Genomic DNA, 49,994 nt, shown 5'->3' with positions numbered 1-49,994 from the left:
TTTTGGGTTAAAGTTTGGAGCCAAAATATCTATACTAATTAAAAATTATAAATATAATTTTTAATTAGTATAGATATTTTGGCTCCAAACTTTAACCCAAAAATCATAAACTTTAAACATGAAAGCTAAAACTTTAAACATGAAAGCTAAAACTTTAACCTAATTTTTCAAGAAAACGTAAATTTTAACCATAAAAATCAAAAACTTAAAAATTGGAGGAAAAAGTTTACAAACACGATTAATAAAAATCAACATATATTATATAATTATAATAATATTAATATTATTAACTTTTGCAAACTAAAAAAGGAGGCTTAACAAATATTCAATTCCCAAACGAAATTAAAGCATTTAAACGTACTACTACTACTACTAAAGACTCAAATGCCACTACTAATATAGATAATCCACCCCATATCACAACTATCTTGAAAATAGAAAAACAAAATAACGGAAACATTATTATTACTGAAGCAAATACAAAAATAGCAGAAATTCAAAAAGACAAAATTTATAGCTTTAAAGAGGCGATTGAATACGGGGGTATCTTTAGCGTAAAAGATACTAGAACAAACCAAAATAAACAAAATAGCCATGATTTTAATGATTCTATTCTTGTATCAAGTTATAGAAACTATGTACGTTTTAGCCCGTCTGTTATTACTAATATATCAACAGATAATAATACAACTATTTATACTCATTTAAAAGAAACATACACGATGAAAGAAGACGATTTATTAAGAATAGCTAATAGCTTATAAAAACCCAAAATTAAAAATTAGAAATATAACAAGAATGTCATTTTTTTAAAAAAATTGTCCCTTAATTTGCAATTATTTTTCTGATTATTTGTATTTTTTATTCAATGCATTATTATTATATGTATAAAATTTATAGTTTTATTTTCAGCTTGTTGTATTTATAAAATTTAGATATTAAGTACACCAATAAGGCACTACATTATTTACAATTCATACAAACAATAATGACATATACACTTAAGTATAAAATATTATAAAATAATAAAATGTATGAGTGCTAATAAAGCTTATAAGTACAAAATATATCCCAACGTTAATCAAAAGAAATATTTTTTAAAAGTATTTAGATGCGTAAGATTTTTGTATAACAAAATGTTAAGTGATAAGAAAGATTATTATGAAAAAATAAACAAAGTCTTATTACTTATCCAAGTAAATATAAAGAAGAATTTTCATTCTTAAAGGAAGTTAATAGTTTAGCTCTTTATAATACCCAACTTGACTTAAATTATGCGTATAGTAATTTTTTTAGAGAAATTAAAAAAGGAAATAAAACACAAGGATTTCCTAAATATAAAAGCAAGAAAAATAGGCAAACTTTTAGAACTAATAATCAAAAAAATTCAATAAGAATAGAAAATAATTATATAAAGTTGCCCAAAATAGGATTTGTAAAGTTAGCTTTACATAGGAATATTAAGAGTAATGAAGTTGTTAAAAATGTAGTATTAGAAAAAGATACCGATGATAAATATTACATTTCAGTAGCAGTTGAGTACTTAGATGCTAAAAATAACAATAAAACTAAAGATAATAAAAAAGAGGCGATTGGTATTGACATAAGTATGAGGCACTTTCTAGTAAGTAGTGAAGGTGAGAAAACCAATCATCCTAAATATTTACTAAAAAATGAACGCAAACTCAAGAAATACCAAAGAAAACTATCAAAAAAACAAAAAGGTTCTGTTAATAGAGCTAAATCTAGATTAAGAGTTGCCAAGTTGCATAGGAAAATTTCAAACCAAAGAAAAGATTTTTTACATAAATTATCTTATTATTTTGTAGCTAATTATAAAAATATAGCAATAGAAAACTTATCAATTAAAGGCATGCAAAAAGGAATGTTTAGCAAAAGTATTAATGATTTAGGATGGCATGAGTTTGTAAGACAATTATCATATAAATCAGAGTGGTACGGATCCTATTTACATAAAGTTGATAGATATTTTTCATCAAGCAAGCTATGCAACAAGTGCCACATTAAAAATACAACTCTGAAATTAAGTGATACTAGGTGGACTTGTAGGAGTTGTAACACTTTGCATGATAGAGATATAAATGCAGCTCTAAATCTTAAAGCTTATTATTATAAGGAAATAAAAACTAAGGCAAGAACTGCCTGAAATAAAGCTTGTGGACCATGCTCTAGTGGATGACCGTTATTGTAGAACCTAAAAAGCTATCATGGGATGAAACAAGAAGCTATTTCTATAATCTTTAATTTAGAAATAGCAGTTCACTTCTTGTATTTCAATTCCCGACACACTTTTAACAAATAATAACAAAGAAGTTAATTCTTCTCTCTTTTTTTATTCATATAAGCTAACCAAGCCCAAACCAAAAACAAGAAGTAGAAATTAAATTTTTAATATCAAATAAGTTTTATTATTAATTGAAAATAATATTAAATTGATATATTATTTTTTTATATTAAAATTAATAAGTATTAAATTTAATATAAAAGGAGAACATTTTGAAAAAAAATAAATTAAATATCGTTAAGCTTAACATTATTACAGCAATATTAACATCAATTTGTATATCATGTGCACCTCTTGACAACGTTAATCCAAACAAGCTAAAAAGCCATACCAATCCTAGAAAGCTAAAAAAAACAAAAAGCCATACCAATTCAAAAAATCTAGCAGAAAATAATCAAAATCTTAAAAATGAATCTCAAAATCCAAAATATTCAAATCAAAACTCTCAAGAAAAAATCTTACTCTCAAAATTAGAAAAAATTGATAAAGATCTGAAAGATCAAAAAAAACAAGAAGATATACAAATAGCTAATATTGATGCACAAGATGATTTTCTAGAAACTTTTAAACTTCAACAAGATGAGGTTTTTATGCACATTACAAAAATGATATTAAAAAGAATAATTTACTCATCCTTAAATTACGAAAAAGAAAAAATATTGCTATTAAAAGAAATTCTTGAAAAACTTGATAACAATGCGCAAAACCGAAAAATAGCTCGTACGTTTCTTGAAACATCTAGAGATATTCAGCTTCTAATAGAAAAAATACATTCAATCAACATAGAAGATATAAGCAAAAAAGAAGCCGAAAAGCTACTAGAAAATAGGGAACGTAGTTTAAAAGCAAAACAAAATTTTGCAAAAACATTAAGCGCAACCATTGACGCTTATAGTAAAGATTTCAACAACCTTAAAACCAATCTAAAAAATCTAGCAACTCACATAAAAGATAAATACTACCATATTTCTCTTTATCTAACCGAATAAATAAGTCTATTAAACTGCTATTTCTAAATCAAAGATTATAGAAATAGCTTCTTGTTTCATCCCATGATAGCTTTTTAGGTTCTACAATAACGGTCATCCACTAGAGCATGGTCCACAAGCTTTACTTCAGGCAGTTCTTGCCTTAGTTTTTATTTCCTTATAATAATAAGCTTTAAGATTTAGAGCTGCATTTATATTTCTGTCATACAAAGTGTTACAACTCCTGCAAGTCCACCTAGTATCACTTAATTCCAGAGTTGTATTTTTAATGTGGCACTTGCTGCATAGCTTGCTTAATGGACAATATCTATCAACTTTATGTAAATAAGATCCGTACCACTCTGATTTATATGATAATTGCCTTACAAGCTCATGCCATCCTAAATCATTAATACTTTTGCTAAACATTCCTTTTTGCATGCCTTTAATTGATAAGTTTTCTATTGCTATATTTTTATAATTAGCTACAAAATAATAAAATAATTTATGTAAAAAATCTTTTATTTGGTTTGAAATTTTCCTATGCAACTTGGCAACTCTTAATCTAGATTTAGCTCTCTTAACAGAACCTTTTTGTTTTTTTGATAGTTTTCTTTGGTATTTCTTGAGTTTGCGTTCATTTTTTAGTAAATATTTAGGATGATTGGTTTTCTCACCTTCACTACTTACTAGAAAGTGCCTCATACTCATGTCAATACCAACCGCCTCTTTTTTATTATCTTTAGTTTTATTGTTATTTTTAGCATCTAAGTACTCAACTGCTACTGAAATGTAATATTTATCATCGGTATCTTTTTCTATTACTACATTTTTAACAACTTCATTACTCTTAATATTCCTATGTAGAGCTAACTTTACAAATCCTATTTTGGGCAACTTTATATAATTATTTTCTATTCTTATTGAATTTTTTTGATTATTAGTTCTAAAAGTTTGCCTATTTTTCTTGCTTTTATATTTAGGAAATCCTTGTGTTTTATTTCCTTTTTTAATTTCTCTAAAAAAATTACTATACGCAGAATTTAAGTCAAGTTGGGCATTACAAAGAGCTAAACTATTAACTTCCTTTAAGAATGAAAATTCTTCTTTATATTTACTTGGATAAGTAATAAGACTTTGTTTATTTTTTCATAATAATCTTTCTTATCACTTAACATTTTGTTATACAAAAATCTTACACATCTAAATACTTTGGAAAAATATTTCTTTTGATTAACGTTGGGATATATTTTATACTTATAAGCTTTATTAGCACTCATACATTTTATTATTTTATAATATTTTATACTTAAGTGTATATGTCACACAAACTAACTTTTAATAATCACTGCGTATATTCTCTATTAATTATCACCTAATATTAGTTACTAAATATAGGCATAAATGCATAAATGCCGAGCTTTCATTTTCTCTTTACCAAATAATACTTAATATATGTTCTTTATGGAAAATAACCCTTAATGAATTCAACCATGATAAGGATCATATTCATTTACTACTAGAATTTACCCCCAATATTCAACCTTCTAAATTTATCAATAATCTAAAAACAGTATCTTCAAGGCTTATAAGGAAAAAATACTCTACTTATTTAGATAAATATTATTGGAAACCTTATTTTTGGTCTGGAAGTTATTGTCTTATTTCTACTGGAGGAGCTTCTATTGATATCATCAAAAAATATATTCAAAATCAAAATAAATCTATCTATTAACAAATTCATTGATTTAGAAAAAAGTTAAAAGATAAGCTTAATATTGAGTAATAAATAAAGTTTTCTTTTATGGAATAATAATAACAATGAAATACACTTATATAAATCAACTTAATTTTATTTTATATACTAGGACAACTAAGGGGTATAAATCTTATGTATAAGAGATTTGTATTTATATTTTATGTGATTTGTTTTGTTGTAAGTTGTGATGCGTTAAAAAATAATAAAAACAATGATCAAAACCGCTTATTACAAGATGTAGAAAGTATGAATTTAAAATTGGATTGGAAAAGTAATCTTGGACTTAGTAATGAAGAGCTTGATACAATAACTTTTTTTGTCAACGCGTTAAAAAGTGAATTGCCAAAGGCACATACTGGTGCGGCTCATTTTAATATTTATTTAAAAGGAGATATATCTCAAATAGAAGATTATGTTAAAAGGTTTTTATTCAAACTAAAAGATAAGGGAAAAGTTAAAGAACTGATTAGCTATATTAAATATGGTAGAGATAATCAACCCAATGTAGAGGGTAGAGATGAACAACTTGGGATAGATGCTAAGGAGCATTATAGGATAGAAAGTAGGCTTGCTGGTGTTTTTGATAATTATTTTATGTTTTTAAATCCCCCCCCTCCCCCTCAATCTCTTCAAGAGAATAGTGAAGAACTAAGTCCTGGCCCTCCCCCTCCTCCTACTATTAATGGTGATGCTGAAGATATGACGTTAAATGACATTAAAAATGTATGTTATAAGTTTAGAGGTTCACATTAACTAATACAATATATTTTTAGTAATGCTATTTTTGCTGCTTTTTGGAGAAGAATATTTACTTATTGTTAAATAAAAATCTATTAATTCAACTCTTTTAAAGAAGTGATCATAAAAAGTAATTTTTTTTTGTTTTAGAAAAAGTTTTATGACTTTCTAAAAAGGTGGAGAAAAGAATATAATGAGCAATTTATTCACTTCTTTTAATATTTGGAGATAATTACAACCATAATAAGTACAGAAAAATATATGATACATTAATTATTAAAAGATATTCGAATTAATATTAATGTTAATTATGGCACCATTAGCTTATAATTACACATGCAACTTGTTTATTTTATATTCTGTTTGGTTTAATTATGAGAATTATTTTACACAAAAACACCAAAATCTCCTAATTTTAATTTTAAAGATTTTCTTATGCTTTTGAATTGTTGATCAAAAGTAGACCTTATAAAAACCTCATCAAAATCATTTTCATCATAGTCTTCAAACATAGATAATAAAGATAAGATAGAATGATTTTTTTGTATTAAAGAAGAAACCTATGTTTGTAATTTCATAGAAATGAAATATCTTTGCATTAAGCAACTATGAATTTATAAATATTCTCACAGGAGAAGATATGAAAAAAAATATTTTGGCAAAATACATATTAATATTAGTAAGTTTATTATCATGTAATATAAGTGACCCTAATGAATTAGGAAACAAAAAAACAGAAAAAAAGGGAGGTGGGGGTGTTTTAGGCTTTATAGAGAAAATTCAAGAAGAAAGTATAGAAGGTGTTAAACAACATATAGAAAAAAGAGAAAAACAAACGATGCAGACGGCTTCTATAAAACCTGTTAATGTAAATAGAAATTTTCTATATTATCCTCAAGAAGAAATAGCAATAAAAGAAGGAGCGTTAATTCCAAGTACTAATGAAGAAAAAAGAGTAGATAAAGCAATTAGCGATGGGCGTCTTGAATTTGATAAATTAGTTTATGACGAAAATAAGCTTAAAAATGAATTTGAGCAATTAGAATCTAGTTTTAATAACGTTTATGATAAAATCTTAAAACTTAAAGATGCAATACAAACAGAGGCACATATTGTAGGAAGAATAAACCATATAATAAAAACAAGACCTGAAAAAAGAGAATATCAGAATAGAGTAAGGCAGAATCAGTCAGAAGAACGAGCTCTAATTAATTTGTTCAATCAATTATTAGAAAAGAGAGGCGATATTGAGGAACTTCATACTCAATTAGATAGCGGACTTAGTGAAAGAGCATCTGCAAAATACTTTTTTGAGCAATCCCAAAAAACTTTAAAAGATGCCATTACTCAGAGAGTAAAAAGCGAACATAGAAGTTGGTCAAGAAGAACATATGGTGGTAATTTGACAAGAAAGGCAAATCGTGAAATAGATAATGCTTTAGAACAATTAAAAACTTCTTCTTCTAAGATAATTAAAGCAATGGAAATAAAGGAAAGGATAGAACAACTTCTTCAAGAAGTAAAATCTTTTCTAGCTTCTTCAAGAAGCAAAATCTGCTTTCATGAGATAGATTTGTAATTTTTTAAAGATAGAAAAATAAAAAAATATATTTAATAAGACTAATATTTAAATTTAAAGCTTTCCTTTAAAAGAAAGCTTTTTATAATTTTATTTAAATAATGAATAGCTTGATACATTAATTTTAATATTCTCTTTTTTAAAGAATTTTAAAATAAATATTAAAATTATATGCACTACTGATATATATTTTTAGTAATTCATCTTTTAATAGAATTTAAAATATAAAAATATATTGGGGGGATTTTATTAAAGAAAAACCATAAAGATAGGGTCAAAGAATAAAGCATTCAATAAAAAAATTTTCAAGATTATTAAAAATTGGATACTGCTCTAGAAGCAGTATCCTTAATACATTTAATACCCATATTCAAAAAAATAATTGTTTTTTTATTGCTAAGTCTATTGATACAGACATATTCCAAAAATATCTCGATACATTAAAAAAAAAATAAAAGTTACAACCACCTTACTACCAAAATAACCTATAAATATATAAGTTTATCCAAATACTATTTTTACTAAACTTTTAAAAGCTTAATTTAAGCGCGCAGCATTACAATTTTAATTATCTTTTACAAAAGCAAGTATTTAAACTTATAATTCTTTTGTTCAATAAAATTTAATTTTATTGAATATCATTATTATTTAATTTTTATGCATGTGTTTATATATTAATTTTATAAGGATAATATTTAATACCTTTAGTTGATTTTTTTAAAATCTATTTATATCTTTCATTATTAATTCTTCCTTATTTATTATTTTTAAACACAATATCGATTTAATCCTTATCGTCATTATTAAAGAGCCTTAAAAATTAATCAAAACATTATAAAACTTCTGGCAATGAAAATATTATTATGATTATTACAATAACCTATATTCAATACAGTAAAATATTATATTAAGTATAAATTGATAATAATTATTATATTATATTAATACTGCATTATATTAAGTATTATACTTTAAGTAAGGAAAGTATTTATAAAATATCATATAATTGCAAGCATGTTTGTCTTTTTATTTTTAATTGCCTGTAACCCAGATTTTAACACTAATCAAAAAGATATAAAGTCTCATTCTAGCAAAAAAAGACTAAAATCCAATAAGCAAAAATTAAAACCTAAAAAAGAAGTAACCCAAAATCAAGAAGTAACCCAAAATCAAGAAGTAACCCAAAATCAAGAAGTAACCCAAAATCAAAGAATGAAAAAAACGCTGCTTAATGATCTAAAAAATTTAATAGAAACGGCTAGCGCAGATAGAGAAAAATATGTAAAAAAATTAGAAGAAGAACCTGCGAACCAATATGGAATATTGGCTTTCAAAGAATTGTTTTGGCCAACATCACCAAATGAAGATATAGCTGATAATACTGAAAGATCTAAAAAATATAGAAAATACGTTTATTGCACCTTAAATGCTATCGATACCAATAAATTAAAGGAACTTTCAGAAATCATACTGTTGTCAGCCCAAACAGGCGCCCTATTTAACATCTTTAAGGAATTAGGAAATACTATTGACGACGTGATTGTTGGCCTATATTCTAAAAAAGACGCTCTAAACAAACTAGAGATTTTAGACTTAGAGAATCTTAAAAATTCATTTGAAAAATTATTATCTACAAAAACAATCGTCTCAGAAATGTTAAGCCAACTTTTATTAGATTATCTAAATGATAAAAATCTTATAAAAAGAGATAACACTAATCTTAAATTTCACGTACATACACTCTTAAAACAAATTGTAAAAAAAAGTGAAGAAACAGAAAAGCCAAAAAGTGAAATAATTTCAATATGCGACCTTTAAGGTATGTATTAAAATTATAATAATGCAATAATAAAGCCTATCTTTAATAAAAAGTAAGCTTTACCTTTTAAATAAAAATTACAAACTTATTTCACCTATAATTTACATAAACTTTGGGTGAAATAAGTTTGCCAAATTGATTTATTGGGGTTTATACTTCTTTACGATATCTATAGAAACTCCTCCAGTAAAACTAAGATAATAATCTTCATGTTAAAAATAAGATTTAAATTCCTTATTAAAGAGGCACTTTTACAAACTTCCCCCTGACTAACACAATAGCTATAAAGCTGCACTTAAACCTACAAATATAGGTTTAAATTAAAAGCCTTTGCAATTAATTATGAGCAAAGAATTCTTTTATTTTTTTGATAAAATTAATCATTTTGATTTTGTCTTGCAAGATGAATGGGTTTTACTATAGGAATTTGAAACATTGGTTTCTCTAGAAGAATAAGAACGCCTTATGCCATTATTTACATCTAATTTAATTTGAGAATTTTGAATTCTAGCTTCATTTTCACTTAAACATCCATAATTCAAATTATCTAGATATTTCTTTTCTAAATTAGAAATATCATCCATTTTATTTTCAGCATCATTGCTTGATAAATCACAGCCTAATACCAATAAGAAGGCTGATATTGTAGATAATAATGAAATAGCAAATTTTTTATTCATAAATCCATTCTCCTTCGATTTTTATAATTAAAAGTTACTTTACAAAAACCATAAAGCAATATAAATAAATATACTTTAAGAGTTGGGTATTAAAAGCCCTACTACATAGAAATTATATTTTAAATTAATCATTTTTTAAATATTCATTGGTTTTTATTTGTTAAGCTGCTGTTTGCGATTTTCAAACTATTAGATGAGTTACTATTTCTAAAACTTTGATTTAGAAATAACGGAGGTTTTTATAATTTTTAATTAAAAATTTAATTGGGCCCCAATTTTAATTGCAAATGACATAAATGGATGAAAATTGCAAAAATCTCTTATTTCATAAACCTAAATAACAAAACTTATCAGAACAAATTGCAAAGCAAATTTATGTATTGATTCCAACACTAACTTATATTAATAGGCAAATATTAAAACGTAAAAGTAATATACTTTATTATTTCAATGAAAATTTTAAAAAAATGGCAAATCACCCATCATCTTATTTTTAAGCAATTTTAATTATTATTACTATTATTTTAAAATAAACCATAACTTACAAAGCAAAGCACAAGAAATATACACACAAATATACTACTATAAATAAGCTTTGCACCCTTAATGGTCTCACATATAAAATTCAAAATCAAATTATAATCTAAATCTTAATTTGATAAAATGAAAAAATTTTTAAATCAATCTTATAATACCATTCTGTATATAAACTTAAGAATAAAGTTATTTTATATACTTCCTTTAAAACATAAAATGTATCATATTCTGATATATCCTGTAAACAGTGTTTTTAACTTTATCTAAATTAATTAATTTATCTACAAATTAAAGAAATTCTATTTTCCAATCCATAATACTTTTTACAACTAGAGCTTTTTTTATTTAATGTTAAACAGGCTACAATAATATGTAGCCTGTTTAAAAAATAAACTAATTATCAAAGATTAGTACCAAACACCATTCTTATCAATGACTATTTCGATTATTTTAAGAGAATCTTTCATTAATAAGATTGACCTTACTATTGCTTTATATGCCTCGTATAAATCAGATTGTCCTTTGATCTTTAAAATTAAATTTTTTATTTCTGTTTCAATGGCATCTAATTTTCTTTTTGAATATATTTCTCTTGCATATACAAAATTTGTCGCAGTCCTTGCACTCACTTGAATATAGTTCAATAAGGTCTTAAGATCTTTTTCAAGTTCTTCTTTTGTAAACTTTTTAGCTTCTTCTCTAGCTTTGGCTTTAGCAAGGTTGTCAAGACGTGTAGAATACATTTGGGTTTGCTTTGTTGAAAGTAAGGTATAATTATCATATATCTTAACAATTGTTTTAATTGCTGAACTTACATTATATTTAACACCCTCTAGATAAGATTCATATCTATTACTTAATCTTGTTTCCTCATCATAATAATAATCTTCTTCTAAAGAATACTGATCATAATCTTCTTCTTCTATTTCATCAGTATATGAAATAGAATTTGAGCCTGAAATAGCTTGTAAATCACTCTTCAGTCTTAAATCAGAATCTATAGTAAAATCAATTTCATTGCTTTCAATAGTATCCTTCAATTCACCACTTTCACCACTAAGAAAACTTAAACTTCCTTGAAGCATCCTTTTATGCTCATCTTGCTGTTTTTGTATTTCTTCTTTTCTAGTCTCAGGTCGTTCTCTTAATAATTTAGTTTTCAAAATTTCTTCTTCCGATATCACATTTTTTTGTGATAGATTACTATTATTAACAGACTCCCTCTTTACATGATGATTAAACGGGTCTTTTTTAACAGCATTACCTTCAACTTTCTTTCTAGCAACCTTATCTTTGCCTTTCTTATTAAGAGACTTTTTAACAGATTTGTCACCGGTCTCTAAAATAGAACTTTCCTCATCACACAAGCCAAGAGATTTCTCTTTTATTTCATCTCTTATGAATAAATCACAACTGATAAAACCAAAAAGTAATCCCAAAGCTAAGCATTTACTTTTAATTTTCATGCTTTCTCTCCTTTAAATTTAATATTAACTTTAAATCATTTAAGCTGGATTCCAAAAATTAATAAACCTTTCTTATTAAAAGAGATAAAATTACACAATTTTTAAAATTAACATTTATGCCACACATAGTAACAGTTCTTATAAAAAATACTTTACCAAGTAAAGTATCAAAATCTACAATAAAAGCATTAATTACAACAGCCAATGAACTTAATATTGGATCAAATATATTCAAAAAAGTATTATTTCGTTCTTTGGCTATACTGTTTAAAAAAAATCTTCTATTTTATTTTTATTAAATTTAGAAAGATCTTTATTGCTATTAAATGCTCTAGTATCAGCATAAATTTTAGTAACTAAATACTATCTTTACTTTAAGACCATATTTAGGTTTAGTATTATCTTTTCTATCTTTTTAATTATTTATTAAAAATTTATTACTATTTTCATCTTGTGTTGGGGTAGTTTTGTTCATTGTCATAAATTTAACAGCTTCATTAAAGAAAGTTTTTCTTTCTCTTTTTTTGATATATTTACAAGACCACTGCCCTGCTCATTCATATTTCTTACATTTGTCTAACTGTGCTTAAAAATTATTAAAGATAGCATAATAATCTGTCTTTTGAAAAACAGAAATTGTAGAAATTAAATGTTGAGAACAAAATGAATCTAAAATAAAATCAGCGCTTGACCACATAAAAACTCAACTTACTATATTATAAATTATAAAAAATACATAATTTTATTCAAATTCTTTTTCACTTATAGAAGAAGCAAACGTATAAGGGAAAAATGATGGGATTTTTATTGGAATTAAGAAATTTATTGAACTTTAAAATAAGAATTTAAAATTTGAAATTTAGTGTAATCAAACTTTATTTAGATTAAATAATAAATTTATAAAACGAAAGCTACAAACTTTAAAATAAAAAATTTAGAAGAGGGAAGGCAATTATTTTAGAGTGAATGTGAAATTTATAATGATATTTAAACCAAGACTTATACTAATATTTTTTTATTTATACTTCTTTTATTGTTTAACTAAAAATCATGAATAGAATATTTCTATAAGAAATGCATTTTATTAATGTAATCATTTTTTTGGCTAACATCCATGTTAATCTTTGATTTAACGGTTTGGCCAATTTTGCCTTTATTTAAAATTTTTGTAATATTGATAACAAATAATTTTTTAATTAACTTTAATTTTGTTTATCTTTTTAAGACCTTTATGATCGGAAAAAAACACACTTATTCTGTTATCGGAATTAGGAATATTCTTTTTGTTTCTTATATAGTTACTACAATATCTTTCTTTTGAACTTTTATTTAAGAACGTTTTCTTAAATCTTGTTTCCCAAATTTCATTAAAGTCATTTATTTTATCGGTCTTTCCGTTCATCATCCATATTTTTTTACTATATTTATTTTTAAACTCTTTTATAAAATGATTTGAAATGTCTTCAATTTTGTATTCTTTATTATATTTTTCTATTGCTAGCTTTAAGTTTCTTAATGCATTTATGTAAGTTTTTTCATTGTTGCTTATTTTTAATATTTTTGTTATTTGAAATTTTTCTATTTTATGAACTTTTACTAGCTTGCTTGCAATATATTCTTTATAAGGCATTTTCTTTATTTTTTTATTATCTATTTTTATAGAATTCTTTATCTTATATGTATCCTTTATACCTTTAGGTATAACATCTGCAATTGATTCATCTGCAATTGAGCTTTTAGATTTTATATTTTTTATATTAGTTTTGTTAATAGCATTGTCAATTTCTTTAGAGAAATTAGATACTATTTTTTTATCTTTTAAATATTCTTTGATTTCTTCATTAATTGCTTCTTGAATAATTGTAAAACGGTGTTTCCAAAGATTTTTATTTTGTATATAAAATGCAAAGCTTCCATTATCTTTGCCTAAATGTTTTAGTTTAGTTGTTATTAATAGCACTTGATTTAAAAATGATATATCATATTCTAAAGTTCTGATTGATGTTTTTTGATTATCTTTTGCAAGACATTTATTAACTATATTATATATTTCTATTGTAGAATATGTTCTAAGTTTGTTAGATTTATAGTATTCTTTGTTTTTAAGATCAATTGCCCAGCATACCTTAAGTATTCTTTGGTATATGGCCTTTTTTTTAGTTAAATATGATTTTAGTCTTGATTGCTTTAGTTCTATTAAATTAGAGGCTGTGTTTTTTTGGTTGTGCTTTATAAGCTCTTCTAAAGTTATGAGATTGTTAAAATTTTTATTGACATTATTTCTTATTTTTATTATCATTATCTTATCCTGGCTTCTGAAGTGAAATTTGTTGTAGTTTCAGAAGCTTTTCCAATTATTTGGTCTGCACTCTAAATTTTTATTGTATTACAAACAAAATAATTAGCTTTTGACTACATTTTATAACAATGTTTTTAAAATGTCAATATAATGGATTATAATATATGACCTATGGGTTTAGAAACAATTTGTATTTCATGTTTTGTAGATTTTCGGTTCATTATTTTTTTTGCTTGCTCAATTCTTAATTGGATTGTTTCTTTTATGCTATTTGTTATAGGTTTAGGTCTTCTGAAATCCATTAAAAAATATGTACAAAAATCTTCTAAAAGATAAGGGCGGTTGTCCACACGGATTGCGCATTTTAAAATTTTTGATTTTTTAGATATAGTATTTTTGCTAATTGAAAGATTATAAGAATCTTCTAATATATTTTGGAATTCTTTTAAAGAATAAAGTCTTACACCATTAATACTTAACATAAATGCCTCATTAGCTTTATTTTATTATATATTGTATGTTAGTTTCAAGGAGGTAGGTTATATGTTGAATACTTTTAGTAGAGTTTTTATTAATAATTACTAGATTATATATCTGAGATAAATTATGTAATATATCTGATTGAAAAAATTTACACCAAGGTGATATTTTTAAGAAATGGGTTTATGTTTGGGGATTGGGTTAAGTATTTTTTTTCAATTTTATCTTCTAGTAAAGTGATGTCAATTCTGATATAGCTATTTTCTTGTATAATATTGATATCATTTAAAATAAAGTCTAAGTTATTTGAGTTTAAATTTTTAGTCAGAAAATTTGTTTTTTCTAAAAAGATTAACCTTATTTTGCCTCCTAATCCGTTCTCGTTTTCAATAAAAGATCTTAATGTTTTGAGAATTTTTTGTTTATTGTTGATAGTTTTTATTTGATTTGAATTTGTTAGAATTAGTTCTTCATAGATTTTTGTGCTTAGATTTAGTAGTATTCTATTTGTTGCTTTAATGTTTGCATTTGAATTTTCACTAGTTTTTATATCAGCTTTATTGATAATTTTGATATTTGAATAGCTTATTTTTGTCAAAAAAGGAAGTTGAATAGTTTTATTAATGCCCTTTAATAACAAATTAACTTTTTGGTTGTTTGCTTTACCTTCAAAAAGGTAAGTATTATTATTTTTTATAATAGGAATAAACGCATTTTCTACATTTTCTTTTCTATAAATAGAACCAAGTATTTTAAGTCCGATTAGGCAAATTTTATCTTTGTTGCTAGCTTTTAAATCAATCGTATAAACTTTTACTATCATCATGTCATAAACTATTTTAAGTTTTTCTTCACTTACATAGTTAATATAAAATTCAAGTTTCCCCTTTAGAATGTCTGTTGGTAATTTAGAAAATTCATTTGACCTTAATTTTAAATTAATAATTCCACCTTTAAATGTTTTAAGGTCGATATTCTCTTTTAAGTTTGTTTGAATAGTTTTTTCAAAATTAAGTTCAAATTTAAAAGCTATGGGGTTGATAATGAATATTTTTTTGTTTTTTACAAAGTAAGTATTAATAATTGACCTTGGGTCAGTATACACGATTTCTCCTATAGATGCACTTTGAAATTTATATAAATTGGGATTAGACATAATCTAATCTTTTTAATTGGTTTTTGTTAGAACAACACCTAATAATAATAGTTTTTTAATTTTAATTCAAGCTGTAAAATTAGAATGTTTTTATTTAAATGTATTATATTATTTAATTTTCTGATTTCGAGAAATTTTTTAAAAATAAATATAAGATAAAATAAAGGGAGATTTTAATGAATGCAAAATTTATTGTAAAATGTTTTATTTCGGTATTTTTTTTAATTTCTTGTCAAACTTATCAAATAGCTTATGATAGGTTTTCTCAAGTATTAGATTCTCAATATGATATTGGGGTAAATTATTCTAGAGATGGAATATTTAGGTCTGTAATTTCGATTAAATATGATAAGTCAAAAAATAAAAAAGAATATTTTATTTTGGTTAAAGTTGAGACTAGAAATTCTAATCAAATAAAGATTGAAAAGATAATCACAGATACTAGGTTTGAGTCTAAAGGGGAGCTGGTTTTAGAAAATAGTAAACGCGTTGTTTATTATAACGATTTTTATGATTCATATTTTCCTTATGATTCTACAACGGTGATTACTGAAAAAAATATTAAGGTAGAAATTTATAAATTTATTATTCCAGAAAGCGAGTTTATAAGATTTGTTGCTTTGGGTAATGATAATATAGCGGCATTTAGAATTTATGCGTTTAGGAATGATGTTATTGTGAATTTTAATAAGATTCCTTTCAAAGAATTTTTGGATGATTTTAACTCAAAAGTTAAACAACTTGGTGGAAGTTGATTTGAGTTTGAATAATTTTTAAGCTTAAGCTAAATGATTATTACTAGGAAGGAGATATATTAAGAATATTTAGTATAAACAAGTTTTTTTAATATTAATTTATAATAATATTGACTTTAAAATTGTTTTTATATTATTTTTTTTATTACAATCAATCTTTTGAAAGATTAATGTATTCTAGTATAGCTTTTTCGTTTCTCAGTAGGAATAGACCTTCTCTTATTCCATTATGGAATTCTTCAAAGGAAACCAAGATTGTTTTTAAATTTTTATCTTTATTATCTATATTGTCATAGTAAAAGATAAAGTAAGGTCTTCCAGTAGTATCTTTAAACCCGAGAAAATTTACAAATATTGCTGTTTCTTGAAAGTCTGTTTTTAAATTATACGAGAGACCATTTTTGTATAAAAAAATTCCATTGCCTTCAAGATTTTTAATTTCAGAATTATTAATTGTATTTTTAATTTTAGTAAAACTTTCAATTGCTTTTAAAATATATTTTATTGATGAAAATTTGGCATAGTATATGCGGTTATTAATTTGAAATTCTAAAAAGATTCCACATTCATTTCCAGCTTTAATTACATCTTGTTCATTTTTAATAGAAGCCGCAATTTTCTTGTCAATAACAAGATTGATTTTGAATGTGGAAATATGGTTTAAGGTTTTTACATTATCAATTGCTAAATTTTCTGTTAGATAGACTTTATAATTAATAAATATTCCTTTTATATTTTTAATTTTATTTTGTTTAAATTCATAGTTTGTGCTATGAGAATATATTGCTAAATTTTGAATTAAAAGTACTAAGAATATAAAAGTTTTATTTTTCATTATATAACTTATTATATGATAGCAGTCTTGAATAATTTTAGTAAACCGTTTTTATCTATTAAGTGTCTGAAATTTATAAAAAATTTAGGTATATAAATAGTTTTTGTTAATTTTACAGAGAAAATGTTTTCAATATTTTATAGAAATTTACGTCAGATATTAAAATTATTGGCTAGAATAAGTTGAAGAGCCTGTGTACTTTCTTGGTAAAAACTTTATGTCAAATAAATTAATTAATTTTCTCTATATAAAAAGAAAACCCCTTAAAAATAAGAGGTTTATTTAAAAGAATGTATGGTATGAAGTAAATATTGATAATAAATTCTTTTAATTTTAAAAAAGGAGAATATTTAATACTCAATTATTAGTTCAATAATTGAGTATTACCAATTATTTTTTAAATTTTTTTTAAAGAATAATATTTTTGCAGAGAAAATCAAATATTATTCAATCTTAAATTTTATTTATTGTTAAGTTTGATTTTGTACATTTATTTTTTTGGGAGATTATTTAGATCTTAATCATCTTATTAAAATTTATATTTCCTATTAAGTAAATAGGAAATTAATTTTTAGTTAATTTACGCTTTTTAGATTTTCATTTTTTTTATTTGCTATAAACTTAGTGTTTTAGACCTTGAATGTTTTAATTCTTGGTAAAAAAAAGAAGTCCCTACCCCTAATCTTATTTGGAGAGGATTAATAGGGGTGTTGGGGACTGTTGGTAGATAGTTTTCTACCTTATATGTATATAATATTTTATTTTTTTAATTTTGTAAATATTATTTAATAATAATAAATAAAATATAACATTTTAATTTAAAATGCTATATTTTGGCTTCTTTCCTATTATTTCCTTTTAATTTTTTAGTTTTGCTATTTGGTTTAGCGTGATTTTGTTTTGGGCTATCAATTTTATTGATAGCTTTTAAAAGCTTTATATGCCCTTCATTAAGGGCCTTTTCTTCATTTTTAAGTTTTAAGGGGCTTAGTTTTTGATTCATTGTTTGAATTTCTTTAATTTCTGCTTCAGTTGGTTCATAATTTATCCATTTTTTATCTATCCAGCCTTTTTCCCATTCATAATAGTTTTCATTGAAGGTGGTTTTGTTTTGTTCGTCGTAGTGTCTTGCCAGTGCGGCAATTATTTTTGTTCCATATTTAAGCATTTTTTCTGTTTTTGTTTTTGTAATAAATGTGTCGTAATCGTAATTTTCTCCAGTTTGCATATTGATAATGTCAACTATAAGTTTAAAAGTATTTATGCAATTCATTGCAATATTTGTGGATGAAAAATTAGGGTCACTAAGGGCTTTAATATTAAGTTCATATTTTTTCTTTAAGCTTATGGGAATTTTAAAAAAGTCGATTATAAAGCCATTTATTTTTGCCCGATAATTAGCCTCATATTGGGAATTCCCAAAGAAAGTTCCCTTTATGCCTCCAATTGTATATTCATTATAGTTTCTTGTTGTTTCTTTTTGCATTTTTTCCTTTAAAAAATATATTATTATAATTAATATATTACAATATAATATAATGTATTAATTGATATTATATATCAATTAATACACATTACAAATAAAAAAACATTTGTAATTTTGTTTTTTTTCTAAATTGTTGTAAATTTTAACTTATCTTTAACCTTTAACCATTTATAAAAAGTCCTTAAGAAAGAAATTTCTTAGGACTTTTTATTGATTTAACAAAAAATAATAAATAGATTTATTTTGACTCTGAATATGCTTTTCGATAAGATATCAATAGAGGCCCCTTTGGGGGGAAATAAGGCACAATACCTTTTAGCTCAAAAATAATGTTTCTAATAATATTTATCCAAATAAGTAGAATATTTTTTCCTTATAAGCCTTGAAGATACTGTTTTTAGATTATTGATAAATTTAGAAGGTTGAATATTGGGGGTAAATTCTAGTAGTAAATGAATATGATCCTTATCATGGTTGAATTCATTAAGGGTTATTTTCCATAAAGAACATATATCAAGTATTATTTGTTAAGGAGAAGATAAAAGCTCGGCATTTATGCATTTATGCCTATATTTAGTAACTAATATTAGGTGATAATTAATAGAGAATATACGCAGTGATTATTAAAAGTTAGTTTGTGTGACATATACACTTAAGTATAAAATATTATAAAATAATAAAATGTATGAGTGCTAATAAAGCTTATAAAAGTACAGAATATATCCTAACACTAATTAAAAAAAATCAAAAGTATTTAGATGTGTAAGCTTTTTCATTATTCATTCAAGTAGATATAAAGAAGGGTTTTCATTTCTAAAAATAGGTTAATAGTTTGGTTCTTTGTAATTTTTAACTTAATTTAAACTCTACACATAATAATTTTTTCAGAGAAATTTTAAAAAGGAAATAGGAATATTAAAAACGATAAATTTCTTAAAAATGTAGTATTAGAAAAAGAACTTATGATAAATGTATATTTCAGTAGCAGTTGAGTATTTAGATGCTAAAAATAACAATAAACTTAAGAAATGTCAAAGAAAACTATAATAAAAACAAAAAGTTTTTATTAATAGAGCTAAGTCTAGATTAAGAATTGCTAAGCTGCATAAAAAAATTCAAATCAAAGAAAAGACTTTTTACATAAATTATCTTACTACTTTGTAGCTAATTATAAAAACATAACAATAAAAAATTTGTCAATTAAGGGTATGTAAAAAGGAATGTTTGGGAAAATTGTTGATCATTTAGGATGATATTGGTGTAAGATAATAATAACTTTCCTTATTATATAAATCAAAACGGCAGGAATCCTATTTGCGTAAAGTAGGTAGATATTTTTAACAGGTAAATTATGTACTAATTTTGGTATTTAAAATACAGCTCTAAAATTAAGCGATACTAGGGAGACTTTCAGTCGTTACAGTACTTTACATAATAGAGAAATAAATGCAATTCTAAATTTTAAGGCTTATTATATAGAAATAAAAAACTAAGGTAGAGGCTTTCTGAAGTAAAGCTTGTGGATCAGCTTTAGTAGATGATTATTCTTGTTGAAAAGAGTCTAAAAAGCTATCGTGGGATAAAGCAAAAAGGTAATTTCTATGATCTTTGGTTTAAAAGTAGTTCGTAGAATGCATTAGTAAATGATTTGTTTGTAAAATTTAGAGGAAATAATAAAAAGTTTTTGAAGATAATAAATCCTTTAAAGTTCTTAAGGTCTTAAAGAAGTAAGGATTTTTTTGCTTGTTGTTTATTTTGATAATAGTAATGTGATCTTAATAAGCTTAAAGCTCAAAAATTATCATTTATAATGATATTGTGTTTAATTTATAAGATAAGCTTAGGTTTAATTATGTTAGCCGTCTTTTATCAAGGAGAGCGTAAAGGATAGTAAATGCACTACTACTTTACATAGTTTTTAAAACTATATCAAATCTGATTTATGAAGCTCTTTTATAAAAGAGCTTCACTAGTAGAGATTAAATTAATTTTAATTAATTTAATCTCTACTAGTTGGTTTATATTGAGATAATTAATATATGATATAAAGTAATTAATATATGATATAAAGTAATTAATATGTGATATAAAGTAATTAATATGTGATATAAAGTAATTAATATGTGATATAAAGTAATTAATATGTGATATAAAGTAATTAATATGTGATATAATATAATTAAAAGGAAGTTTACATGAAAAAAATAGCATTTCATATTCAAAAAGGTGGCGTTGGAAAAACTACCTTAAGTGGGAATATAGCAAGCTATTTGTCTAAAACAAAAAAAGTTATATTAGTTGATTGTGATATACAGCAAGGAAGTTCTTCTACATGGTTTCTTAATCATGAAATTCTTAGGTTAGACATTAAGGATTCTCTTTTAAATAAGATAAATATAGATCAAGTATTAAAGCAAATACAAAAAAATTTTTATATTTTGCCATGTGTGCCGAGCGGAACTTTTAGAAGAGATGTTCAGCATAAATTACAGGATTTTCCATATTTGATAGATGATTTTTGCTTAGAATTGGAAAAATTGGGATTTGAATTTGCGATTTTTGATTTATCTCCCAGTTTTGAGCTTTGGGAGCGAAGAATTATTCTTGCAATGTGTGAAGTTATTACTCCATTGACTCCAGAATTTTTAAGTCTTGAAGGAATTAATATTTTTAAGGAAGAGTTTGATTCTTTGTTAAAATCTTATAGAAAAAAGGTTAAACACGAGAAGATTATTTGTAATATGCTCAATAAAAGTTTTAAAAGACATAATTTACATTTAAGTCAATTTAAAACTTTTGGATATGATCTTTATGAGATTGGGCAAGATGCTAAAATAGCAGAATCGCAGTTGTATAAAAAGTCGATTTTTGATTATTATCCTGAGAGTAAATCTATCTTAGAACTTTCAAGATTGGGGGATGCTTTATGCCTATAAGTAAAGAGGTTGATTTGGAAGAAATCATTAAACAAAATGTTGGTAAATCTAAATTTGCTTTTCGTGTTGACAATGATGTTATTAGTAATAACACATCAAATGTTAAGCCTGGTAGATCAAAGATGACGATCAAACAAATAAGTATAGGATTGAAATATGAATATTGGGTTGAGTTTTATTCTATTTTAGATAAAAAGGGATTAACAGCTTCTGGTTTTATAAGAACTTTAATTATGGAATATATAGAAACTTCTAAGAAATAATATTTTTTAGTTTTAATTTATTATTTATTAATAGATGGATTTATTTTGATTTTGAATATATTTTTTGATGATATCAATAGAAGCGCTTACAGTAGAAATAAGACAATAACTTCCAGACCAAAAATAAGATTTCCAATAATATTTATCTAAATAAGTAGAGTATTTTTACCTTATAAGCCTTGAAGATACTGTTTTTAGATTATTGATAAATTTAGAAGGTTGAATATTGGGGGTAAATTCTAGTAGTAAATGAATATGATCTTTATCATGGTTGAATTTATTAGGGGTTATTTTCCATAAAGAACATATATTAAGTATTGGTAAAGAGAAGATGAAAGCTCGGCATTTATGCATTTATGCCTATATTTAGCAACTAATATTAGGTGATAATTTGAATATACGTAGTGATTATTAAAAGTTAGTTTGTGTGACATATACACTTAAATAAAATATTATAAAATAATAAAACATATGAGTGCTAATGAAGCTTATAAGTACAGAATATATCCCAACGCTAATCAAAAGAAATATTTTTCAAAAGTATTTAGATGCGTAAGATTTTTGTATAACAAAATGTTAAGTGATAAGAAAGATTATTATGAAAAAAATAAACAAAGTCTTATTACTTATCCAAGTAAATATAAAGAAGAATTTTCATTCTTAAAGGAAGTTAATAGTTTAGCTCTTTGTAATTCCCAACTTGACTTAAATTCTGCGTATAGTAATTTTTTTAGAGAAATTAAAAAAGGAAATAAAACACAAGGATTTTCTAAATATAAAAGCAAGAAAAATAGGCAAACTTTTAGAACTAATAATCAAAAAAATTCAATAAGAATAGAAAATAATTATATAAAGTTGCCCAAAATAGGATTTGTAAAGTTAGCTCTACATAGGAATATTAAGAGTAATGAAGTTATTAAAAATGTAGTATTAGAAAAAGATGCCGATGATAAATATTACATTTCAGTAGCAGTTGAGTGCTTAGATGCTAAAAATAACAATAAAACTAAAGATAATAAAAAAGAGGCGGTTGGTATTGTGATATGAGTATGAGGCATTTTCTAGTAAGTAGTGAAGGTGAAAAAACCAATCATCCTAAATATTTACTAAAAAATGAACGCAAACTCAAGAAATACCAAAGAAAACCATCAAAAAAACAAAAAGGTTCTGTTAATAGAGTTAAATCTAGATTAAGAGTTGCCAAGTTGCATAGGAAAATTTCAAACCAAATAAAAGATTTTTTACATAAATTATTTTATTATTTTTTAGCTAATTATAAAAATATAGCAATAAAAAACTCATCAATTAAAGGCATGCAAAAAGGAATGTTTGGCAAAAGTGTTAATGATTTAGGATGGCATGAGTTTGTAAGACAATTATCATATAAATCAGAGTGGTCTAAATCCTATTTACATAAAGTTGATAGATATTTTCCATCAAGCAAGCTATGCAACAAGTGCCACATTAAAAATACAACTCTGAAATTAAGTGATACTAGGTGGACTTGTAGGAGTTGTAACACTTTGCATGATAGAGATATAAATGCAGCTCTAAATCTTAAAGCGTATTATTATAAGGAAATATAAACTAAGGCAGGAACTGTCTGAAGTAAAGCTTGTGGACCATGCTTTAGTGGATGACCATTCTTTTAGAACCTAAAAAGCTATCATTGGATGAAACAAGAAGCTATTTCTATAATCTTTGATTTAGAAATAGCAGTTCACAGCTTTAATGTCTTTAAGTCGCTCAATATAAGGTTTATCAATAAAAAATGTTTTATTATTGATATCTTACCATATTTTATTATTTTATATTTAATTTATATTAAGGCTTTTATTGGTTAAAATAATTAAAGCTATTAATATTATTATAAATATATAAAACTTATTGTTAATAATTAATAGATAAAAAATTAATTTTAACATTTCTGTTGATAAGAAAAAAATATCAAAACATTTTTTACAAAATTTTATTAATTTTGTAAAAAATGTTTTTAATTGCATGTGAAAATACACTATACACATAGTTAAGCATGAATATACTATTATTGCTGTCATAAAATTTTAATTCTCCCTTAATTTCTGATAAATTTCAGTCTATCTCAATTCTTAAAAAATTCCATTTTTATTTATTTAAAGTTTTATATTATTTGCATGCATTTATTAAATGCATATTATAATCTTAATATTTAAAGATACTATTAAATATTAATAGCCATACTATTTTTTGAAAAGTTTCCATCCAAAAAATTTTTTTGTTTCCTCTTTTTTATTTTTTCTACTTAGTTTGTCACCTTTAATAGGTATTCTTTTTTCTCTAGGTTTTGCATTAAAAATAATAAGTATATTATCTATATAATCTTTATTTAATGTTTTAAATAAACCATATTGATCTAGATCTAAGACATAGTTAGGATTTATTTTTTTTAAAATTTTAAAATAATAGGACTTGCCTGGTAATATTATTGGATTTTTGTATATTTTTATTGCAAACTCCTCAAACGTTATAGCATTTTTAACTAATTCTAATAGATTGTACTTGGGAAAATATTTGATGGCATTATAGCTTTTTAAAAAGTTTGGTGTTATAAAATATTTTAAAATTTGTTCTTTGGGATATAAATTAATACTTTTTTTGCCATATTTCTTGAAAGCTTTTATATTTTGCGATGGTTTATAAGGGGTAATTTTCCCTTGTTTTTCTAATCTAAGCAGTTTTATATAAATGGTATTTTTTTTTATGCTTTTATTTTGCATGATTTGTATTTCTTTTAAAGTAAAATATTCTTGATTTTTATCATCAATAAGCATTGTTAAACCCCTTATATTTTGTATGTAGTTTACTATAAGTAGGTTAATGTGTCAAATGAAATGATAGTGAAAAGCGATTATTTCCTCAATTTCCAAATTGAGTTTTAAACTAATTAATTATAAATTAATTTATAATTAATTAGTTTAAAACTCAATTTGGAAATTGAGGAAATAATCGCTTTTCACTATCATTTCATTTGACACATTAACCTACTTATAGTAAACTACATACAAAATATAAGGGGTTTAACAATGCTTATTGATGATAAAAATCAAGAATATTTTACTTTAAAAGAAATACAAATCATGCAAAATAAAAGCATAAAAAAAAATACCATTTATATAAAACTGCTTAGATTAGAAAAACAAGGGAAAATTACCCCTTATAAACCATCGCAAAATATAAAAGCTTTCAAGAAATATGGCAAAAAAAGTATTAATTTATATCCCAAAGAACAAATTTTAAAATATTTTATAACACCAAACTTTTTAAAAAGCTATAATGCCATCAAATATTTTCCCAAGTACAATCTATTAGAATTAGTTAAAAATGCTATAACGTTTGAGGAGTTTGCAATAAAAATATACAAAAATCCAATAATATTACCAGGCAAGTCCTATTATTTTAAAATTTTAAAAAAAATAAATCCTAACTATGTCTTAGATCTAGATCAATATGGTTTATTTAAAACATTAAATAAAGATTATATAGATAATATACTTATTATTTTTAATGCAAAACCTAGAGAAAAAAGAATACCTATTAAAGGTGACAAACTAAGTAGAAAAAATAAAAAAGAGGAAACAAAAAAATTTTTTGGATGGAAACTTTTCAAAAAATAGTATGGCTATTAATATTTAATAGTATCTTTAAATATTAAGATTATAATATGCATTTAATAAATGCATGCAAATAATATAAAACTTTAAATAAATAAAAATGGAATTTTTTAAGAATTGAGATAGACTGAAATTTATCAGAAATTAAGGGAGAATTAAAATTTTATGACAGCAATAATAGTATATTCATGCTTAACTATGTGTATAGTGTATTTTCACATGCAATTAAAAACATTTTTTACAAAATTAATAAAATTTTGTAAAAAATGTTTTGATATTTTTTTCTTATCAACAGAAATGTTAAAATTAATTTTTTATCTATTAATTATTAACAATAAGTTTTATATATTTATAATAATATTAATAGCTTTAATTATTTTAACCAATAAAAGCCTTAATATAAATTAAATATAAAATAATAAAATATGGTAAGATATCAATAATAAAACATTTTTTATTGATAAACCTTATATTGAGCGACTTAAAGACATTAAAGCTGTGAACTGCTATTTCTAAATCAAAGATTATAGAAATAGCTTCTTGTTTCATCCAATGATAGCTTTTTAGGTTCTAAAAGAATGGTCATCCACTAAAGCATGGTCCACAAGCTTTACTTCAGACAGTTCCTGCCTTAGTTTATATTTCCTTATAATAATACGCTTTAAGATTTAGAGCTGCATTTATATCTCTATCATGCAAAGTGTTACAACTCCTACAAGTCCACCTAGTATCACTTAATTTCAGAGTTGTATTTTTAATGTGGCACTTGTTGCATAGCTTGCTTGATGGAAAATATCTATCAACTTTATGTAAATAGGATTTAGACCACTCTGATTTATATGATAATTGTCTTACAAACTCATGCCATCCTAAATCATTAACACTTTTGCCAAACATTCCTTTTTGCATGCCTTTAATTGATGAGTTTTTTATTGCTATATTTTTATAATTAGCTAAAAAATAATAAAATAATTTATGTAAAAAATCTTTTATTTGGTTTGAAATTTTCCTATGCAACTTGGCAACTCTTAATCTAGATTTAACTCTATTAACAGAACCTTTTTGTTTTTTTGATGGTTTTCTTTGGTATTTCTTGAGTTTGCGTTCATTTTTTAGTAAATATTTAGGATGATTGGTTTTTTCACCTTCACTACTTACTAGAAAATGCCTCATACTCATATCACAATACCAACCGCCTCTTTTTTATTATCTTTAGTTTTATTGTTATTTTTAGCATCTAAGCACTCAACTGCTACTGAAATGTAATATTTATCATCGGCATCTTTTTCTAATACTACATTTTTAATAACTTCATTACTCTTAATATTCCTATGTAGAGCTAACTTTACAAATCCTATTTTGGGCAACTTTATATAATTATTTTCTATTCTTATTGAATTTTTTTGATTATTAGTTCTAAAAGTTTGCCTATTTTTCTTGCTTTTATATTTAGAAAATCCTTGTGTTTTATTTCCTTTTTTAATTTCTCTAAAAAAATTACTATACGCAGAATTTAAGTCAAGTTGGGAATTACAAAGAGCTAAACTATTAACTTCCTTTAAGAATGAAAATTCTTCTTTATATTTACTTGGATAAGTAATAAGACTTTGTTTATTTTTTTCATAATAATCTTTCTTATCACTTAACATTTTGTTATACAAAAATCTTACGCATCTAAATACTTTTGAAAAATATTTCTTTTGATTAGCGTTGGGATATATTCTGTACTTATAAGCTTCATTAGCACTCATATGTTTTATTATTTTATAATATTTTATTTAAGTGTATATGTCACACAAACTAACTTTTAATAATCACTACGTATATTCAAATTATCACCTAATATTAGTTGCTAAATATAGGCATAAATGCATAAATGCCGAGCTTTCATCTTCTCTTTACCAATACTTAATATATGTTCTTTATGGAAAATAACCCCTAATAAATTCAACCATGATAAAGATCATATTCATTTACTACTAGAATTTACCCCCAATATTCAACCTTCTAAATTTATCAATAATCTAAAAACAGTATCTTCAAGGCTTATAAGGTAAAAATACTCTACTTATTTAGATAAATATTATTGGAAATCTTATTTTTGGTCTGGAAGTTATTGTCTTATTTCTACTGTAAGCGCTTCTATTGATATCATCAAAAAATATATTCAAAATCAAAATAAATCCATCTATTAATAAATAATAAATTAAAACTAAAAAATATTATTTCTTAGAAGTTTCTATATATTCCATAATTAAAGTTCTTATAAAACCAGAAGCTGTTAATCCCTTTTTATCTAAAATAGAATAAAACTCAACCCAATATTCATATTTCAATCCTATACTTATTTGTTTGATCGTCATCTTTGATCTACCAGGCTTAACATTTGATGTGTTATTACTAATAACATCATTGTCAACACGAAAAGCAAATTTAGATTTACCAACATTTTGTTTAATGATTTCTTCCAAATCAACCTCTTTACTTATAGGCATAAAGCATCCCCCAATCTTGAAAGTTCTAAGATAGATTTACTCTCAGGATAATAATCAAAAATCGACTTTTTATACAACTGCGATTCTGCTATTTTAGCATCTTGCCCAATCTCATAAAGATCATATCCAAAAGTTTTAAATTGACTTAAATGTAAATTATGTCTTTTAAAACTTTTATTGAGCATATTACAAATAATCTTCTCGTGTTTAACCTTTTTTCTATAAGATTTTAACAAAGAATCAAACTCTTCCTTAAAAATATTAATTCCTTCAAGACTTAAAAATTCTGGAGTCAATGGAGTAATAACTTCACACATTGCAAGAATAATTCTTCGCTCCCAAAGCTCAAAACTGGGAGATAAATCAAAAATCGCAAATTCAAATCCCAATTTTTCCAATTCTAAGCAAAAATCATCTATCAAATATGGAAAATCCTGTAATTTATGCTGAACATCTCTTCTAAAAGTTCCGCTCGGCACACATGGCAAAATATAAAAATTTTTTTGTATTTGCTTTAATACTTGATCTATATTTATCTTATTTAAAAGAGAATCCTTAATGTCTAACCTAAGAATTTCATGATTAAGAAACCATGTAGAAGAACTTCCTTGCTGTATATCACAATCAACTAATATAACTTTTTTTGTTTTAGACAAATAGCTTGCTATATTCCCACTTAAGGTAGTTTTTCCAACGCCACCTTTTTGAATATGAAATGCTATTTTTTTCATGTAAACTTCCTTTTAATTATATTATATCACATATTAATTACTTTATATCACATATTAATTACTTTATATCACATATTAATTACTTTATATCACATATTAATTACTTTATATCACATATTAATTACTTTATATCATATATTAATTACTTTATATCATATATTAATTATCTCAATATAAACCAACTAGTAGAGATTAAATTAATTAAAATTAATTTAATCTCTACTAGTGAAGCTCTTTTATAAAAGAGCTTCATAAATCAGATTTGATATAGTTTTAAAAACTATGTAAAGTAGTAGTGCATTTACTATCCTTTACGCTCTCCTTGATAAAAGACGGCTAACATAATTAAACCTAAGCTTATCTTATAAATTAAACACAATATCATTATAAATGATAATTTTTGAGCTTTAAGCTTATTAAGATCACATTACTATTATCAAAATAAACAACAAGCAAAAAAATCCTTACTTCTTTAAGACCTTAAGAACTTTAAAGGATTTATTATCTTCAAAAACTTTTTATTATTTCCTCTAAATTTTACAAACAAATCATTTACTAATGCATTCTACGAACTACTTTTAAACCAAAGATCATAGAAATTACCTTTTTGCTTTATCCCACGATAGCTTTTTAGACTCTTTTCAACAAGAATAATCATCTACTAAAGCTGATCCACAAGCTTTACTTCAGAAAGCCTCTACCTTAGTTTTTTATTTCTATATAATAAGCCTTAAAATTTAGAATTGCATTTATTTCTCTATTATGTAAAGTACTGTAACGACTGAAAGTCTCCCTAGTATCGCTTAATTTTAGAGCTGTATTTTAAATACCAAAATTAGTACATAATTTACCTGTTAAAAATATCTACCTACTTTACGCAAATAGGATTCCTGCCGTTTTGATTTATATAATAAGGAAAGTTATTATTATCTTACACCAATATCATCCTAAATGATCAACAATTTTCCCAAACATTCCTTTTTACATACCCTTAATTGACAAATTTTTTATTGTTATGTTTTTATAATTAGCTACAAAGTAGTAAGATAATTTATGTAAAAAGTCTTTTCTTTGATTTGAATTTTTTTATGCAGCTTAGCAATTCTTAATCTAGACTTAGCTCTATTAATAAAAACTTTTTGTTTTTATTATAGTTTTCTTTGACATTTCTTAAGTTTATTGTTATTTTTAGCATCTAAATACTCAACTGCTACTGAAATATACATTTATCATAAGTTCTTTTTCTAATACTACATTTTTAAGAAATTTATCGTTTTTAATATTCCTATTTCCTTTTTAAAATTTCTCTGAAAAAATTATTATGTGTAGAGTTTAAATTAAGTTAAAAATTACAAAGAACCAAACTATTAACCTATTTTTAGAAATGAAAACCCTTCTTTATATCTACTTGAATGAATAATGAAAAAGCTTACACATCTAAATACTTTTGATTTTTTTTAATTAGTGTTAGGATATATTCTGTACTTTTATAAGCTTTATTAGCACTCATACATTTTATTATTTTATAATATTTTATACTTAAGTGTATATGTCACACAAACTAACTTTTAATAATCACTGCGTATATTCTCTATTAATTATCACCTAATATTAGTTACTAAATATAGGCATAAATGCATAAATGCCGAGCTTTTATCTTCTCCTTAACAAATAATACTTGATATATGTTCTTTATGGAAAATAACCCTTAATGAATTCAACCATGATAAGGATCATATTCATTTACTACTAGAATTTACCCCCAATATTCAACCTTCTAAATTTATCAATAATCTAAAAACAGTATCTTCAAGGCTTATAAGGAAAAAATATTCTACTTATTTGGATAAATATTATTAGAAACATTATTTTTGAGCTAAAAGGTATTGTGCCTTATTTCCCCCCAAAGGGGCCTCTATTGATATCTTATCGAAAAGCATATTCAGAGTCAAAATAAATCTATTTATTATTTTTTGTTAAATCAATAAAAAGTCCTAAGAAATTTCTTTCTTAAGGACTTTTTATAAATGGTTAAAGGTTAAAGATAAGTTAAAATTTACAACAATTTAGAAAAAAAACAAAATTACAAATGTTTTTTTATTTGTAATGTGTATTAATTGATATATAATATCAATTAATACATTATATTATATTGTAATATATTAATTATAATAATATATTTTTTAAAGGAAAAAATGCAAAAAGAAACAACAAGAAACTATAATGAATATACAATTGGAGGCATAAAGGGAACTTTCTTTGGGAATTCCCAATATGAGGCTAATTATCGGGCAAAAATAAATGGCTTTATAATCGACTTTTTTAAAATTCCCATAAGCTTAAAGAAAAAATATGAACTTAATATTAAAGCCCTTAGTGACCCTAATTTTTCATCCACAAATATTGCAATGAATTGCATAAATACTTTTAAACTTATAGTTGACATTATCAATATGCAAACTGGAGAAAATTACGATTACGACACATTTATTACAAAAACAAAAACAGAAAAAATGCTTAAATATGGAACAAAAATAATTGCCGCACTGGCAAGACACTACGACGAACAAAACAAAACCACCTTCAATGAAAACTATTATGAATGGGAAAAAGGCTGGATAGATAAAAAATGGATAAATTATGAACCAACTGAAGCAGAAATTAAAGAAATTCAAACAATGAATCAAAAACTAAGCCCCTTAAAACTTAAAAATGAAGAAAAGGCCCTTAATGAAGGGCATATAAAGCTTTTAAAAGCTATCAATAAAATTGATAGCCCAAAACAAAATCACGCTAAACCAAATAGCAAAACTAAAAAATTAAAAGGAAATAATAGGAAAGAAGCCAAAATATAGCATTTTAAATTAAAATGTTATATTTTATTTATTATTATTAAATAATATTTACAAAATTAAAAAAATAAAATATTATATACATATAAGGTAGAAAACTATCTACCAACAGTCCCCAACACCCCTATTAATCCTCTCCAAATAAGATTAGGGGTAGGGACTTCTTTTTTTTACCAAGAATTAAAACATTCAAGGTCTAAAACACTAAGTTTATAGCAAATAAAAAAAATGAAAATCTAAAAAGCGTAAATTAACTAAAAATTAATTTCCTATTTACTTAATAGGAAATATAAATTTTAATAAGATGATTAAGATCTAAATAATCTCCCAAAAAAATAAATGTACAAAATCAAACTTAACAATAAATAAAATTTAAGATTGAATAATATTTGATTTTCTCTGCAAAAATATTATTCTTTAAAAAAAATTTAAAAAATAATTGGTAATACTCAATTATTGAACTAATAATTGAGTATTAAATATTCTCCTTTTTTAAAATTAAAAGAATTTATTATCAATATTTACTTCATACCATACATTCTTTTAAATAAACCTCTTATTTTTAAGGGGTTTTCTTTTTATATAGAGAAAATTAATTAATTTATTTGACATAAAGTTTTTACCAAGAAAGTACACAGGCTCTTCAACTTATTCTAGCCAATAATTTTAATATCTGACGTAAATTTCTATAAAATATTGAAAACATTTTCTCTGTAAAATTAACAAAAACTATTTATATACCTAAATTTTTTATAAATTTCAGACACTTAATAGATAAAAACGGTTTACTAAAATTATTCAAGACTGCTATCATATAATAAGTTATATAATGAAAAATAAAACTTTTATATTCTTAGTACTTTTAATTCAAAATTTAGCAATATATTCTCATAGCACAAACTATGAATTTAAACAAAATAAAATTAAAAATATAAAAGGAATATTTATTAATTATAAAGTCTATCTAACAGAAAATTTAGCAATTGATAATGTAAAAACCTTAAACCATATTTCCACATTCAAAATCAATCTTGTTATTGACAAGAAAATTGCGGCTTCTATTAAAAATGAACAAGATGTAATTAAAGCTGGAAATGAATGTGGAATCTTTTTAGAATTTCAAATTAATAACCGCATATACTATGCCAAATTTTCATCAATAAAATATATTTTAAAAGCAATTGAAAGTTTTACTAAAATTAAAAATACAATTAATAATTCTGAAATTAAAAATCTTGAAGGCAATGGAATTTTTTTATACAAAAATGGTCTCTCGTATAATTTAAAAACAGACTTTCAAGAAACAGCAATATTTGTAAATTTTCTCGGGTTTAAAGATACTACTGGAAGACCTTACTTTATCTTTTACTATGACAATATAGATAATAAAGATAAAAATTTAAAAACAATCTTGGTTTCCTTTGAAGAATTCCATAATGGAATAAGAGAAGGTCTATTCCTACTGAGAAACGAAAAAGCTATACTAGAATACATTAATCTTTCAAAAGATTGATTGTAATAAAAAAAATAATATAAAAACAATTTTAAAGTCAATATTATTATAAATTAATATTAAAAAAACTTGTTTATACTAAATATTCTTAATATATCTCCTTCCTAGTAATAATCATTTAGCTTAAGCTTAAAAATTATTCAAACTCAAATCAACTTCCACCAAGTTGTTTAACTTTTGAGTTAAAATCATCCAAAAATTCTTTGAAAGGAATCTTATTAAAATTCACAATAACATCATTCCTAAACGCATAAATTCTAAATGCCGCTATATTATCATTACCCAAAGCAACAAATCTTATAAACTCGCTTTCTGGAATAATAAATTTATAAATTTCTACCTTAATATTTTTTTCAGTAATCACCGTTGTAGAATCATAAGGAAAATATGAATCATAAAAATCGTTATAATAAACAACGCGTTTACTATTTTCTAAAACCAGCTCCCCTTTAGACTCAAACCTAGTATCTGTGATTATCTTTTCAATCTTTATTTGATTAGAATTTCTAGTCTCAACTTTAACCAAAATAAAATATTCTTTTTTATTTTTTGACTTATCATATTTAATCGAAATTACAGACCTAAATATTCCATCTCTAGAATAATTTACCCCAATATCATATTGAGAATCTAATACTTGAGAAAACCTATCATAAGCTATTTGATAAGTTTGACAAGAAATTAAAAAAAATACCGAAATAAAACATTTTACAATAAATTTTGCATTCATTAAAATCTCCCTTTATTTTATCTTATATTTATTTTTAAAAAATTTCTCGAAATCAGAAAATTAAATAATATAATACATTTAAATAAAAACATTCTAATTTTACAGCTTGAATTAAAATTAAAAAACTATTATTATTAGGTGTTGTTCTAACAAAAACCAATTAAAAAGATTAGATTATGTCTAATCCCAATTTATATAAATTTCAAAGTGCATCTATAGGAGAAATCGTGTATACTGACCCAAGGTCAATTATTAATACTTACTTTGTAAAAAACAAAAAAATATTCATTATCAACCCCATAGCTTTTAAATTTGAACTTAATTTTGAAAAAACTATTCAAACAAACTTAAAAGAGAATATCGACCTTAAAACATTTAAAGGTGGAATTATTAATTTAAAATTAAGGTCAAATGAATTTTCTAAATTACCAACAGACATTCTAAAGGGGAAACTTGAATTTTATATTAACTATGTAAGTGAAGAAAAACTTAAAATAGTTTATGACATGATGATAGTAAAAGTTTATACGATTGATTTAAAAGCTAGCAACAAAGATAAAATTTGCCTAATCGGACTTAAAATACTTGGTTCTATTTATAGAAAAGAAAATGTAGAAAATGCGTTTATTCCTATTATAAAAAATAATAATACTTACCTTTTTGAAGGTAAAGCAAACAACCAAAAAGTTAATTTGTTATTAAAGGGCATTAATAAAACTATTCAACTTCCTTTTTTGACAAAAATAAGCTATTCAAATATCAAAATTATCAATAAAGCTGATATAAAAACTAGTGAAAATTCAAATGCAAACATTAAAGCAACAAATAGAATACTACTAAATCTAAGCACAAAAATCTATGAAGAACTAATTCTAACAAATTCAAATCAAATAAAAACTATCAACAATAAACAAAAAATTCTCAAAACATTAAGATCTTTTATTGAAAACGAGAACGGATTAGGAGGCAAAATAAGGTTAATCTTTTTAGAAAAAACAAATTTTCTGACTAAAAATTTAAACTCAAATAACTTAGACTTTATTTTAAATGATATCAATATTATACAAGAAAATAGCTATATCAGAATTGACATCACTTTACTAGAAGATAAAATTGAAAAAAAATACTTAACCCAATCCCCAAACATAAACCCATTTCTTAAAAATATCACCTTGGTGTAAATTTTTTCAATCAGATATATTACATAATTTATCTCAGATATATAATCTAGTAATTATTAATAAAAACTCTACTAAAAGTATTCAACATATAACCTACCTCCTTGAAACTAACATACAATATATAATAAAATAAAGCTAATGAGGCATTTATGTTAAGTATTAATGGTGTAAGACTTTATTCTTTAAAAGAATTCCAAAATATATTAGAAGATTCTTATAATCTTTCAATTAGCAAAAATACTATATCTAAAAAATCAAAAATTTTAAAATGCGCAATCCGTGTGGACAACCGCCCTTATCTTTTAGAAGATTTTTGTACATATTTTTTAATGGATTTCAGAAGACCTAAACCTATAACAAATAGCATAAAAGAAACAATCCAATTAAGAATTGAGCAAGCAAAAAAAATAATGAACCGAAAATCTACAAAACATGAAATACAAATTGTTTCTAAACCCATAGGTCATATATTATAATCCATTATATTGACATTTTAAAAACATTGTTATAAAATGTAGTCAAAAGCTAATTATTTTGTTTGTAATACAATAAAAATTTAGAGTGCAGACCAAATAATTGGAAAAGCTTCTGAAACTACAACAAATTTCACTTCAGAAGCCAGGATAAGATAATGATAATAAAAATAAGAAATAATGTCAATAAAAATTTTAACAATCTCATAACTTTAGAAGAGCTTATAAAGCACAACCAAAAAAACACAGCCTCTAATTTAATAGAACTAAAGCAATCAAGACTAAAATCATATTTAACTAAAAAAAAGGCCATATACCAAAGAATACTTAAGGTATGCTGGGCAATTGATCTTAAAAACAAAGAATACTATAAATCTAACAAACTTAGAACATATTCTACAATAGAAATATATAATATAGTTAATAAATGTCTTGCAAAAGATAATCAAAAAACATCAATCAGAACTTTAGAATATGATATATCATTTTTAAATCAAGTGCTATTAATAACAACTAAACTAAAACATTTAGGCAAAGATAATGGAAGCTTTGCATTTTATATACAAAATAAAAATCTTTGGAAACACCGTTTTACAATTATTCAAGAAGCAATTAATGAAGAAATCAAAGAATATTTAAAAGATAAAAAAATAGTATCTAATTTCTCTAAAGAAATTGACAATGCTATTAACAAAACTAATATAAAAAATATAAAATCTAAAAGCTCAATTGCAGATGAATCAATTGCAGATGTTATACCTAAAGGTATAAAGGATACATATAAGATAAAGAATTCTATAAAAATAGATAATAAAAAAATAAAGAAAATGCCTTATAAAGAATATATTGCAAGCAAGCTAGTAAAAGTTCATAAAATAGAAAAATTTCAAATAACAAAAATATTAAAAATAAGCAACAATGAAAAAACTTACATAAATGCATTAAGAAACTTAAAGCTAGCAATAGAAAAATATAATAAAGAATACAAAATTGAAGACATTTCAAATCATTTTATAAAAGAGTTTAAAAATAAATATAGTAAAAAAATATGGATGATGAACGGAAAGACCGATAAAATAAATGACTTTAATGAAATTTGGGAAACAAGATTTAAGAAAACGTTCTTAAATAAAAGTTCAAAAGAAAGATATTGTAGTAACTATATAAGAAACAAAAAGAATATTCCTAATTCCGATAACAGAATAAGTGTGTTTTTTTCCGATCATAAAGGTCTTAAAAAGATAAACAAAATTAAAGTTAATTAAAAAATTATTTGTTATCAATATTACAAAAATTTTAAATAAAGGCAAAATTGGCCAAACCGTTAAATCAAAGATTAACATGGATGTTAGCCAAAAAAATGATTACATTAATAAAATGCATTTCTTATAGAAATATTCTATTCATGATTTTTAGTTAAACAATAAAAGAAGTATAAATAAAAAAATATTAGTATAAGTCTTGGTTTAAATATCATTATAAATTTCACATTCACTCTAAAATAATTGCCTTCCCTCTTCTAAATTTTTTATTTTAAAGTTTGTAGCTTTCGTTTTATAAATTTATTATTTAATCTAAATAAAGTTTGATTACACTAAATTTCAAATTTTAAATTCTTATTTTAAAGTTCAATAAATTTCTTAATTCCAATAAAAATCCCATCATTTTTCCCTTATACGTTTGCTTCTTCTATAAGTGAAAAAGAATTTGAATAAAATTATGTATTTTTTATAATTTATAATATAGTAAGTTGAGTTTTTATGTGGTCAAGCGCTGATTTTATTTTAGATTCATTTTGTTCTCAACATTTAATTTCTACAATTTCTGTTTTTCAAAAGACAGATTATTATGCTATCTTTAATAATTTTTAAGCACAGTTAGACAAATGTAAGAAATATGAATGAGCAGGGCAGTGGTCTTGTAAATATATCAAAAAAAGAGAAAGAAAAACTTTCTTTAATGAAGCTGTTAAATTTATGACAATGAACAAAACTACCCCAACACAAGATGAAAATAGTAATAAATTTTTAATAAATAATTAAAAAGATAGAAAAGATAATACTAAACCTAAATATGGTCTTAAAGTAAAGATAGTATTTAGTTACTAAAATTTATGCTGATACTAGAGCATTTAATAGCAATAAAGATCTTTCTAAATTTAATAAAAATAAAATAGAAGATTTTTTTTAAACAGTATAGCCAAAGAACGAAATAATACTTTTTTGAATATATTTGATCCAATATTAAGTTCATTGGCTGTTGTAATTAATGCTTTTATTGTAGATTTTGATACTTTACTTGGTAAAGTATTTTTTATAAGAACTGTTACTATGTGTGGCATAAATGTTAATTTTAAAAATTGTGTAATTTTATCTCTTTTAATAAGAAAGGTTTATTAATTTTTGGAATCCAGCTTAAATGATTTAAAGTTAATATTAAATTTAAAGGAGAGAAAGCATGAAAATTAAAAGTAAATGCTTAGCTTTGGGATTACTTTTTGGTTTTATCAGTTGTGATTTATTCATAAGAGATGAAATAAAAGAGAAATCTCTTGGCTTGTGTGATGAGGAAAGTTCTATTTTAGAGACCGGTGACAAATCTGTTAAAAAGTCTCTTAATAAGAAAGGCAAAGATAAGGTTGCTAGAAAGAAAGTTGAAGGTAATGCTGTTAAAAAAGACCCGTTTAATCATCATGTAAAGAGGGAGTCTGTTAATAATAGTAATCTATCACAAAAAAATGTGATATCGGAAGAAGAAATTTTGAAAACTAAATTATTAAGAGAACGACCTGAGACTAGAAAAGAAGAAATACAAAAACAGCAAGATGAGCATAAAAGGATGCTTCAAGGAAGTTTAAGTTTTCTTAGTGGTGAAAGTGGTGAATTGAAGGATACTATTGAAAGCAATGAAATTGATTTTACTATAGATTCTGATTTAAGACTGAAGAGTGATTTACAAGCTATTTCAGGCTCAAATTCTATTTCATATACTGATGAAATAGAAGAAGAAGATTATGATCAGTATTCTTTAGAAGAAGATTATTATTATGATGAGGAAACAAGATTAAGTAATAGATATGAATCTTATCTAGAGGGTGTTAAATATAATGTAAGTTCAGCAATTAAAACAATTGTTAAGATATATGATAATTATACCTTACTTTCAACAAAGCAAACCCAAATGTATTCTACACGTCTTGACAACCTTGCTAAAGCCAAAGCTAGAGAAGAAGCTAAAAAGTTTACAAAAGAAGAACTTGAAAAAGATCTTAAGACCTTATTGAACTATATTCAAGTGAGTGCAAGGACTGCGACAAATTTTGTATATGCAAGAGAAATATATTCAAAAAGAAAATTAGATGCCATTGAAACAGAAATAAAAAATTTAATTTTAAAGATCAAAGGACAATCTGATTTATACGAGGCATATAAAGCAATAGTAAGGTCAATCTTATTAATGAAAGATTCTCTTAAAATAATCGAAATAGTCATTGATAAGAATGGTGTTTGGTACTAATCTTTGATAATTAGTTTATTTTTTAAACAGGCTACATATTATTGTAGCCTGTTTAACATTAAATAAAAAAAGCTCTAGTTGTAAAAAGTATTATGGATTGGAAAATAGAATTTCTTTAATTTGTAGATAAATTAATTAATTTAGATAAAGTTAAAAACACTGTTTACAGGATATATCAGAATATGATACATTTTATGTTTTAAAGGAAGTATATAAAATAACTTTATTCTTAAGTTTATATACAGAATGGTATTATAAGATTGATTTAAAAATTTTTTCATTTTATCAAATTAAGATTTAGATTATAATTTGATTTTGAATTTTATATGTGAGACCATTAAGGGTGCAAAGCTTATTTATAGTAGTATATTTGTGTGTATATTTCTTGTGCTTTGCTTTGTAAGTTATGGTTTATTTTAAAATAATAGTAATAATAATTAAAATTGCTTAAAAATAAGATGATGGGTGATTTGCCATTTTTTTAAAATTTTCATTGAAATAATAAAGTATATTACTTTTACGTTTTAATATTTGCCTATTAATATAAGTTAGTGTTGGAATCAATACATAAATTTGCTTTGCAATTTGTTCTGATAAGTTTTGTTATTTAGGTTTATGAAATAAGAGATTTTTGCAATTTTCATCCATTTATGTCATTTGCAATTAAAATTGGGGCCCAATTAAATTTTTAATTAAAAATTATAAAAACCTCCGTTATTTCTAAATCAAAGTTTTAGAAATAGTAACTCATCTAATAGTTTGAAAATCGCAAACAGCAGCTTAACAAATAAAAACCAATGAATATTTAAAAAATGATTAATTTAAAATATAATTTCTATGTAGTAGGGCTTTTAATACCCAACTCTTAAAGTATATTTATTTATATTGCTTTATGGTTTTTGTAAAGTAACTTTTAATTATAAAAATCGAAGGAGAATGGATTTATGAATAAAAAATTTGCTATTTCATTATTATCTACAATATCAGCCTTCTTATTGGTATTAGGCTGTGATTTATCAAGCAATGATGCTGAAAATAAAATGGATGATATTTCTAATTTAGAAAAGAAATATCTAGATAATTTGAATTATGGATGTTTAAGTGAAAATGAAGCTAGAATTCAAAATTCTCAAATTAAATTAGATGTAAATAATGGCATAAGGCGTTCTTATTCTTCTAGAGAAACCAATGTTTCAAATTCCTATAGTAAAACCCATTCATCTTGCAAGACAAAATCAAAATGATTAATTTTATCAAAAAAATAAAAGAATTCTTTGCTCATAATTAATTGCAAAGGCTTTTAATTTAAACCTATATTTGTAGGTTTAAGTGCAGCTTTATAGCTATTGTGTTAGTCAGGGGGAAGTTTGTAAAAGTGCCTCTTTAATAAGGAATTTAAATCTTATTTTTAACATGAAGATTATTATCTTAGTTTTACTGGAGGAGTTTCTATAGATATCGTAAAGAAGTATAAACCCCAATAAATCAATTTGGCAAACTTATTTCACCCAAAGTTTATGTAAATTATAGGTGAAATAAGTTTGTAATTTTTATTTAAAAGGTAAAGCTTACTTTTTATTAAAGATAGGCTTTATTATTGCATTATTATAATTTTAATACATACCTTAAAGGTCGCATATTGAAATTATTTCACTTTTTGGCTTTTCTGTTTCTTCACTTTTTTTTACAATTTGTTTTAAGAGTGTATGTACGTGAAATTTAAGATTAGTGTTATCTCTTTTTATAAGATTTTTATCATTTAGATAATCTAATAAAAGTTGGCTTAACATTTCTGAGACGATTGTTTTTGTAGATAATAATTTTTCAAATGAATTTTTAAGATTCTCTAAGTCTAAAATCTCTAGTTTGTTTAGAGCGTCTTTTTTAGAATATAGGCCAACAATCACGTCGTCAATAGTATTTCCTAATTCCTTAAAGATGTTAAATAGGGCGCCTGTTTGGGCTGACAACAGTATGATTTCTGAAAGTTCCTTTAATTTATTGGTATCGATAGCATTTAAGGTGCAATAAACGTATTTTCTATATTTTTTAGATCTTTCAGTATTATCAGCTATATCTTCATTTGGTGATGTTGGCCAAAACAATTCTTTGAAAGCCAATATTCCATATTGGTTCGCAGGTTCTTCTTCTAATTTTTTTACATATTTTTCTCTATCTGCGCTAGCCGTTTCTATTAAATTTTTTAGATCATTAAGCAGCGTTTTTTTCATTCTTTGATTTTGGGTTACTTCTTGATTTTGGGTTACTTCTTGATTTTGGGTTACTTCTTGATTTTGGGTTACTTCTTTTTTAGGTTTTAATTTTTGCTTATTGGATTTTAGTCTTTTTTTGCTAGAATGAGACTTTATATCTTTTTGATTAGTGTTAAAATCTGGGTTACAGGCAATTAAAAATAAAAAGACAAACATGCTTGCAATTATATGATATTTTATAAATACTTTCCTTACTTAAAGTATAATACTTAATATAATGCAGTATTAATATAATATAATAATTATTATCAATTTATACTTAATATAATATTTTACTGTATTGAATATAGGTTATTGTAATAATCATAATAATATTTTCATTGCCAGAAGTTTTATAATGTTTTGATTAATTTTTAAGGCTCTTTAATAATGACGATAAGGATTAAATCGATATTGTGTTTAAAAATAATAAATAAGGAAGAATTAATAATGAAAGATATAAATAGATTTTAAAAAAATCAACTAAAGGTATTAAATATTATCCTTATAAAATTAATATATAAACACATGCATAAAAATTAAATAATAATGATATTCAATAAAATTAAATTTTATTGAACAAAAGAATTATAAGTTTAAATACTTGCTTTTGTAAAAGATAATTAAAATTGTAATGCTGCGCGCTTAAATTAAGCTTTTAAAAGTTTAGTAAAAATAGTATTTGGATAAACTTATATATTTATAGGTTATTTTGGTAGTAAGGTGGTTGTAACTTTTATTTTTTTTTTAATGTATCGAGATATTTTTGGAATATGTCTGTATCAATAGACTTAGCAATAAAAAAACAATTATTTTTTTGAATATGGGTATTAAATGTATTAAGGATACTGCTTCTAGAGCAGTATCCAATTTTTAATAATCTTGAAAATTTTTTTATTGAATGCTTTATTCTTTGACCCTATCTTTATGGTTTTTCTTTAATAAAATCCCCCCAATATATTTTTATATTTTAAATTCTATTAAAAGATGAATTACTAAAAATATATATCAGTAGTGCATATAATTTTAATATTTATTTTAAAATTCTTTAAAAAAGAGAATATTAAAATTAATGTATCAAGCTATTCATTATTTAAATAAAATTATAAAAAGCTTTCTTTTAAAGGAAAGCTTTAAATTTAAATATTAGTCTTATTAAATATATTTTTTTATTTTTCTATCTTTAAAAAATTACAAATCTATCTCATGAAAGCAGATTTTGCTTCTTGAAGAAGCTAGAAAAGATTTTACTTCTTGAAGAAGTTGTTCTATCCTTTCCTTTATTTCCATTGCTTTAATTATCTTAGAAGAAGAAGTTTTTAATTGTTCTAAAGCATTATCTATTTCACGATTTGCCTTTCTTGTCAAATTACCACCATATGTTCTTCTTGACCAACTTCTATGTTCGCTTTTTACTCTCTGAGTAATGGCATCTTTTAAAGTTTTTTGGGATTGCTCAAAAAAGTATTTTGCAGATGCTCTTTCACTAAGTCCGCTATCTAATTGAGTATGAAGTTCCTCAATATCGCCTCTCTTTTCTAATAATTGATTGAACAAATTAATTAGAGCTCGTTCTTCTGACTGATTCTGCCTTACTCTATTCTGATATTCTCTTTTTTCAGGTCTTGTTTTTATTATATGGTTTATTCTTCCTACAATATGTGCCTCTGTTTGTATTGCATCTTTAAGTTTTAAGATTTTATCATAAACGTTATTAAAACTAGATTCTAATTGCTCAAATTCATTTTTAAGCTTATTTTCGTCATAAACTAATTTATCAAATTCAAGACGCCCATCGCTAATTGCTTTATCTACTCTTTTTTCTTCATTAGTACTTGGAATTAACGCTCCTTCTTTTATTGCTATTTCTTCTTGAGGATAATATAGAAAATTTCTATTTACATTAACAGGTTTTATAGAAGCCGTCTGCATCGTTTGTTTTTCTCTTTTTTCTATATGTTGTTTAACACCTTCTATACTTTCTTCTTGAATTTTCTCTATAAAGCCTAAAACACCCCCACCTCCCTTTTTTTCTGTTTTTTTGTTTCCTAATTCATTAGGGTCACTTATATTACATGATAATAAACTTACTAATATTAATATGTATTTTGCCAAAATATTTTTTTTCATATCTTCTCCTGTGAGAATATTTATAAATTCATAGTTGCTTAATGCAAAGATATTTCATTTCTATGAAATTACAAACATAGGTTTCTTCTTTAATACAAAAAAATCATTCTATCTTATCTTTATTATCTATGTTTGAAGACTATGATGAAAATGATTTTGATGAGGTTTTTATAAGGTCTACTTTTGATCAACAATTCAAAAGCATAAGAAAATCTTTAAAATTAAAATTAGGAGATTTTGGTGTTTTTGTGTAAAATAATTCTCATAATTAAACCAAACAGAATATAAAATAAACAAGTTGCATGTGTAATTATAAGCTAATGGTGCCATAATTAACATTAATATTAATTCGAATATCTTTTAATAATTAATGTATCATATATTTTTCTGTACTTATTATGGTTGTAATTATCTCCAAATATTAAAAGAAGTGAATAAATTGCTCATTATATTCTTTTCTCCACCTTTTTAGAAAGTCATAAAACTTTTTCTAAAACAAAAAAAAATTACTTTTTATGATCACTTCTTTAAAAGAGTTGAATTAATAGATTTTTATTTAACAATAAGTAAATATTCTTCTCCAAAAAGCAGCAAAAATAGCATTACTAAAAATATATTGTATTAGTTAATGTGAACCTCTAAACTTATAACATACATTTTTAATGTCATTTAACGTCATATCTTCAGCATCACCATTAATAGTAGGAGGAGGGGGAGGGCCAGGACTTAGTTCTTCACTATTCTCTTGAAGAGATTGAGGGGGAGGGGGGGGATTTAAAAACATAAAATAATTATCAAAAACACCAGCAAGCCTACTTTCTATCCTATAATGCTCCTTAGCATCTATCCCAAGTTGTTCATCTCTACCCTCTACATTGGGTTGATTATCTCTACCATATTTAATATAGCTAATCAGTTCTTTAACTTTTCCCTTATCTTTTAGTTTGAATAAAAACCTTTTAACATAATCTTCTATTTGAGATATATCTCCTTTTAAATAAATATTAAAATGAGCCGCACCAGTATGTGCCTTTGGCAATTCACTTTTTAACGCGTTGACAAAAAAAGTTATTGTATCAAGCTCTTCATTACTAAGTCCAAGATTACTTTTCCAATCCAATTTTAAATTCATACTTTCTACATCTTGTAATAAGCGGTTTTGATCATTGTTTTTATTATTTTTTAACGCATCACAACTTACAACAAAACAAATCACATAAAATATAAATACAAATCTCTTATACATAAGATTTATACCCCTTAGTTGTCCTAGTATATAAAATAAAATTAAGTTGATTTATATAAGTGTATTTCATTGTTATTATTATTCCATAAAAGAAAACTTTATTTATTACTCAATATTAAGCTTATCTTTTAACTTTTTTCTAAATCAATGAATTTGTTAATAGATAGATTTATTTTGATTTTGAATATATTTTTTGATGATATCAATAGAAGCTCCTCCAGTAGAAATAAGACAATAACTTCCAGACCAAAAATAAGGTTTCCAATAATATTTATCTAAATAAGTAGAGTATTTTTTCCTTATAAGCCTTGAAGATACTGTTTTTAGATTATTGATAAATTTAGAAGGTTGAATATTGGGGGTAAATTCTAGTAGTAAATGAATATGATCCTTATCATGGTTGAATTCATTAAGGGTTATTTTCCATAAAGAACATATATTAAGTATTATTTGGTAAAGAGAAAATGAAAGCTCGGCATTTATGCATTTATGCCTATATTTAGTAACTAATATTAGGTGATAATTAATAGAGAATATACGCAGTGATTATTAAAAGTTAGTTTGTGTGACATATACACTTAAGTATAAAATATTATAAAATAATAAAATGTATGAGTGCTAATAAAGCTTATAAGTATAAAATATATCCCAACGTTAATCAAAAGAAATATTTTTCCAAAGTATTTAGATGTGTAAGATTTTTGTATAACAAAATGTTAAGTGATAAGAAAGATTATTATGAAAAAATAAACAAAGTCTTATTACTTATCCAAGTAAATATAAAGAAGAATTTTCATTCTTAAAGGAAGTTAATAGTTTAGCTCTTTGTAATGCCCAACTTGACTTAAATTCTGCGTATAGTAATTTTTTTAGAGAAATTAAAAAAGGAAATAAAACACAAGGATTTCCTAAATATAAAAGCAAGAAAAATAGGCAAACTTTTAGAACTAATAATCAAAAAAATTCAATAAGAATAGAAAATAATTATATAAAGTTGCCCAAAATAGGATTTGTAAAGTTAGCTCTACATAGGAATATTAAGAGTAATGAAGTTGTTAAAAATGTAGTAATAGAAAAAGATACCGATGATAAATATTACATTTCAGTAGCAGTTGAGTACTTAGATGCTAAAAATAACAATAAAACTAAAGATAATAAAAAAGAGGCGGTTGGTATTGACATGAGTATGAGGCACTTTCTAGTAAGTAGTGAAGGTGAGAAAACCAATCATCCTAAATATTTACTAAAAAATGAACGCAAACTCAAGAAATACCAAAGAAAACTATCAAAAAAACAAAAAGGTTCTGTTAAGAGAGCTAAATCTAGATTAAGAGTTGCCAAGTTGCATAGGAAAATTTCAAACCAAATAAAAGATTTTTTACATAAATTATTTTATTATTTTGTAGCTAATTATAAAAATATAGCAATAGAAAACTTATCAATTAAAGGCATGCAAAAAGGAATGTTTAGCAAAAGTATTAATGATTTAGGATGGCATGAGCTTGTAAGGCAATTATCATATAAATCAGAGTGGTACGGATCTTATTTACATAAAGTTGATAGATATTGTCCATTAAGCAAGCTATGCAGCAAGTGCCACATTAAAAATACAACTCTGGAATTAAGTGATACTAGGTGGACTTGCAGGAGTTGTAACACTTTGTATGACAGAAATATAAATGCAGCTCTAAATCTTAAAGCTTATTATTATAAGGAAATAAAAACTAAGGCAAGAACTGCCTGAAGTAAAGCTTGTGGACCATGCTCTAGTGGATGACCGTTATTGTAGAACCTAAAAAGCTATCATGGGATGAAACAAGAAGCTATTTCTATAATCTTTGATTTAGAAATAGCAGTTTAATAGACTTATTTATTCGGTTAGATAAAGAGAAATATGGTAGTATTTATCTTTTATGTGAGTTGCTAGATTTTTTAGATTGGTTTTAAGGTTGTTGAAATCTTTACTATAAGCGTCAATGGTTGCGCTTAATGTTTTTGCAAAATTTTGTTTTGCTTTTAAACTACGTTCCCTATTTTCTAGTAGCTTTTCGGCTTCTTTTTTGCTTATATCTTCTATGTTGATTGAATGTATTTTTTCTATTAGAAGCTGAATATCTCTAGATGTTTCAAGAAACGTACGAGCTATTTTTCGGTTTTGCGCATTGTTATCAAGTTTTTCAAGAATTTCTTTTAATAGCAATATTTTTTCTTTTTCGTAATTTAAGGATGAGTAAATTATTCTTTTTAATATCATTTTTGTAATGTGCATAAAAACCTCATCTTGTTGAAGTTTAAAAGTTTCTAGAAAATCATCTTGTGCATCAATATTAGCTATTTGTATATCTTCTTGTTTTTTTTGATCTTTCAGATCTTTATCAATTTTTTCTAATTTTGAGAGTAAGATTTTTTCTTGAGAGTTTTGATTTGAATATTTTGGATTTTGAGATTCATTTTTAAGATTTTGATTATTTTCTGCTAGATTTTTTGAATTGGTATGGCTTTTTGTTTTTTTTAGCTTTCTAGGATTGGTATGGCTTTTTAGCTTGTTTGGATTAACGTTGTCAAGAGGTGCACATGATATACAAATTGATGTTAATATTGCTGTAATAATGTTAAGCTTAACGATATTTAATTTATTTTTTTTCAAAATGTTCTCCTTTTATATTAAATTTAATACTTATTAATTTTAATATAAAAAAATAATATATCAATTTAATATTATTTTCAATTAATAATAAAACTTATTTGATATTAAAAATTTAATTTCTACTTCTTGTTTTTGGTTTGGGCTTGGTTAGCTTATATGAATAAAAAAAGAGAGAAGAATTAACTTCTTTGTTATTATTTGTTAAAAGTGTGTCGGGAATTGAAATACAAGAAGTGAACTGCTATTTCTAAATTAAAGATTATAGAAATAGCTTCTTGTTTCATCCCATGATAGCTTTTTAGGTTCTACAATAACGGTCATCCACTAGAGCATGGTCCACAAGCTTTATTTCAGGCAGTTCTTGCCTTAGTTTTTATTTCCTTATAATAATAAGCTTTAAGATTTAGAGCTGCATTTATATCTCTATCATGCAAAGTGTTACAACTCCTACAAGTCCACCTAGTATCACTTAATTTCAGAGTTGTATTTTTAATGTGGCACTTGTTGCATAGCTTGCTTGATGAAAAATATCTATCAACTTTATGTAAATAGGATCCGTACCACTCTGATTTATATGATAATTGTCTTACAAACTCATGCCATCCTAAATCATTAATACTTTTGCTAAACATTCCTTTTTGCATGCCTTTAATTGATAAGTTTTCTATTGCTATATTTTTATAATTAGCTACAAAATAATAAGATAATTTATGTAAAAAATCTTTTCTTTGGTTTGAAATTTTCCTATGCAACTTGGCAACTCTTAATCTAGATTTAGCTCTATTAACAGAACCTTTTTGTTTTTTTGATAGTTTTCTTTGGTATTTCTTGAGTTTGCGTTCATTTTTTAGTAAATATTTAGGATGATTGGTTTTCTCACCTTCACTACTTACTAGAAAGTGCCTCATACTTATGTCAATACCAATCGCCTCTTTTTTATTATCTTTAGTTTTATTGTTATTTTTAGCATCTAAGTACTCAACTGCTACTGAAATGTAATATTTATCATCGGTATCTTTTTCTAATACTACATTTTTAACAACTTCATTACTCTTAATATTCCTATGTAAAGCTAACTTTACAAATCCTATTTTGGGCAACTTTATATAATTATTTTCTATTCTTATTGAATTTTTTTGATTATTAGTTCTAAAAGTTTGCCTATTTTTCTTGCTTTTATATTTAGGAAATCCTTGTGTTTTATTTCCTTTTTTAATTTCTCTAAAAAAATTACTATACGCATAATTTAAGTCAAGTTGGGTATTATAAAGAGCTAAACTATTAACTTCCTTTAAGAATGAAAATTCTTCTTTATATTTACTTGGATAAGTAATAAGACTTTGTTTATTTTTTCATAATAATCTTTCTTATCACTTAACATTTTGTTATACAAAAATCTTACGCATCTAAATACTTTTAAAAAATATTTCTTTTGATTAACGTTGGGATATATTTTGTACTTATAAGCTTTATTAGCACTCATACATTTTATTATTTTATAATATTTTATACTTAAGTGTATATGTCATTATTGTTTGTATGAATTGTAAATAATGTAGTGCCTTATTGGTGTACTTAATATCTAAATTTTATAAATACAACAAGCTGAAAATAAAACTATAAATTTTATACATATAATAATAATGCATTGAATAAAAAATACAAATAATCAGAAAAATAATTGCAAATTAAGGGACAATTTTTTTAAAAAAATGACATTCTTGTTATATTTCTAATTTTTAATTTTGGGTTTTTATAAGCTATTAGCTATTCTTAATAAATCGTCTTCTTTCATCGTGTATGTTTCTTTTAAATGAGTATAAATAGTTGTATTATTATCTGTTGATATATTAGTAATAACAGACGGGCTAAAACGTACATAGTTTCTATAACTTGATACAAGAATAGAATCATTAAAATCATGGCTATTTTGTTTATTTTGGTTTGTTCTAGTATCTTTTACGCTAAAGATACCCCCGTATTCAATCGCCTCTTTAAAGCTATAAATTTTGTCTTTTTGAATTTCTGCTATTTTTGTATTTGCTTCAGTAATAATAATGTTTCCGTTATTTTGTTTTTCTATTTTCAAGATAGTTGTGATATGGGGTGGATTATCTATATTAGTAGTGGCATTTGAGTCTTTAGTAGTAGTAGTAGTACGTTTAAATGCTTTAATTTCGTTTGGGAATTGAATATTTGTTAAGCCTCCTTTTTTAGTTTGCAAAAGTTAATAATATTAATATTATTATAATTATATAATATATGTTGATTTTTATTAATCGTGTTTGTAAACTTTTTCCTCCAATTTTTAAGTTTTTGATTTTTATGGTTAAAATTTACGTTTTCTTGAAAAATTAGGTTAAAGTTTTAGCTTTCATGTTTAAAGTTTTAGCTTTCATGTTTAAAGTTTATGATTTTTGGGTTAAAGTTTGGAGCCAAAATATCTATACTAATTAAAAATTATATTTATAATTTTTAATTAGTATAGATATTTTGGCTCCAAACTTTAACCCAAAA

The 49,994-nt window shown here is 24.2% G+C and carries 40 protein-coding genes and 10 pseudogenes; 25 read left to right on the top strand and 25 right to left on the bottom strand.

Going from position 1 to position 49,994, the window contains the following annotated elements; genetic code table 11:
• Positions 1-293: 293 nt before the first annotated feature.
• The 3 genes and pseudogenes from HNP63_RS04820 (at position 294) to HNP63_RS04810 (ending at position 3,294) form a co-directional block, all read left to right on the top strand.
• A complete protein-coding gene (locus HNP63_RS04820; RefSeq protein WP_235685147.1) occupies positions 294-764 on the top strand; it encodes a hypothetical protein in 471 nt (156 codons plus the stop codon).
• Positions 765-1,034: 270 nt separating this feature from the next.
• Positions 1,035-2,167: pseudogene (locus HNP63_RS04815) on the top strand (RNA-guided endonuclease InsQ/TnpB family protein).
• A 350-nt stretch (positions 2,168-2,517) separates the two neighbouring features.
• Complete coding sequence (locus HNP63_RS04810) at positions 2,518-3,294, top strand: complement regulator-acquiring protein (RefSeq protein ID WP_012666197.1); 777 nt, start codon at positions 2,518-2,520, stop codon at positions 3,292-3,294.
• Between the two features lie 126 nt (positions 3,295-3,420).
• On the opposite strand, the pseudogene HNP63_RS04805 reads toward HNP63_RS04810, so the two are convergent.
• Positions 3,421-4,553, bottom strand: a pseudogene (locus HNP63_RS04805) (RNA-guided endonuclease InsQ/TnpB family protein).
• Positions 4,554-4,621: 68 nt separating this feature from the next.
• On the opposite strand from HNP63_RS04805, the gene tnpA (HNP63_RS07070) reads away from it, so the two are divergent.
• Positions 4,622-5,008 (top strand): IS200/IS605 family transposase, encoded by a 387-nt coding sequence (gene tnpA / locus HNP63_RS07070; protein ID WP_080942776.1) that lies wholly within the window; start codon positions 4,622-4,624, stop codon positions 5,006-5,008.
• Between the two features lie 156 nt (positions 5,009-5,164).
• Positions 5,165-5,785, top strand: a complete 621-nt coding sequence (locus HNP63_RS04795; protein ID WP_221244548.1) for a hypothetical protein — start codon at positions 5,165-5,167, stop codon at positions 5,783-5,785.
• A 371-nt stretch (positions 5,786-6,156) separates the two neighbouring features.
• On the opposite strand, the gene HNP63_RS07065 is transcribed toward HNP63_RS04795, so the two are convergent.
• Positions 6,157-6,282, bottom strand: a complete 126-nt coding sequence (locus HNP63_RS07065; protein ID WP_011704001.1) for a hypothetical protein — start codon at positions 6,280-6,282, stop codon at positions 6,157-6,159.
• A 128-nt stretch (positions 6,283-6,410) separates the two neighbouring features.
• On the opposite strand from HNP63_RS07065, the gene HNP63_RS04790 reads away from it, so the two are divergent.
• Complete coding sequence (locus tag HNP63_RS04790) at positions 6,411-7,349, top strand: P12 family lipoprotein (protein WP_183227339.1); 939 nt, start codon at positions 6,411-6,413, stop codon at positions 7,347-7,349.
• 990 nt (positions 7,350-8,339) lie between these two features.
• The gene (locus HNP63_RS04785) at positions 8,340-9,167 is read left to right on the top strand and encodes a virulence associated lipoprotein (protein WP_183227347.1); all 828 of its coding nucleotides are present in this window, start codon (positions 8,340-8,342) and stop codon (positions 9,165-9,167) included.
• Positions 9,168-9,548: 381 nt separating this feature from the next.
• Here HNP63_RS04785 and HNP63_RS04780 read toward each other — a convergent pair whose 3' ends face one another.
• The 6 genes from HNP63_RS04780 to HNP63_RS04755 all read right to left on the bottom strand — a co-directional run bounded on the left by HNP63_RS04780 (position 9,549) and on the right by HNP63_RS04755 (position 15,786).
• Positions 9,549-9,848, bottom strand: a complete 300-nt coding sequence (locus HNP63_RS04780) for a DUF5425 family lipoprotein (protein ID WP_011703998.1) — start codon at positions 9,846-9,848, stop codon at positions 9,549-9,551.
• Between the two features lie 944 nt (positions 9,849-10,792).
• The gene (locus tag HNP63_RS04775) at positions 10,793-11,851 is read right to left on the bottom strand and encodes a ferrous iron transporter A (RefSeq protein ID WP_183227342.1); all 1,059 of its coding nucleotides are present in this window, start codon (positions 11,849-11,851) and stop codon (positions 10,793-10,795) included.
• Positions 11,852-11,909: 58 nt separating this feature from the next.
• Positions 11,910-12,086 (bottom strand): hypothetical protein, encoded by a 177-nt coding sequence (locus tag HNP63_RS04770; RefSeq protein WP_011703996.1) that lies wholly within the window; start codon positions 12,084-12,086, stop codon positions 11,910-11,912.
• A 957-nt stretch (positions 12,087-13,043) separates the two neighbouring features.
• Entirely contained in the window at positions 13,044-14,150 is a 1,107-nt protein-coding gene (locus tag HNP63_RS04765; protein WP_183227344.1) for a plasmid maintenance protein, read from the bottom strand.
• Positions 14,151-14,305: 155 nt separating this feature from the next.
• Positions 14,306-14,632 carry a hypothetical protein gene (locus tag HNP63_RS04760; protein ID WP_011703993.1) on the bottom strand — a complete coding sequence of 109 codons (327 nt, stop codon included), beginning with the start codon at positions 14,630-14,632 and terminating at the stop codon, positions 14,306-14,308.
• 149 nt (positions 14,633-14,781) lie between these two features.
• A complete protein-coding gene (locus HNP63_RS04755; protein ID WP_011703992.1) occupies positions 14,782-15,786 on the bottom strand; it encodes a hypothetical protein in 1,005 nt (334 codons plus the stop codon).
• Positions 15,787-15,962: 176 nt separating this feature from the next.
• Here HNP63_RS04755 and HNP63_RS04750 point away from each other — a divergent pair, with 176 nt between their 5' ends.
• Complete coding sequence (locus HNP63_RS04750; RefSeq protein ID WP_011703991.1) at positions 15,963-16,541, top strand: hypothetical protein; 579 nt, start codon at positions 15,963-15,965, stop codon at positions 16,539-16,541.
• 151 nt (positions 16,542-16,692) lie between these two features.
• Here HNP63_RS04750 and HNP63_RS04745 read toward each other — a convergent pair whose 3' ends face one another.
• The 3 genes from HNP63_RS04745 to HNP63_RS07060 all read right to left on the bottom strand — a co-directional run bounded on the left by HNP63_RS04745 (position 16,693) and on the right by HNP63_RS07060 (position 19,383).
• Entirely contained in the window at positions 16,693-17,376 is a 684-nt protein-coding gene (locus tag HNP63_RS04745) for a hypothetical protein (RefSeq protein WP_011703990.1), read from the bottom strand.
• A gap of 826 nt (positions 17,377-18,202) precedes the next feature.
• Positions 18,203-18,862 (bottom strand): hypothetical protein, encoded by a 660-nt coding sequence (locus tag HNP63_RS04740; RefSeq protein WP_073999397.1) that lies wholly within the window; start codon positions 18,860-18,862, stop codon positions 18,203-18,205.
• Positions 18,863-19,197: 335 nt separating this feature from the next.
• Complete coding sequence (locus tag HNP63_RS07060) at positions 19,198-19,383, bottom strand: transposase (protein ID WP_373477044.1); 186 nt, start codon at positions 19,381-19,383, stop codon at positions 19,198-19,200.
• A gap of 164 nt (positions 19,384-19,547) precedes the next feature.
• Between HNP63_RS07060 and HNP63_RS07055 the strand changes: the two are divergent.
• The 3 genes and pseudogenes from HNP63_RS07055 (at position 19,548) to HNP63_RS04725 (ending at position 22,061) form a co-directional block, all read left to right on the top strand.
• Positions 19,548-20,355 (top strand): annotated as a pseudogene (locus tag HNP63_RS07055) (transposase).
• Between the two features lie 702 nt (positions 20,356-21,057).
• Positions 21,058-21,798 carry a ParA family protein gene (locus HNP63_RS04730; protein WP_011703988.1) on the top strand — a complete coding sequence of 247 codons (741 nt, stop codon included), beginning with the start codon at positions 21,058-21,060 and terminating at the stop codon, positions 21,796-21,798.
• Positions 21,789-22,061: a hypothetical protein gene (locus HNP63_RS04725; RefSeq protein ID WP_011703987.1), complete on the top strand. Its 273-nt coding sequence runs from the start codon at positions 21,789-21,791 to the stop codon at positions 22,059-22,061. Before HNP63_RS04730 ends, HNP63_RS04725 begins: the two co-directional genes overlap by 10 nt.
• Before the next feature lie 27 nt (positions 22,062-22,088).
• Here HNP63_RS04725 and tnpA (HNP63_RS07050) read toward each other — a convergent pair.
• Positions 22,089-22,415, bottom strand: a pseudogene (gene tnpA, locus HNP63_RS07050) (IS200/IS605 family transposase).
• A 117-nt stretch (positions 22,416-22,532) separates the two neighbouring features.
• Here tnpA (HNP63_RS07050) and HNP63_RS07045 point away from each other — a divergent pair.
• Positions 22,533-23,647, top strand: a pseudogene (locus tag HNP63_RS07045) (RNA-guided endonuclease InsQ/TnpB family protein).
• Positions 23,648-24,280: 633 nt separating this feature from the next.
• On the opposite strand, the gene HNP63_RS04710 reads toward HNP63_RS07045, so the two are convergent.
• Positions 24,281-24,871, bottom strand: a complete 591-nt coding sequence (locus HNP63_RS04710; RefSeq protein ID WP_012615147.1) for a hypothetical protein — start codon at positions 24,869-24,871, stop codon at positions 24,281-24,283.
• 252 nt (positions 24,872-25,123) lie between these two features.
• Between HNP63_RS04710 and HNP63_RS04705 the strand changes: the two genes are divergently transcribed.
• The gene (locus HNP63_RS04705) at positions 25,124-25,714 is read left to right on the top strand and encodes a hypothetical protein (protein WP_012615147.1); all 591 of its coding nucleotides are present in this window, start codon (positions 25,124-25,126) and stop codon (positions 25,712-25,714) included.
• 633 nt (positions 25,715-26,347) lie between these two features.
• Here the strand turns inward: HNP63_RS04705 and HNP63_RS04700 are convergent.
• Positions 26,348-27,462 (bottom strand): annotated as a pseudogene (locus tag HNP63_RS04700) (RNA-guided endonuclease InsQ/TnpB family protein).
• Between the two features lie 117 nt (positions 27,463-27,579).
• On the opposite strand from HNP63_RS04700, the pseudogene tnpA (HNP63_RS07040) reads away from it, so the two are divergent.
• Positions 27,580-27,906: pseudogene (tnpA, locus tag HNP63_RS07040) on the top strand (IS200/IS605 family transposase).
• Between the two features lie 27 nt (positions 27,907-27,933).
• Here tnpA (HNP63_RS07040) and HNP63_RS04690 read toward each other — a convergent pair.
• The 3 genes and pseudogenes from HNP63_RS04690 to HNP63_RS07035 all read right to left on the bottom strand — a co-directional run bounded on the left by HNP63_RS04690 (position 27,934) and on the right by HNP63_RS07035 (position 30,447).
• Complete coding sequence (locus tag HNP63_RS04690; RefSeq protein WP_011703987.1) at positions 27,934-28,206, bottom strand: hypothetical protein; 273 nt, start codon at positions 28,204-28,206, stop codon at positions 27,934-27,936.
• Positions 28,197-28,937 (bottom strand): ParA family protein, encoded by a 741-nt coding sequence (locus HNP63_RS04685; RefSeq protein WP_011703988.1) that lies wholly within the window; start codon positions 28,935-28,937, stop codon positions 28,197-28,199. Before HNP63_RS04685 ends, HNP63_RS04690 begins: the two co-directional genes overlap by 10 nt.
• A 702-nt stretch (positions 28,938-29,639) precedes the next feature.
• Positions 29,640-30,447 (bottom strand): annotated as a pseudogene (locus HNP63_RS07035) (transposase).
• A 161-nt stretch (positions 30,448-30,608) separates the two neighbouring features.
• On the opposite strand from HNP63_RS07035, the gene HNP63_RS07030 reads away from it, so the two are divergent.
• The 3 genes from HNP63_RS07030 to HNP63_RS04670 all read left to right on the top strand — a co-directional run bounded on the left by HNP63_RS07030 (position 30,609) and on the right by HNP63_RS04670 (position 33,302).
• Positions 30,609-30,797 carry a transposase gene (locus tag HNP63_RS07030; protein ID WP_183227349.1) on the top strand — a complete coding sequence of 63 codons (189 nt, stop codon included), beginning with the start codon at positions 30,609-30,611 and terminating at the stop codon, positions 30,795-30,797.
• 335 nt (positions 30,798-31,132) lie between these two features.
• Positions 31,133-31,792, top strand: a complete 660-nt coding sequence (locus tag HNP63_RS04675; RefSeq protein WP_073999397.1) for a hypothetical protein — start codon at positions 31,133-31,135, stop codon at positions 31,790-31,792.
• Positions 31,793-32,618: 826 nt separating this feature from the next.
• Positions 32,619-33,302: a hypothetical protein gene (locus tag HNP63_RS04670; protein WP_011703990.1), complete on the top strand. Its 684-nt coding sequence runs from the start codon at positions 32,619-32,621 to the stop codon at positions 33,300-33,302.
• 151 nt (positions 33,303-33,453) lie between these two features.
• Here the strand turns inward: HNP63_RS04670 and HNP63_RS04665 are convergent, their stop codons facing one another.
• On the bottom strand, positions 33,454-34,032 hold the full coding sequence (locus tag HNP63_RS04665) for a hypothetical protein (protein ID WP_011703991.1): 579 nt from the start codon (positions 34,030-34,032) through the stop codon (positions 33,454-33,456).
• 176 nt (positions 34,033-34,208) lie between these two features.
• On the opposite strand from HNP63_RS04665, the gene HNP63_RS04660 reads away from it, so the two are divergent.
• From HNP63_RS04660 to HNP63_RS04635, 6 genes are all read left to right on the top strand, one after another.
• Positions 34,209-35,213, top strand: coding sequence for a hypothetical protein (locus HNP63_RS04660; RefSeq protein ID WP_011703992.1), 1,005 nt, complete (start codon positions 34,209-34,211; stop codon positions 35,211-35,213).
• 149 nt (positions 35,214-35,362) lie between these two features.
• Complete coding sequence (locus tag HNP63_RS04655) at positions 35,363-35,689, top strand: hypothetical protein (RefSeq protein WP_011703993.1); 327 nt, start codon at positions 35,363-35,365, stop codon at positions 35,687-35,689.
• A 155-nt stretch (positions 35,690-35,844) separates the two neighbouring features.
• Positions 35,845-36,951, top strand: coding sequence for a plasmid maintenance protein (locus tag HNP63_RS04650; protein WP_183227344.1), 1,107 nt, complete (start codon positions 35,845-35,847; stop codon positions 36,949-36,951).
• A 957-nt stretch (positions 36,952-37,908) separates the two neighbouring features.
• A complete protein-coding gene (locus HNP63_RS04645; protein ID WP_011703996.1) occupies positions 37,909-38,085 on the top strand; it encodes a hypothetical protein in 177 nt (58 codons plus the stop codon).
• A 58-nt stretch (positions 38,086-38,143) separates the two neighbouring features.
• Complete coding sequence (locus tag HNP63_RS04640; RefSeq protein WP_183227342.1) at positions 38,144-39,202, top strand: ferrous iron transporter A; 1,059 nt, start codon at positions 38,144-38,146, stop codon at positions 39,200-39,202.
• 944 nt (positions 39,203-40,146) lie between these two features.
• On the top strand, positions 40,147-40,446 hold the full coding sequence (locus tag HNP63_RS04635; protein WP_011703998.1) for a DUF5425 family lipoprotein: 300 nt from the start codon (positions 40,147-40,149) through the stop codon (positions 40,444-40,446).
• Positions 40,447-40,827: 381 nt separating this feature from the next.
• Here HNP63_RS04635 and HNP63_RS04630 read toward each other — a convergent pair whose 3' ends face one another.
• Together HNP63_RS04630 and HNP63_RS04625 are read right to left on the bottom strand one after the other, a co-directional pair.
• Entirely contained in the window at positions 40,828-41,655 is an 828-nt protein-coding gene (locus HNP63_RS04630; RefSeq protein ID WP_183227347.1) for a virulence associated lipoprotein, read from the bottom strand.
• A gap of 990 nt (positions 41,656-42,645) precedes the next feature.
• On the bottom strand, positions 42,646-43,584 hold the full coding sequence (locus tag HNP63_RS04625; RefSeq protein WP_183227339.1) for a P12 family lipoprotein: 939 nt from the start codon (positions 43,582-43,584) through the stop codon (positions 42,646-42,648).
• 128 nt (positions 43,585-43,712) lie between these two features.
• On the opposite strand from HNP63_RS04625, the gene HNP63_RS07025 reads away from it, so the two are divergent.
• Entirely contained in the window at positions 43,713-43,838 is a 126-nt protein-coding gene (locus tag HNP63_RS07025; protein ID WP_011704001.1) for a hypothetical protein, read from the top strand.
• Between the two features lie 371 nt (positions 43,839-44,209).
• Here HNP63_RS07025 and HNP63_RS04620 read toward each other — a convergent pair whose 3' ends face one another.
• Positions 44,210-44,830 (bottom strand): hypothetical protein, encoded by a 621-nt coding sequence (locus HNP63_RS04620; RefSeq protein ID WP_221244548.1) that lies wholly within the window; start codon positions 44,828-44,830, stop codon positions 44,210-44,212.
• A gap of 156 nt (positions 44,831-44,986) precedes the next feature.
• Entirely contained in the window at positions 44,987-45,313 is a 327-nt protein-coding gene (gene tnpA, locus HNP63_RS07020; protein ID WP_238322660.1) for an IS200/IS605 family transposase, read from the bottom strand.
• A gap of 128 nt (positions 45,314-45,441) precedes the next feature.
• Here tnpA (HNP63_RS07020) and HNP63_RS04610 point away from each other — a divergent pair.
• A pseudogene (locus HNP63_RS04610) lies at positions 45,442-46,574 on the top strand (RNA-guided endonuclease InsQ/TnpB family protein).
• A 126-nt stretch (positions 46,575-46,700) separates the two neighbouring features.
• Here HNP63_RS04610 and HNP63_RS04605 read toward each other — a convergent pair.
• From HNP63_RS04605 to HNP63_RS04595, 3 genes and pseudogenes are all read right to left on the bottom strand, one after another.
• Entirely contained in the window at positions 46,701-47,477 is a 777-nt protein-coding gene (locus HNP63_RS04605) for a complement regulator-acquiring protein (RefSeq protein WP_012666197.1), read from the bottom strand.
• 350 nt (positions 47,478-47,827) lie between these two features.
• Positions 47,828-48,960 (bottom strand): annotated as a pseudogene (locus HNP63_RS04600) (RNA-guided endonuclease InsQ/TnpB family protein).
• Positions 48,961-49,230: 270 nt separating this feature from the next.
• Positions 49,231-49,701 (bottom strand): hypothetical protein, encoded by a 471-nt coding sequence (locus HNP63_RS04595; RefSeq protein WP_235685147.1) that lies wholly within the window; start codon positions 49,699-49,701, stop codon positions 49,231-49,233.
• Positions 49,702-49,994 lie beyond the last annotated feature (293 nt).

The organism is Borreliella afzelii (genome assembly GCF_014202295.1).
GTDB classification, from domain to species: Bacteria; Spirochaetota; Spirochaetia; order Borreliales; family Borreliaceae; genus Borreliella; species Borreliella afzelii.
Note: the sequence above shows the minus strand (reverse complement) of the source record. Positions and strands in the feature narration are given on the sequence as shown.

Coding starts and splice junctions, on each gene's coding strand:
- HNP63_RS04795 (WP_221244548.1), top strand. CDS start 5,165: ATGTATAAGAGATTTGTATTTATATTTTATGTGATTTGTTTTGTTGTA.
- HNP63_RS07065 (WP_011704001.1), bottom strand. CDS start 6,282: ATGTTTGAAGACTATGATGAAAATGATTTTGATGAGGTTTTTATAAGG.
- HNP63_RS04790 (WP_183227339.1), top strand. CDS start 6,411: ATGAAAAAAAATATTTTGGCAAAATACATATTAATATTAGTAAGTTTA.
- HNP63_RS04780 (WP_011703998.1), bottom strand. CDS start 9,848: ATGAATAAAAAATTTGCTATTTCATTATTATCTACAATATCAGCCTTC.
- HNP63_RS04775 (WP_183227342.1), bottom strand. CDS start 11,851: ATGAAAATTAAAAGTAAATGCTTAGCTTTGGGATTACTTTTTGGTTTT.
- HNP63_RS04765 (WP_183227344.1), bottom strand. CDS start 14,150: ATGATAATAAAAATAAGAAATAATGTCAATAAAAATTTTAACAATCTC.
- HNP63_RS04760 (WP_011703993.1), bottom strand. CDS start 14,632: ATGTTAAGTATTAATGGTGTAAGACTTTATTCTTTAAAAGAATTCCAA.
- HNP63_RS04755 (WP_011703992.1), bottom strand. CDS start 15,786: ATGTCTAATCCCAATTTATATAAATTTCAAAGTGCATCTATAGGAGAA.
- HNP63_RS04750 (WP_011703991.1), top strand. CDS start 15,963: ATGAATGCAAAATTTATTGTAAAATGTTTTATTTCGGTATTTTTTTTA.
- HNP63_RS04745 (WP_011703990.1), bottom strand. CDS start 17,376: ATGAAAAATAAAACTTTTATATTCTTAGTACTTTTAATTCAAAATTTA.
- HNP63_RS04740 (WP_073999397.1), bottom strand. CDS start 18,862: ATGCAAAAAGAAACAACAAGAAACTATAATGAATATACAATTGGAGGC.
- HNP63_RS04730 (WP_011703988.1), top strand. CDS start 21,058: ATGAAAAAAATAGCATTTCATATTCAAAAAGGTGGCGTTGGAAAAACT.
- HNP63_RS04725 (WP_011703987.1), top strand. CDS start 21,789: ATGCCTATAAGTAAAGAGGTTGATTTGGAAGAAATCATTAAACAAAAT.
- HNP63_RS04710 (WP_012615147.1), bottom strand. CDS start 24,871: ATGCTTATTGATGATAAAAATCAAGAATATTTTACTTTAAAAGAAATA.
- HNP63_RS04705 (WP_012615147.1), top strand. CDS start 25,124: ATGCTTATTGATGATAAAAATCAAGAATATTTTACTTTAAAAGAAATA.
- HNP63_RS04690 (WP_011703987.1), bottom strand. CDS start 28,206: ATGCCTATAAGTAAAGAGGTTGATTTGGAAGAAATCATTAAACAAAAT.
- HNP63_RS04685 (WP_011703988.1), bottom strand. CDS start 28,937: ATGAAAAAAATAGCATTTCATATTCAAAAAGGTGGCGTTGGAAAAACT.
- HNP63_RS04675 (WP_073999397.1), top strand. CDS start 31,133: ATGCAAAAAGAAACAACAAGAAACTATAATGAATATACAATTGGAGGC.
- HNP63_RS04670 (WP_011703990.1), top strand. CDS start 32,619: ATGAAAAATAAAACTTTTATATTCTTAGTACTTTTAATTCAAAATTTA.
- HNP63_RS04665 (WP_011703991.1), bottom strand. CDS start 34,032: ATGAATGCAAAATTTATTGTAAAATGTTTTATTTCGGTATTTTTTTTA.
- HNP63_RS04660 (WP_011703992.1), top strand. CDS start 34,209: ATGTCTAATCCCAATTTATATAAATTTCAAAGTGCATCTATAGGAGAA.
- HNP63_RS04655 (WP_011703993.1), top strand. CDS start 35,363: ATGTTAAGTATTAATGGTGTAAGACTTTATTCTTTAAAAGAATTCCAA.
- HNP63_RS04650 (WP_183227344.1), top strand. CDS start 35,845: ATGATAATAAAAATAAGAAATAATGTCAATAAAAATTTTAACAATCTC.
- HNP63_RS04640 (WP_183227342.1), top strand. CDS start 38,144: ATGAAAATTAAAAGTAAATGCTTAGCTTTGGGATTACTTTTTGGTTTT.
- HNP63_RS04635 (WP_011703998.1), top strand. CDS start 40,147: ATGAATAAAAAATTTGCTATTTCATTATTATCTACAATATCAGCCTTC.
- HNP63_RS04625 (WP_183227339.1), bottom strand. CDS start 43,584: ATGAAAAAAAATATTTTGGCAAAATACATATTAATATTAGTAAGTTTA.
- HNP63_RS07025 (WP_011704001.1), top strand. CDS start 43,713: ATGTTTGAAGACTATGATGAAAATGATTTTGATGAGGTTTTTATAAGG.
- HNP63_RS04620 (WP_221244548.1), bottom strand. CDS start 44,830: ATGTATAAGAGATTTGTATTTATATTTTATGTGATTTGTTTTGTTGTA.